At 62.3% G+C, this 56,768-nt stretch carries 52 protein-coding genes and 3 tRNA genes (1 of these 55 cut by a window edge); 25 read left to right on the plus strand and 30 right to left on the minus strand.

Translation table 11 applies throughout. The features are described from left to right. Nucleotides 1-125 precede the first annotated feature (125 nt). On the plus strand, nucleotides 126-302 hold the full coding sequence (locus HV822_RS05515; RefSeq protein WP_238872753.1) for a DUF3094 family protein: 177 nt from the start codon (nucleotides 126-128) through the stop codon (nucleotides 300-302). Between the two features lie 84 nt (nucleotides 303-386). Beyond that, a complete protein-coding gene (locus HV822_RS05520) occupies nucleotides 387-1,709 on the plus strand; it encodes an NAD(P)/FAD-dependent oxidoreductase (protein WP_238872754.1) in 1,323 nt (440 codons plus the stop codon). Nucleotides 1,710-2,217: 508 nt separating this feature from the next. Here the strand turns inward: HV822_RS05520 and HV822_RS05525 are convergent. From HV822_RS05525 to HV822_RS05550, 6 genes are all read right to left on the minus strand, one after another. Continuing rightward, nucleotides 2,218-2,293: transfer RNA gene (locus HV822_RS05525), tRNA-Lys, on the minus strand. Between the two features lie 14 nt (nucleotides 2,294-2,307). Next, a tRNA-Pro gene (locus HV822_RS05530) sits at nucleotides 2,308-2,384 on the minus strand. 13 nt (nucleotides 2,385-2,397) lie between these two features. Then, nucleotides 2,398-2,473, minus strand: a tRNA-Asn gene (locus tag HV822_RS05535). Nucleotides 2,474-2,661: 188 nt separating this feature from the next. Beyond that, complete coding sequence (locus tag HV822_RS05540; protein ID WP_238872755.1) at nucleotides 2,662-4,209, minus strand: phosphoenolpyruvate carboxykinase; 1,548 nt, start codon at nucleotides 4,207-4,209, stop codon at nucleotides 2,662-2,664. A 159-nt stretch (nucleotides 4,210-4,368) separates the two neighbouring features. Continuing rightward, a complete protein-coding gene (gene hslO / locus HV822_RS05545) occupies nucleotides 4,369-5,250 on the minus strand; it encodes an Hsp33 family molecular chaperone HslO (RefSeq protein WP_238872756.1) in 882 nt (293 codons plus the stop codon). Nucleotides 5,251-5,283: 33 nt separating this feature from the next. Beyond that, nucleotides 5,284-5,691: an RNA-binding S4 domain-containing protein gene (locus HV822_RS05550; RefSeq protein ID WP_238872757.1), complete on the minus strand. Its 408-nt coding sequence runs from the start codon at nucleotides 5,689-5,691 to the stop codon at nucleotides 5,284-5,286. A gap of 158 nt (nucleotides 5,692-5,849) precedes the next feature. On the opposite strand from HV822_RS05550, the gene rimB reads away from it, so the two are divergent. Then, nucleotides 5,850-6,311, plus strand: a complete 462-nt coding sequence (gene rimB, locus HV822_RS05555) for a retropepsin-like aspartic endopeptidase RimB (protein ID WP_238872758.1) — start codon at nucleotides 5,850-5,852, stop codon at nucleotides 6,309-6,311. Between the two features lie 45 nt (nucleotides 6,312-6,356). After that, nucleotides 6,357-7,262: a 30S ribosomal protein S6--L-glutamate ligase gene (gene rimK / locus HV822_RS05560; RefSeq protein WP_238872759.1), complete on the plus strand. Its 906-nt coding sequence runs from the start codon at nucleotides 6,357-6,359 to the stop codon at nucleotides 7,260-7,262. A gap of 202 nt (nucleotides 7,263-7,464) precedes the next feature. Here rimK and yrfG read toward each other — a convergent pair whose 3' ends face one another. Continuing rightward, nucleotides 7,465-8,139 carry a GMP/IMP nucleotidase gene (gene yrfG / locus HV822_RS05565; protein ID WP_238872760.1) on the minus strand — a complete coding sequence of 225 codons (675 nt, stop codon included), beginning with the start codon at nucleotides 8,137-8,139 and terminating at the stop codon, nucleotides 7,465-7,467. Between the two features lie 82 nt (nucleotides 8,140-8,221). Between yrfG and nudE the strand changes: the two genes are divergently transcribed. From nudE to HV822_RS05585, 4 genes are all read left to right on the plus strand, one after another. Continuing rightward, nucleotides 8,222-8,788 carry an ADP compounds hydrolase NudE gene (nudE, locus tag HV822_RS05570; RefSeq protein WP_238872761.1) on the plus strand — a complete coding sequence of 189 codons (567 nt, stop codon included), beginning with the start codon at nucleotides 8,222-8,224 and terminating at the stop codon, nucleotides 8,786-8,788. Nucleotides 8,789-8,801: 13 nt separating this feature from the next. Continuing rightward, entirely contained in the window at nucleotides 8,802-9,452 is a 651-nt protein-coding gene (gene msrA / locus HV822_RS05575) for a peptide-methionine (S)-S-oxide reductase MsrA (RefSeq protein WP_238873548.1), read from the plus strand. Between the two features lie 7 nt (nucleotides 9,453-9,459). Further along, a complete protein-coding gene (locus tag HV822_RS05580; protein ID WP_238872762.1) occupies nucleotides 9,460-10,203 on the plus strand; it encodes an AraC family transcriptional regulator in 744 nt (247 codons plus the stop codon). Between the two features lie 91 nt (nucleotides 10,204-10,294). Further along, on the plus strand, nucleotides 10,295-11,152 hold the full coding sequence (locus tag HV822_RS05585; RefSeq protein WP_396265145.1) for a DMT family transporter: 858 nt from the start codon (nucleotides 10,295-10,297) through the stop codon (nucleotides 11,150-11,152). On the opposite strand, the gene HV822_RS05590 is transcribed toward HV822_RS05585, so the two are convergent. Genes HV822_RS05590 through HV822_RS05605 form a run of 4 tightly spaced genes read right to left on the minus strand, consistent with a single transcriptional unit; the run spans nucleotide 11,153 to nucleotide 13,332 of the window. Further along, the gene (locus tag HV822_RS05590) at nucleotides 11,153-12,325 is read right to left on the minus strand and encodes an AI-2E family transporter (RefSeq protein WP_238872764.1); all 1,173 of its coding nucleotides are present in this window, start codon (nucleotides 12,323-12,325) and stop codon (nucleotides 11,153-11,155) included. Then, nucleotides 12,322-12,594: a hypothetical protein gene (locus tag HV822_RS05595; protein ID WP_238872765.1), complete on the minus strand. Its 273-nt coding sequence runs from the start codon at nucleotides 12,592-12,594 to the stop codon at nucleotides 12,322-12,324. Before HV822_RS05595 ends, HV822_RS05590 begins: the two co-directional genes overlap by 4 nt. Continuing rightward, nucleotides 12,563-13,033 carry a hypothetical protein gene (locus tag HV822_RS05600; protein WP_238872766.1) on the minus strand — a complete coding sequence of 157 codons (471 nt, stop codon included), beginning with the start codon at nucleotides 13,031-13,033 and terminating at the stop codon, nucleotides 12,563-12,565. The genes HV822_RS05595 and HV822_RS05600 overlap by 32 nt, the downstream gene beginning before the upstream one ends. Further along, complete coding sequence (locus HV822_RS05605; RefSeq protein ID WP_238872767.1) at nucleotides 13,030-13,332, minus strand: hypothetical protein; 303 nt, start codon at nucleotides 13,330-13,332, stop codon at nucleotides 13,030-13,032. The genes HV822_RS05600 and HV822_RS05605 overlap by 4 nt, the downstream gene beginning before the upstream one ends. A 251-nt stretch (nucleotides 13,333-13,583) precedes the next feature. Here HV822_RS05605 and HV822_RS05610 point away from each other — a divergent pair, with 251 nt between their 5' ends. Next, nucleotides 13,584-14,762, plus strand: a complete 1,179-nt coding sequence (locus tag HV822_RS05610; RefSeq protein ID WP_238872768.1) for a saccharopine dehydrogenase family protein — start codon at nucleotides 13,584-13,586, stop codon at nucleotides 14,760-14,762. Between the two features lie 69 nt (nucleotides 14,763-14,831). Here the strand turns inward: HV822_RS05610 and HV822_RS05615 are convergent, their stop codons facing one another. From HV822_RS05615 to HV822_RS05635, 5 genes are all read right to left on the minus strand, one after another. Further along, nucleotides 14,832-15,674 (minus strand): 23S rRNA (adenine(2030)-N(6))-methyltransferase RlmJ, encoded by an 843-nt coding sequence (locus HV822_RS05615; protein ID WP_238872769.1) that lies wholly within the window; start codon nucleotides 15,672-15,674, stop codon nucleotides 14,832-14,834. Nucleotides 15,675-15,735: 61 nt separating this feature from the next. Beyond that, entirely contained in the window at nucleotides 15,736-16,416 is a 681-nt protein-coding gene (locus tag HV822_RS05620; protein WP_238872770.1) for a Fe2+-dependent dioxygenase, read from the minus strand. Between the two features lie 171 nt (nucleotides 16,417-16,587). Next, nucleotides 16,588-18,882 (minus strand): catecholate siderophore receptor Fiu, encoded by a 2,295-nt coding sequence (locus HV822_RS05625; protein ID WP_238872771.1) that lies wholly within the window; start codon nucleotides 18,880-18,882, stop codon nucleotides 16,588-16,590. Nucleotides 18,883-19,116: 234 nt separating this feature from the next. Continuing rightward, nucleotides 19,117-20,916, minus strand: coding sequence for a GspE/PulE family protein (locus HV822_RS05630; RefSeq protein ID WP_238872772.1), 1,800 nt, complete (start codon nucleotides 20,914-20,916; stop codon nucleotides 19,117-19,119). Between the two features lie 37 nt (nucleotides 20,917-20,953). Further along, a complete protein-coding gene (locus tag HV822_RS05635) occupies nucleotides 20,954-22,357 on the minus strand; it encodes a CYTH domain-containing protein (RefSeq protein WP_238872773.1) in 1,404 nt (467 codons plus the stop codon). Between the two features lie 127 nt (nucleotides 22,358-22,484). On the opposite strand from HV822_RS05635, the gene HV822_RS05640 reads away from it, so the two are divergent. From HV822_RS05640 to HV822_RS05670, 7 genes are all read left to right on the plus strand, one after another. After that, on the plus strand, nucleotides 22,485-23,162 hold the full coding sequence (locus tag HV822_RS05640) for a TIGR00153 family protein (protein ID WP_238872774.1): 678 nt from the start codon (nucleotides 22,485-22,487) through the stop codon (nucleotides 23,160-23,162). An 87-nt stretch (nucleotides 23,163-23,249) separates the two neighbouring features. After that, on the plus strand, nucleotides 23,250-24,509 hold the full coding sequence (locus tag HV822_RS05645) for an inorganic phosphate transporter (protein WP_238872775.1): 1,260 nt from the start codon (nucleotides 23,250-23,252) through the stop codon (nucleotides 24,507-24,509). A gap of 84 nt (nucleotides 24,510-24,593) precedes the next feature. Beyond that, a complete protein-coding gene (gene argE / locus HV822_RS05650; RefSeq protein WP_238872776.1) occupies nucleotides 24,594-25,757 on the plus strand; it encodes an acetylornithine deacetylase in 1,164 nt (387 codons plus the stop codon). A 72-nt stretch (nucleotides 25,758-25,829) separates the two neighbouring features. After that, a complete protein-coding gene (gene argA, locus HV822_RS05655; RefSeq protein WP_238872777.1) occupies nucleotides 25,830-27,113 on the plus strand; it encodes an amino-acid N-acetyltransferase in 1,284 nt (427 codons plus the stop codon). Between the two features lie 162 nt (nucleotides 27,114-27,275). Further along, nucleotides 27,276-28,580: an OprD family porin gene (locus HV822_RS05660; protein WP_238872778.1), complete on the plus strand. Its 1,305-nt coding sequence runs from the start codon at nucleotides 27,276-27,278 to the stop codon at nucleotides 28,578-28,580. A gap of 317 nt (nucleotides 28,581-28,897) precedes the next feature. Beyond that, nucleotides 28,898-30,736, plus strand: a complete 1,839-nt coding sequence (ilvD, locus tag HV822_RS05665; protein WP_238872779.1) for a dihydroxy-acid dehydratase — start codon at nucleotides 28,898-28,900, stop codon at nucleotides 30,734-30,736. Between the two features lie 231 nt (nucleotides 30,737-30,967). Then, entirely contained in the window at nucleotides 30,968-32,629 is a 1,662-nt protein-coding gene (locus tag HV822_RS05670) for an EAL domain-containing protein (protein ID WP_238872780.1), read from the plus strand. A gap of 20 nt (nucleotides 32,630-32,649) precedes the next feature. On the opposite strand, the gene HV822_RS05675 is transcribed toward HV822_RS05670, so the two are convergent. The 4 genes from HV822_RS05675 to HV822_RS05690 are packed head-to-tail and all read right to left on the minus strand — an operon-like array spanning nucleotide 32,650 to nucleotide 35,533. Then, nucleotides 32,650-33,159, minus strand: coding sequence for a dihydrofolate reductase (locus HV822_RS05675; protein WP_238872781.1), 510 nt, complete (start codon nucleotides 33,157-33,159; stop codon nucleotides 32,650-32,652). Beyond that, entirely contained in the window at nucleotides 33,156-33,950 is a 795-nt protein-coding gene (locus HV822_RS05680) for a thymidylate synthase (protein ID WP_096003845.1), read from the minus strand. Before HV822_RS05680 ends, HV822_RS05675 begins: the two co-directional genes overlap by 4 nt. Next, nucleotides 33,947-34,741, minus strand: a complete 795-nt coding sequence (lgt, locus tag HV822_RS05685) for a prolipoprotein diacylglyceryl transferase (RefSeq protein ID WP_238872782.1) — start codon at nucleotides 34,739-34,741, stop codon at nucleotides 33,947-33,949. The genes HV822_RS05680 and lgt overlap by 4 nt, the downstream gene beginning before the upstream one ends. Before the next feature lie 9 nt (nucleotides 34,742-34,750). Then, nucleotides 34,751-35,533: a sulfite exporter TauE/SafE family protein gene (locus HV822_RS05690; RefSeq protein ID WP_238872783.1), complete on the minus strand. Its 783-nt coding sequence runs from the start codon at nucleotides 35,531-35,533 to the stop codon at nucleotides 34,751-34,753. Nucleotides 35,534-35,674: 141 nt separating this feature from the next. Here HV822_RS05690 and HV822_RS05695 point away from each other — a divergent pair, with 141 nt between their 5' ends. Next, entirely contained in the window at nucleotides 35,675-36,430 is a 756-nt protein-coding gene (locus tag HV822_RS05695) for an NRDE family protein (protein ID WP_238872784.1), read from the plus strand. 18 nt (nucleotides 36,431-36,448) lie between these two features. On the opposite strand, the gene ptsP is transcribed toward HV822_RS05695, so the two are convergent. Further along, the gene (gene ptsP / locus HV822_RS05700; protein ID WP_238872785.1) at nucleotides 36,449-38,716 is read right to left on the minus strand and encodes a phosphoenolpyruvate--protein phosphotransferase; all 2,268 of its coding nucleotides are present in this window, start codon (nucleotides 38,714-38,716) and stop codon (nucleotides 36,449-36,451) included. A gap of 2 nt (nucleotides 38,717-38,718) precedes the next feature. Beyond that, entirely contained in the window at nucleotides 38,719-39,207 is a 489-nt protein-coding gene (gene rppH / locus HV822_RS05705; RefSeq protein ID WP_238872786.1) for an RNA pyrophosphohydrolase, read from the minus strand. Nucleotides 39,208-39,351: 144 nt separating this feature from the next. On the opposite strand from rppH, the gene HV822_RS05710 reads away from it, so the two are divergent. Next, entirely contained in the window at nucleotides 39,352-40,005 is a 654-nt protein-coding gene (locus tag HV822_RS05710; RefSeq protein ID WP_238872787.1) for a histidinol-phosphatase, read from the plus strand. Between the two features lie 209 nt (nucleotides 40,006-40,214). Here HV822_RS05710 and HV822_RS05715 read toward each other — a convergent pair whose 3' ends face one another. Next, nucleotides 40,215-41,408, minus strand: coding sequence for a class I SAM-dependent rRNA methyltransferase (locus HV822_RS05715; protein ID WP_238872788.1), 1,194 nt, complete (start codon nucleotides 41,406-41,408; stop codon nucleotides 40,215-40,217). Nucleotides 41,409-41,581: 173 nt separating this feature from the next. Between HV822_RS05715 and HV822_RS05720 the strand changes: the two genes are divergently transcribed. Both HV822_RS05720 and HV822_RS05725 read left to right on the plus strand, forming a co-directional pair. Next, nucleotides 41,582-42,466, plus strand: coding sequence for an HDOD domain-containing protein (locus tag HV822_RS05720; RefSeq protein ID WP_238872789.1), 885 nt, complete (start codon nucleotides 41,582-41,584; stop codon nucleotides 42,464-42,466). A gap of 30 nt (nucleotides 42,467-42,496) precedes the next feature. Then, nucleotides 42,497-43,012: a glycine cleavage system protein R gene (locus HV822_RS05725; RefSeq protein WP_238872790.1), complete on the plus strand. Its 516-nt coding sequence runs from the start codon at nucleotides 42,497-42,499 to the stop codon at nucleotides 43,010-43,012. 14 nt (nucleotides 43,013-43,026) lie between these two features. Here the strand turns inward: HV822_RS05725 and trkA are convergent, their stop codons facing one another. The 5 genes from trkA to HV822_RS05750 all read right to left on the minus strand — a co-directional run bounded on the left by trkA (nucleotide 43,027) and on the right by HV822_RS05750 (nucleotide 48,789). Further along, entirely contained in the window at nucleotides 43,027-44,406 is a 1,380-nt protein-coding gene (trkA, locus tag HV822_RS05730) for a Trk system potassium transporter TrkA (protein ID WP_238872791.1), read from the minus strand. A gap of 27 nt (nucleotides 44,407-44,433) precedes the next feature. Further along, nucleotides 44,434-45,882 (minus strand): TrkH family potassium uptake protein, encoded by a 1,449-nt coding sequence (locus HV822_RS05735; RefSeq protein ID WP_238872792.1) that lies wholly within the window; start codon nucleotides 45,880-45,882, stop codon nucleotides 44,434-44,436. A gap of 322 nt (nucleotides 45,883-46,204) precedes the next feature. Continuing rightward, complete coding sequence (locus tag HV822_RS05740; protein WP_238873549.1) at nucleotides 46,205-47,227, minus strand: DUF2955 domain-containing protein; 1,023 nt, start codon at nucleotides 47,225-47,227, stop codon at nucleotides 46,205-46,207. 24 nt (nucleotides 47,228-47,251) lie between these two features. Beyond that, nucleotides 47,252-48,313 carry an HlyD family secretion protein gene (locus HV822_RS05745; RefSeq protein WP_238872793.1) on the minus strand — a complete coding sequence of 354 codons (1,062 nt, stop codon included), beginning with the start codon at nucleotides 48,311-48,313 and terminating at the stop codon, nucleotides 47,252-47,254. Continuing rightward, complete coding sequence (locus HV822_RS05750) at nucleotides 48,310-48,789, minus strand: MarR family winged helix-turn-helix transcriptional regulator (RefSeq protein ID WP_238872794.1); 480 nt, start codon at nucleotides 48,787-48,789, stop codon at nucleotides 48,310-48,312. Before HV822_RS05750 ends, HV822_RS05745 begins: the two co-directional genes overlap by 4 nt. A 169-nt stretch (nucleotides 48,790-48,958) precedes the next feature. Here HV822_RS05750 and HV822_RS05755 point away from each other — a divergent pair, with 169 nt between their 5' ends. Further along, on the plus strand, nucleotides 48,959-49,369 hold the full coding sequence (locus HV822_RS05755; RefSeq protein WP_238872795.1) for a PH domain-containing protein: 411 nt from the start codon (nucleotides 48,959-48,961) through the stop codon (nucleotides 49,367-49,369). Nucleotides 49,370-49,372: 3 nt separating this feature from the next. On the opposite strand, the gene mgtE is transcribed toward HV822_RS05755, so the two are convergent. Beyond that, nucleotides 49,373-50,995, minus strand: a complete 1,623-nt coding sequence (mgtE, locus tag HV822_RS05760) for a magnesium transporter (protein WP_238872796.1) — start codon at nucleotides 50,993-50,995, stop codon at nucleotides 49,373-49,375. 163 nt (nucleotides 50,996-51,158) lie between these two features. On the opposite strand from mgtE, the gene HV822_RS05765 reads away from it, so the two are divergent. The 4 genes from HV822_RS05765 to creC are packed head-to-tail and all read left to right on the plus strand — an operon-like array spanning nucleotide 51,159 to nucleotide 55,924. Then, nucleotides 51,159-53,141, plus strand: a complete 1,983-nt coding sequence (locus tag HV822_RS05765; protein ID WP_238872797.1) for a marine proteobacterial sortase target protein — start codon at nucleotides 51,159-51,161, stop codon at nucleotides 53,139-53,141. Continuing rightward, nucleotides 53,134-53,700, plus strand: a complete 567-nt coding sequence (locus HV822_RS05770; RefSeq protein ID WP_238872798.1) for a class GN sortase — start codon at nucleotides 53,134-53,136, stop codon at nucleotides 53,698-53,700. The genes HV822_RS05765 and HV822_RS05770 overlap by 8 nt, the downstream gene beginning before the upstream one ends. A 59-nt stretch (nucleotides 53,701-53,759) precedes the next feature. Then, nucleotides 53,760-54,464 carry a two-component system response regulator CreB gene (gene creB, locus HV822_RS05775; RefSeq protein ID WP_238872799.1) on the plus strand — a complete coding sequence of 235 codons (705 nt, stop codon included), beginning with the start codon at nucleotides 53,760-53,762 and terminating at the stop codon, nucleotides 54,462-54,464. Then, nucleotides 54,461-55,924, plus strand: coding sequence for a two-component system sensor histidine kinase CreC (gene creC / locus HV822_RS05780; protein ID WP_238872800.1), 1,464 nt, complete (start codon nucleotides 54,461-54,463; stop codon nucleotides 55,922-55,924). The genes creB and creC overlap by 4 nt, the downstream gene beginning before the upstream one ends. An 11-nt stretch (nucleotides 55,925-55,935) precedes the next feature. Here creC and gcvP read toward each other — a convergent pair whose 3' ends face one another. Then, nucleotides 55,936-56,768, minus strand: the 3' end of a protein-coding gene (gcvP, locus tag HV822_RS05785; RefSeq protein WP_238872801.1) for an aminomethyl-transferring glycine dehydrogenase. The gene runs 2,053 nt beyond the window's last position; 833 of the gene's 2,886 nt are visible here — the last part of the coding sequence; the start codon falls outside the window, past its right edge; it ends in the stop codon at nucleotides 55,936-55,938.

The following is a 56,768-nucleotide window of genomic DNA, read 5'->3' on the forward strand; positions in this document are numbered from 1 at the left end:
TGATAGCAGGCGTGACGGGTCAAAAGGAGTAATGCATTCGGGCCTGCGAGGGTCTAGAATGACCGCAAAGTCAGTCAAGCCTTGTTCGCAGCAACGTACTGCACCACCTACAAGAAGGCCGCCCCATGCCAAGTCGGCTGAACCCGGAAGATCAGAAGCGCGTGGACCAATACCTCGCCTCGCCAGTTCATCAGGTTGAACGCCGACCGTTTCGGGTCTGGATACTCGTTGCCATCGTGATCGCCTCGGTGGTTGGCTTGGGGTTGCTGTCGCGCCTGCTGGCCCAGCTCGTCGCCGTCTGAGCGACCATGCCCGCACCCGCCCAAGCGGCCAAACGCCGCACAGCACCGACTGACGCCCGTTTCCCTTATCCGTGAGAAACCAAGATGTCAGACTCAGCAACTCCCAGCGCTTCTCCGCGCATTGTCGTAGTCGGCGGTGGCGCCGGCGGCCTGGAATTGGCTACCCGCCTGGGCCGCAAGCTAGGCCGCAAGGGCAAGGCCAGAATCACCCTGGTCGACGCCAACATGACCCACATCTGGAAGCCCCTGCTGCATGAGGTCGCTGCCGGCTCGCTGAACTCCACCGAAGACGAGCTCAATTACGTGGCCCAAGGCAAGTGGAACCACTTCGCCTTTCAGCTGGGCGCCATGACGGGTCTGGACCGCGAACGCCGAACCATTCAGCTGGCCGCCATCGCGGACGAGAAAGGCGTAGAACTGATCGCCCCGCGCGAGCTGGACTACGACTATCTGGTCATCGCCGTCGGCAGCACCACCAATGACTTCAATACGCCCGGCGCTGCCGAGCACTGCCTGTTCCTCGATACCCGCGCCCAGGCCGAACGCTTTCACCGCCAGTTGCTGAACCAGTACATGAAAGCCCAGGTCAGCGAGCGTGACGCCACCCGCGAACCCATCAATGTGGCAATCATCGGCGCCGGCGCCACCGGCGTCGAACTGTCTGCCGAACTGCACCACGCAGCCCAGTTGCTGCGCGCCTACGGCTTCAACCGAATCAGCCCGGAAGACCTCAACATCAACATCATCGAAGCCAGCCCGCGCCTGCTGCCCGCCCTGCCGGAGCGGATTAGTGGACCGGTCACGGAAATCCTGCGCGACCTGGGTGTGCACCTGCACACCGGCTCGCCGGTCAAAGAGGTCAAGGCAGACCGACTGGTGCTGGGCAACGGCGAGGAAATTCCCGCCAGCCTCAAGGTCTGGGCGGCCGGCATTCGCGCACCGGCCTTCCTTGCCGGCCTCGGTATGCCGGTCAACCGTATCAACCAGCTGGAAGTCGACCGCACCCTCAAGGTAAAGGGCGAGCAGCACATTTACGCCTTCGGCGACTGCGCCGCCTGCCCTACCGACGAGCCCGGCAAGTTTGTACCGCCACGGGCGCAAGCAGCTCACCAGCAGGCCAGCCTGCTGGCGAAAAACCTGCGCAACCTGCTTGATGGCAAACCCGAGAAAGAATACAGCTACCGGGACTACGGCTCGCTGATCTCGCTATCGACCTTTAGCGCTGTGGGTAATCTGATGGGCAACTTGACCGGCAACGTGATGCTGGAAGGCCGCCTGGCACGCATGTTCTACGTATCGCTGTATCGCATGCATCAGATGGCCCTGTACGGCGTGCCACGCACGCTGATGCTGATGCTCAGCGACCAGTTCGGGCGAACCACTGAACCGCGCCTGAAGCTGCACTGAGCGCCTCTAACGCCACAGACAAACCCCGCCGCGTGCGGGGTTTTGTTTAGTCCTTCGTGGCACGTTGAGGTAACGCGATAAAGTTCTTTTCCCGGTTGGCCAATACTTCGGTGGCGCAGCGTGCACGCAGGGTTCGTCCCGTTTACGCGGGCGAGTAGCGCAGGGCTGGCGGGATAAAGAGTCGCAGCATGCTTGAGGGGCGCAGCCCCGAGTTCTGCGACTCCCCGTCAGCCCGAGCAACGCAGCGAAGCCGAAGGGCCGCGTAGTCGGGTGCCCGGGGGGATTGCTAAGGGGGGCTGGGCAAGCAGCCCCCCCCTTGGCTCGCCATGAAGGCGAAAGGCTGACTCAGCAACAGCACAATGCAGGAAATGGCCGCGTTCTGATCGTACCCACGGGCACAGCACATGCCATTCGCCCACGCCAACCACAAACGCAAAAAACCCGCTCAAGGCAGGACGGGTAAAGATATTCAGATAGAAAGGAGAGGCACTACAGGGAGGGGTTTGAGTGGTGGGTCGTGTAGGATTCGAACCTACGACCAATTGGTTAAAAGCCAACTGCTCTACCAACTGAGCTAACGACCCATGCTCAAAAAAACTGGTCGGGGTAGAGGGATTCGAACTCTCGACATCCTGCTCCCAAAGCAGGCGCGCTACCAGGCTGCGCTATACCCCGTACTATTCCAAGTTGGCTCCGCGACCAGGACTCGAACCTGGGACCCAATGATTAACAGTCATTTGCTCTACCAACTGAGCTATCGCGGACCGGCCTTGAAACACCTCAACAGCGGTAGTGGTTGGTACACATATCCCCTGCTGAGGCGCGCCATTTTACCGGCCAGCGCGGGAGTGTCAACCCTTTTTATCTCTTTTATTTCAATGTTCTATGCCCATCGCCCAGAAACACGAAACCCGCCGGAAGGCGGGTTTCGTCAGCGCACCAAGATGGCGGCTCAGGCCAGTTGCGGACCTGCTGCAACAATGGCGTCGGAAACCTCGAACTTCTTGAAGTTTTCGACGAACAGCTTGGCCAGTTCCTGCGCAGCCTGATCGTAGTCTGCGCCGTTGGCCCAGGTGTTACGCGGGTTCAGCAGCTTGGTTTCAACGCCCGGAACGGCCTTGGGCACATCCAGGTTGATACCCGGCAGATGCTCGGTCTCGGCACCGATCAGCGCGCCAGACTGGATCGCGGCGATGATCGCGCGGGTAGTCGGGATGCTGAAGCGGCTACCGGTGCCGTAGGAGCCACCGGTCCAGCCGGTGTTAACCAGGTAGACCTTGCTGCCGAAGGCGTTGATGCGCTTGATCAGCAGCTCGGCGTACTCGCCAGCCGGACGCGGGAAGAACGGCGCGCCGAAGCAGGTAGAGAAGGTGGACTTGATGCCGCCGCCAGACCCCATCTCGGTAGAGCCGACCAGTGCGGTGTAACCGGACAGGAAGTGATAAGCCGCCTGCTCGTTGTTGAGGATGGACACCGGCGGCAGAACACCAGTCAGGTCGCAGGTCAGGAAGATGATCGCGTTCGGCTCACCGGCCAGGTTAGCTTCAACGCGCTTCTCGACGTGCTCCAGCGGATAGGCTGCACGGGTGTTCTGGGTCAGGCTGACATCGGTGTAGTCGGCGTGACGGCTCTGCGGATCGATAACCACGTTCTCGACGATGGAGCCGAACTTGATGGCATTCCAGATAACCGGCTCGTTCTTCTGCGACAGGTCGATACACTTGGCGTAGCAGCCGCCCTCAATGTTGAACACGGAGCCTTCAGCCCAGCCGTGCTCGTCGTCGCCAATCAGGTTACGCGCTTCGTCGGCAGACAGGGTGGTCTTGCCGGTGCCGGACAGGCCGAAGAACAGCGTGGTGTCACCGTCATCGCCAACGTTGGCGGCGCAGTGCATCGGCAGTACGTCCTTGGCCGGCAGCAGGAAGTTCTGTACCGAGAACATGGCCTTCTTCATTTCACCGGCGTACTGCATGCCCGCCAGCAACACCTTGCGCTGGGCGAAGTTGATGATCACGCAGCCTTCACTGTTGGTGCCATCACGCTCCGGCTCGCACACGAAGTACGGCGCATTCATGATCTGCCAGGCATCTTTGGAGGACGGGTTGTACTGCTCGGGGTTGATGAACAGAGTGCGGCCGAACACGTTGTGCCAGGCGGTCTCGGTTTCCATCACCACCGGCAGGTAGTGCTGCGGGTCGGCACCAACGTGCACGTGGGAGACAAAGCTCTCCTTGCTGCCCAGGTAGTCAGCGACGCGGGCCCACAGACCATCGAACTTGTCAGCCGGGAAAGGACGGTTGACGGCACCCCAGGCGATAGCAGAGCTGGTGGAGGGCTCATCGACGATGAAGCGGTCCATCGGCGAGCGGCCAGTGCGTTCGCCAGTCTTCACTACCAGGGCGCCGGTGTCAGCCAGTTGGCCCTCGTTGCGCTGAATGGCCAGCTCGATCAGATGTGCGACGCTGAGGTCGGTGTACACGGTATTGGTAGCTTGCGTCATCAAACAGGGTCCTCTTCGACTTCGACCGAATAAGTGCTAAGACCGACCAAATCGGCCTAAGTCTGTGGGGTTCAGATAAATTTCATCCATGGGATACAGCGCTGGCACAGCGCGCAGGCGCGCCATTATGCCAAAAAAAAGACAAAGGCGCAGCCTGCCTCAATGCAGGCTGCGGGCGTGCTCGGCTGCGGCTTCGAACAAGGCCAGCACCGCAGCTTGGTCGTAACGATACCGGCTGTTGCAAAACTGGCAATCAACGGTGATCTCGCCGCCCTGCTCCCGCAGCAGTTCCAGTACATCGTCGCGTCCAAGGCTGACCAGCGCATTACCCGAACGCTCGGCCGAGCAGCTGCACTCAAACCGCGCCGGACGTGCGTCGAACAGTCGCACGTCTTCCTCGTGGTAGAGCCGATGCAGCAGGGTCTGGTTGTCCAGGCTGATCAGCTCTTCGGCGGTCAGGGTATCGGCGAGGATGTTCAGGCGCTGCCAGGTTTCATCGCGCTCCTGGGCGTCGGGCTGGCGATCGGCGGGTAGTGCCTGCAGCAGAAAACCGCGGGCGCTGCGGCCATCGGCCAGCAAGCGGAAGCGGGTGGGCAACTGTTCGGAGTTGGCAAAATAGCTGTCCAGTGCTGTGGCGAGCGAACCACCCTCCAGCGACACAATGCCCTGGTAGCGCTGCCCCTTGACCGGGTCAATGGTGATGGCCAGCACGCCGTCGGGCATCAGCTCATCCAGGGTCTCGCCCTGCAGGTCATCGGCGTAGCGGGCGATGCCGCGCACGGCCTGATCGCTGGAGCACTCGACCATCAGGGTGGACAGCGGGCCGCTGGAACGCGCCTGCAGGATCAGCAAGCCATCGTACTTGATGGTGGTCGACAGCAGCACAGCAGCGGCCAGCATCTCGCCCAGCAGCGCCTGCACCGGCTGCGGATAGGCATGCTTGGCCAGAATCTCGCGATAGCTACTGTCGAGCGAGGCCAGCTCACCGCGCACATCGGCGTTGTCGAAGATAAAGCGCTGGGTAGTGTCCTGAGCAGCCATGATGCACCTTCAAAAAGCCGCGATTATACCCAATCAGTCCGCTGACGGTGTATTACGCTCATCGCGAAAGCGAAAGATCTGACGACGTTGCTTCTTGCTGGGCCGGCCGTCACTGATCTGCCCGCCGGCGCCCAGGGCCTTGCGCTGGGCTGCTGCGCTTTCGCGGGCGGCAATACTCTCCTCGCTCTCGCGGTACAGCAACTGTGCCTCGGGCGCGCCACGACGCTGATCAGATAACTGCAATACTTCGACGCTACGCTGATCAACGCTTTGGCGAATCTGCAGCTGATCGCCAACACGGATTTCCTTACTGGCCTTGCAGCGCTCGCCGCCACAGTGCACCTTGCCCCCTTCGATGGCACTTTTGGCCAGAGAGCGGGTCTTGAAAAAACGGGCGGCCCAGAGCCACTTGTCCAGGCGCAACTTGCCAACATCGGGCATAGGGTCTGTACTCCATTCCAATAGCGCGGCGCCCCGGCATGACAGCACATCTGGCCGTAACTGGCGCAACCTTCAGCGGCACACTATAACAGGCTTGTCGAATGCCGAGACTTGCCGCATGATGCGCGCCCAACGGCCTCTGGCCTGGAGAATCGAGCGTGAAAACCTTTGATCATCTGAGCGTGATCGGCCTGCGCGAATGGGTCGCGCTACCCGGCCTTGGCATCAGCCAGATGATTGCCAAGATAGACAGCGGCGCCAAGACATCGGCCCTGCACGCCAGCAATATTTGCACCTTTGAACGCGACGGACAGGACTGGGTGCGCTTTGACGCCCACGTTGGCAGCCGCAGCAAGCAGACAACCCGCACCTGCGAAGCACAACTGATCGACCTCAAGCGCATCAAAAGCTCCAACGGCCAATTGCAGGAGCGCCTTGTTATCCGCACACCGCTGGTGCTCGGTGACCGCAGCTGGCTGGTCGACTTCACCCTGACCTGCCGCAAAGCGATGCGCTACCGCATGCTGCTGGGCTGCACCGCCATGCAGGACGCCCAACTGGTCATCAATCCGGGCCTGCGTTTCGTTCAGGACAAACCCCAGACCGATAGCCTCGGCTGACCTATCACCCCTCACACCGCCCATAGCTGCGCCAAGGGAAGTACCATGAAACTTGCGATTCTATCGCGCAACGCCAAGCTGTATTCCACCCGCCGCCTGATCGAGGCGGCGACCGAGCGCGGCCATGAAGTGCGGGTGATAGACACCCTGCGTGCCTATATGAACATCGCCAGCCACAAGCCCTCTATCCACTACAAGGGCGAGGAGCTGGAGGGTTTTGATGCGGTGATCCCGCGCATCGGCGCCTCCATTACCTTCTACGGTACGGCGGTGCTGCGTCAGTTCGAGATGATGGGCGTATTCCCGTTGAACGAATCGGTGGCCATCAGCCGCTCACGCGACAAACTGCGCTCGCTGCAGCTGCTGGCTCGCAAGGGCGTGGGCCTGCCGGTCACCGGTTTTGCCCACTCACCCGATGACATTCCCGACCTGATCAGCATGGTCGGCGGCGCACCGCTGGTGATCAAACTGCTCGAAGGCACCCAGGGCATCGGCGTGGTGCTATGCGAGACCGAGAAGGCCGCCGAGTCGGTGCTGGAAGCCTTTATGGGGCTGAAGGCCAACATCATGGTGCAGGAGTACATCCGCGAGGCCGGTGGCGCCGACATCCGCTGTCTGGTGGTAGGCGACAAGGTGATTGCCGCCATGAAGCGCCAGGCCAAGGCTGGTGAGTTTCGTTCCAACCTGCACCGCGGCGGCAGCGCCAGCCTGATCAAGATCACCCCTGAGGAGCGCATGACCGCCGTACGCGCCGCCAAGGTTATGGGCCTGAGTGTTGCCGGCGTCGACATCCTGCGCTCCAACCACGGCCCAGTGGTGATGGAGGTCAATTCATCCCCCGGCCTCGAAGGCATCGAAGCCACCACCGGCAAGGATGTCGCCGGCCTGATTATCGACTATATCGAGAAGACCGCACGGCCCAATCAGACGCGAACGAGGGGGAAGGGTTAGCAGCCGCAGGCTGCGGCCGGCTGGGGGCTGGAAGCTGGAAGCTGGAAGCTGGAGGCCAAGAGTTTGCGTGGGTGGCTGAGCCATGAGAAGTGCTCTCGCCAGGTATTGATCACCGAACGTAGGGACGCGACATGTCGCGTCCGTTGCAGGAAAGCAGAACCGGGCACAGCAGCTGCAAGAGCACCCAAACGACTTCTAGCCTTCAGCCTTCGGCCAGAGCTTGCGCTGCCAGCGCAAGCTCTGCGTAGTCCTCCACCGCCTCAAACTCCTCCGTATCACGGCGTGCGCCGCGGCTGTCGGGTTCGCGCACGGCGAGCAGATGGGCGATACCGTAGTCACGGGCTGAGCGCAGCACGCTCAGGCTGTCGTCGATAAACAGCGTACGCTCCGGATCAAAGGGCAGGTCCGCCTGCAGGGCATGCCAGAACGCCTGGGTCTCCTTCGGGTAGCCGTAATCATGTGAGCTGATCAGGCGCTGAATCCAGGTGCGTAGCTCCACCCTCTCCAGCTTGAGTGACAACGAGTCGCGGTGGGCGTTGGTAATCAGCACCACTTCACGCCCGGTCTGCTGTAGCGTTTGCAGAAAGAGATCGGCGTCCGGCCGCAGACTGATCAGGTGGGCAATCTCGCGCTTGAGCTCAACAATCGGCAAGCCCAGCTCACGGGTCCAGTAATCCAGGCAATACCACTCCAGCTGCCCCTGAATGGCCTGCATCATCGGGTACAGCTCGGCCTTGGCCCAATCGACCGACTGGCCGTGATGGCGCGCGTAGCAGGCGGGCATGTGCTCGAGCCAGAAGTGGTTGTCAAAGTGCAGATCCAGCAGGGTGCCGTCCATATCCAGCAGGACGGTATCGATCATGTTCCAGTTCAGCATTGCGGCTCGGACTTGGGCTTGGGAATGTGCTTTGGGTGCGGCTATGATACCCAAGCACCCGGCCTATCACCACGGAGTCTCCATGCCGCAAAAGCCGCAAACGCTGGAAGCCAAAATCGTTGCCAAGAGCCGCCTGTTCACTGTCGAGCAGGTGCAGCTGCGCTTCAGCAATGGTGTTGAACGCACCTACGAACGCCTGGTCAACAAGGGACAGGGCTACGGCGCCGTGATGGTGGTAGCACTGCGGGATGCGCGCACCGCCCTGCTGATCGAGGAATATTGCGGCGGTACCGACGACTATCAGCTGTCGCTGCCCAAGGGGCTGGTTGAGCCCGGCGAAGATGTGCTCGATGCGGCAAACCGTGAGCTGATGGAAGAAGCCGGCTTTGGCGCGCAACAGCTGGAGCTTCTGACCCACCTGTCGCTGTCACCCGGTTACATGAGCCAGAAGATCGCCGTGGTACTGGCGCGCGACCTGTATGAAAAGCGACTGCCGGGTGATGAGCCCGAACCCATCCGCGTCGATCAGGTCGACCTGTATCAGCTCAGCGAGCTGACCGCCCGCGCCAACTTCACCGAGGGCCGGGCGCTGGCAGCACTCTATCTGGTACGCGACCTGCTGGAACAACGCGGCGAGCTGCAACGCTGAGCCACAGGAGGTTCTGATGTTTTTCCAACGTATCCCCGAACACAAGCTGCGTTTGCCCACGGCGGAAGAAGCCCTGCCCGGCCGCGACACGCCGCTTGCCACCAGCCAAACCCACCACAGCGTACTGAACACGCCGCTGCACGGCCCCTTTCCCGAAGGCATGCAGCAGGTCATCTTTGGCATGGGCTGTTTCTGGGGCGCCGAGCGGCGCTTATGGCAGGTGCCCGGCGTCTACACCACCGCCGTCGGCTATTGCGCCGGCACAACCCCCAACCCGACCTACGAGGAAGTGTGCACCGGCATGACCGGCCACAACGAGGTGGTGCTGGTAGTGTTCGACCCGCAGGAAGTTGCCCTGCAGCAGTTGCTCAAGGTGTTCTGGGAGTCCCACGACCCGACTCAGGGCATGCGCCAGGGCAACGACCAAGGCACCCAGTACCGTTCCGGCATTTATGTCAGCGACCTGTCGCAGCGCGCCTTTGCCGAAGCCAGCCGTGCCAACTTTGCCAACGCCCTGGAACAGGCGGGCAAGGGCGACATTACCACCGAAATCCTGCCGGCTCCGACCTTCTACTACGCCGAGGACTACCACCAGCAATACCTGGCCAAAAACCCCAATGGCTACTGCGGACTGGGCGGCACCGGCGTGTGCCTGCCAGGCTGAGACCGACATGCCAGCAACCAAGCTCGACATCCATCACTACGCCAACGCCAGCGACGCGCACAGCCATGATCAGCAAGCGCAACTGGTGTTTGGCCTGAACGGCAGCCTGGAGCTGGAATTCGGAAAAGGTGGCGGCAGAGTACAACACGGCAACGTAGCGATCATCGCGCCGGGCGAGCGCCACGCCTTCTTCAGCCCCGACCAGGGCAACTGCCTGGTGCTGGATATCGACAGTAATTTGACCTTGAGCGGCCTGACGCAGGAGCGTAGCCGACAACAGGCTCTGCTTGAGCAGACCCAGCTGCTCCCACTCAGCGACGAACAAAGCGGGCTGGTTAGCAGCCTGGCACCTCTCATCGTAGCGCAACCCCATCTGGCGGACGCCAGCGCCGCGCTGCTGATTGGCGCGCTACTGGGCGAACCACCAGCCCCGGCACGTCTGCCGCTGGCTCGACTGAACCAGTACATAGACGGGCATCTGGCCCATCCGCTGGGTGTCGCCGACCTGGCTACCGTCAGCGGGCTGTCCGCCTCGCGCCTGAACCACTGGTGCCTGCGTGAGTTGGGCTGCACACCGCTTGAGTACGTGCGTCGGCGTCGTCTGCAGCGAGCGCGCCAGCTGGTTCTGCATACCGATCGAGCCCTGACCGAGATTGCCGCCGAATGCGGCTACAGCAGCCAAAGCGCCTTCACCCAGGCCTTTCGTCGGTATTGGCAGGCTACGCCCAGCCAACTGCGCCAGCAGCAATAGCGCGACAACATCCAGCACGCAGGCAACAGCAGCCGCACGAAGGCAGCGCTAACATGGCGCCTCACCCTGTTGCGAGGCCGCCATGACCGACCTGACCCACAACCGCGCTCTAGCCTTTATGCACGTTGCCGCCCTGCTGTTCGGCCTGACGGGCATCTTCGGCAAGCTGGCCAGTACATCACCCGACGCCATTGTCCTGGGGCGGGCTGTTTTCGCGGTGGCGGCGCTGGTGCTTTTCGCGCTCTGGGCACGCAACCCGCTGGCAGCCGGATTGACCGGCAAGCGCCTGGGCAGCCTGATACTGTGCGGAGTGTTTCTGGCGATTCACTGGCTAACCTTTTTCCACGCCATCAAACTGTCCGGTGTCGGCATCGCCACCCTTGGCTTTGCCAGCTTCCCGGCCTTTGTGGTGGTGCTGGAAGCGGTGTTCTGGCGTGAAAAGCCGAGCGCCTCGGATCTGCTGAAAGTCGCCCTGGTGTGCGGCGGTCTGCTGCTGATTCCGGCGCAATTCGATTTGGCGGCCAGCAACACCAGTGGCCTGCTGTGGGCAATCCTCTCAGGCTTCTGCTTCGCCGCTGTCTCGGTTGGCAATCGCCTGACCAGCGGCCACCTGCACCCGGTGCAGATTGCCTGCTGGCAAAACCTGGTGGTGCTGGCGTGCATGCTGCCCTTTGGCATGGCGCCCATGCTGCACATGCCCGCACTGGACTGGCTGTGGATCGGCCTGCTGGGCGTGCTGTGTACCGGCCTGGCACACGTGCTCTTTGTTTCCAGCCTGCGCGTGTTGAAAGCCCGGGTGGCATCGCTGTTCTTCGCACTGGAGCCGGTGTACGGCATTCTTATCGCCTGGTGGCTGTTTGCCGAACAACCAACGCTGCGCATGTTGCTGGGCGGCGCGCTGATCATCAGCGCAGTGCTGATGGTACGGCGGGCTCCCAAGCCCGTCTGATCAGATCGGGCTTTCGATCAGCTTGACCCAGTGCGGCAACACCCCCAGCCGCGCGGCAGCCAGCTTGAGGCAAACCAGCAGCGGCACGGCGATCAACACGCCAACCACGCCCCACATCCAACCCCAGAGAATCAACCAGAGCATCAATATCAGTGGGTGCAAACGCATGTTGTGGCCTAGCACCGTTGGCGTGACAAACTGCGCTTCGACCAGATTGATACCGAAGTACACCAGCGTCGGCAGCAACGCCGCCAGCACGGGGCCGTATTGCACAACCCCGGCCAGGCACAGCACTGCCATACCGATGACGGGCCCGACGTAGGGGGCAAAGTTGAGCAGGCCCACCATCACGCCCCACAGCAACGCGTCCTCTACCCCCATCAGGTAGAGCACCAGGCCTGTGATCGCGCCCAGCAGCGTATTGATGACGCTGACGGTCAATATGTAGCGAGACAGCTCATACTGGACTTGCTCCAACAGATCGGTAGCCGCCTGCTTGTCACGAATTTGCGGAAACACGCGAATAAAGGTGCCGTACAGGGTCGGCCCGAAGATCAGCATAAACAGCACCAGCACCAAGAAAGTGAAGAACTGCGCCAACACCGCCGGCGTGGCCCCCAGCACCTTCACCAACAGCTCTACACCGCCCTGCATCACCCGGTCTGATACTGCACTGTCCTTGCTCGAGACCGGCGCCGGGCTGGGGGCAGGTTCCGGTTCATCATCACGAAACCAACCAAACAGGCGCATACCCTCCTCGCGTTTGACCTGCGGTTGCACCACGGGTGTCTCGTTGGGCGATAACTTACGACTGAACTCGTCGAGCTCTTCGGTCAACTGCGCAGACAATTCGGGAATGCGCTTGACCCATTTTTCAGCCGGCTCCGCCAGCTGCATGCCCAGCAACGTGAAGGGCACACCAACCGCTGCCAATAGCAGCAGAGCCGACAGGGTACGTGGAATATGAAAGCGCTTCAGCAGCCCGACCAGAGGGCTCAACAGCAACGCAAACAGGGCCGCCACAATCACCGGCAGCAACAGGGTTTTAGCCAGATACAAGGTGTACAGGCAGGCCAGCGCCAGCAGCCAGTAAAGCGCCATCTGCACCGGTGGTGTCTTCTGCCTGGGCCCAGTAATTTCCTCGATTTCGTTGGGCTGCTCGGCCAGGCTCACAGCGCAACCCCCAGGTTACGCAACAGCGGCAACAGGCTCTGGGCCACTGGCAGCAAGCGCAAACCCGTCAACCCCATGCTCCAGCCGCGCTCGACCCCCAAACGCTGCGTCGCCGCGCCGGCCAAAGTACCGCCGCCGACCAGTAGCGCAGGGTGAACCTGACGGAGCTGATGACGCACCAGCGCACCACTGAGTTCGACAATATCCAGGCGTACCGCCAACTGGCGATCCAGCTGCTCAATCTCCGCTATCAGTTGCTGCCTTTTCATCACCTGCTCCCTGCAAAAGTCGCTTCAGGTGGGCGCGGGTGCGCCGGAACCCCTGAGACCGCTGATAAATCCCAATCTGCCGCACCAGCCCCGCTATGCAAACCAACTGCAACGCCAGCATCGCCGCCAGGGCCAGGCCAACAGACCCGGCTGCGTACCACACCGCCCAGCCAACCAGGGCGCTGAGCATCAACCAGGCAAACAGCAATAGCGGCACCAGCAATACGCCAAGCAGCAATACGCGTTTGGCATCGCCCAACGTCAGCTGCCACTCCAAACGAAAAAGCCGCGCCAACTCGCCGCTGGCCGACGCAATCTGTCCGAGCCAGGCTGCAGTTTGCTCCACCAGGGCGTCATTGGCAGTACCCTGCTCCGCCTGCTCTGCACCGGAGGCGGCTTCTTGCGCCGCCTCCGGCTGATCGGCCGGTGAACCGGTCATTTGCGCGAGAGCAACTGGGACAGCACAAAGCCGGCAGCAAAGGCCAGGCTGACGGTTGCCAGCGGTTTCTCGCGAATGTAGGTGTTGGCCTGCGCGCCCAGCTCTTCAGCCTTCTCCCGACCTTTGAGCAGGTGCTCCAGGGCGTCGTGGCGCACTTCTAACCCTGCCGCCTGCGCCGCCGACGCAAAATGATCACGTGCCTCCAGTAATTTCTCATAGGCCTCGCCCACCGCTGCCTTGCTGGCGGCCAGCTCACTTTGCTTGCTCTGCGAGGTCTGGGGTGTTTTTTCTGCTGCCATGTCGATCTCCTTGCATTCGTCATTTTTTGGCCAGGTGCCAATCATATAAGCACTATAGGCGCCGCCCTGCGGCCCGTCATGGCTGCGGATTATTGCCCGCCATTCGCCCCAGGGAAACCCCGACCGCGATAGCGGTGATACTCCGCCAACTGTGCCAGACTAGCCTGCATGTCAGCACCCGCATTGGCTGGGACTGACCCACACAATACAAAGTTCAGATACCCGTACCCCGACACCCGGAGGACACCTGCATGAGCAGCAAGCCCGAATTCGACATCATCGTCTATGGCGCCACCGGCTATACCGGACGCCTGGTCGCCGAATACCTGAGCCAGCAATACGCCGAAGACAGCAAGCTGCGCTGGGCCATGGCCGGCCGCAGCCAGAGCAAGCTGGAAGCCGTTCGCGACGAGATTGGCGCACCTGCCAGCACGCCGCTGGTGGTCGCCGACACGGGTGATACCGATAGCCTGCGCGCCATGGCCGAGCGCACCCGCGTGGTGCTGACTACCGTTGGCCCCTACCAGCTCTACGGCTCCGACCTGGTGCGCATCTGTGCCGAGACCGGCACCGACTATGTCGACCTGTGCGGCGAGCCAGCCTGGATGCGCCAGATGATTGATGCCCACGGCGAAACCGCCAAGCAAAGCGGCGCGCGCATCGTCTTTTCCTGCGGCTTTGACTCCATCCCCTTCGATCTGGGGGTGTACTTCCTGCAGCAAGCCGCCAAGGAGAAGTTTGGCGCAGCGCTGCCGCGCGTCAAGGGCCGTGTACGCAAGATGAAAGGCACCTTCTCCGGCGGCACCGCTGCCAGCCTGAAGGCCACACTGGCGGCCGCCAAGGCCAACCCGGAAATCTACCAGCTGCTGGGCAACCCCTTTGCACTGACACCCGGTTTTACCGGCCCGGCCCAACCGCCGGCGGCCAAGCCGGAGTTTGACGAATCGCTGGGCAGTTGGGCCGCCCCCTTCGTCATGGCCGCCATCAACACCCGTAACGTGCATCGCTCCAACGCCCTGCTGGGCCACGACTATGGCAACGATTTTGTCTACGACGAGATGATTCTGACGGGCCCTGGTGAGCAAGGCGAAGCCATCGCCAAAGCAGTGACCGGCGACAAGTCACTGGCCGGCGACGACGCGCCCAAGCCGGGTGAAGGCCCGACCAAGGAAGAACGTGAAACTGGCTTCTATGACGTACTGTTTATTGGTGAGGGCGCCGACGGCAAGACGCTGATGGCGAGCGTGGCGGGCAAACGCGATCCGGGTTACGGCTCGACCTCGCGCATGATTGCCGAAAGCGCCGTTTGCCTGGTGCGTGATGCCACCGACACCCAGGGCGGCATCTGGACTACCGCACCGGCGATGGGCGACAAGCTGATCAAGCGCCTGCAGGAGCACGCCGGGCTGACCTTCAAGCTGGAGGGTTGATCGCGCGGTAATCTTGGCGGGCACGGCACGCCGCGCCCCACGCCAAATCGGCCCCGGCGCGCCCTGACCTCAGGGCGCGCCGGCGAGCCAGTCCATTCGCCAGCTTCCGCCACCGGCCTGCGCCAGCTCCTGGCTCAGCCACGGCAAGACCTGCTCCAGCTCCTCCCAGATCGGCCACGGCGGATTAATCAGCATCATGCCCGAACCGTTCAGCCCCAACTGGTTGTCGACCGGACGGACATTTAGCTCGACCCGCAGCGCCTTGGGCGCGCCACTGTCAGCGATGCCCTGATAGAAATCCTTGAGCAGCCGCTGATCCTTGATCGGATACCAGATCGCAATCACCGTCTGACGCATGCGCGTAATCGCCTGCTGCACCGCGGCTACGCAGCGTTGCAGGTCATCGGTTTTTTCAAAGGGGGGATCGAGCAGCCAGAGAGCGCGCTTTTCGACTACTGGCAAAAACGCCTTGGGCAGCTCATAGCCATCGCGCTGATGCACCGCAATGTCGGGTTGCGGCGCAAAATACTGTCGCAGGGTATCGGCGTCTTCGGGGTGCAGTTCGCTGAGAATCATGCGGTCCTGCTCGCGCAGCAGTTCGGCCATAAGCTGCGGTGAACCCGGATACCAGCGCAGCTGGCCGTCCGGGTTGTGTCGCGCCACCGCATCCCGATAGTCAGTCAGCCACAACGGCAAGTCATCACGCGCCCAGAGTCGGCCAATGCCCTCAACGTACTCACCGGTTTTGCCGGCGGCTTCTCCCAGCAGGTCGTAAAAGGCAGTGCCGGCGTGGCTGTCCAGACAGCACAGCGGCGTGTCCTTGCGCTGCATCAGCACTAACAGCTGACGCAGCAAAGCGTGCTTGAAGACATCGGCGTGGTTGCCGGCGTGGTAACTGTGGCGGTAATTCATGGACAGCTCTGCTGATTGGCTCGAGGTAAGCCAGGCATTCTAACAGCAGCGAGCAAACGCCTTACACCTCAGCCCACTGCCGCAGCAGGTTATGGTAGTGACCGGTCAGGGTCAGCACTTCCGGACAATCGCCCAGCTTGCCGCGCAACTGCTGGATGGTCGTGTCCAGGTCATACAGCTGGGAGCGCTGGGCATCGGAGCGCACCATACTCTGGCTCCAAAATACGCTGCACACGCGCTCGCCGCGGGTGACCGGCGTCACCTGGTGCAAACTGCTGGAGGGATACAGGATCAGGTCGCCGGCCGGCAGCTTGACCTCGTGACACCCGTACGTGTCCTGCACCTCCAGCTCGCCACCGTCGTACTCCTCCGGTTCAGAGAGAAACAAGGTGGAAGACACATCGGTACGCAGACTCAATTGATTGAACGGCAACTGACGCACCGCGCCATCAACATGAAAGCCGTAGTGCTCGCCACCGCTGTAGATGCTGAACAAAGGTGGCACCGACCGCAGCGGCAGCGCCGCAGCCATGAAAAGGGGCGTGGCGTAAAGTCGCTTGAGGATGAGTTCGCCCAGCTCGCGGGCAACGGGGGAATCGACCGGCAACTGGCGATTGCGCTTGACCACCGCCCCCTGCTGCCCGACCGTCGCGCGGCCATCCACCCAGTCGGCGGCGGCCAGGCGCTTACGCACCTCTGCCACCTCGGCCTTGCTTAGCACCTCGGGAATATGCACCAACATAACTCGCTCACCTGCTGTTGGCTCGGGCTGACGCTCACGCTGTCAGGCAGCGCCGCTCGGGTTCAGCCTGAGCAAGGACTGGAAGCAGCAACACCCGCAGAGTGCGGGTGTCACCGGTAAAACTCAACTGCAACACATGCAGCTGCACGCCGGCCGAGGCCGGCGCCCTGCTCAGAAGCTCATGTCAGCGCTCAGCAGATAGGTGCGCGCAGCACCCGGGGTGTAGCGATAGCCACTCTTGTTGATGGCCGCAACGTATTCCTCGTCGGCCAGGTTATAGGCGTTGAGGCGCAGCGACAGGTTGTCCGACACTGGGTAGGACACAACCGCGTCAAACACCGTGTAGGAATCGGTGTGATCGGGCGTACCCACCGCGCCGTCGCGGCCGCGGGTCAGGCCGGCGGTATAGCGCGCACCGCCACCCACAGTCAGGCCAGACGGAAAGCGGTAGGTGGTCCAGCTGGTGAAGGCATTGTCCGGCGTGTAGGTCAGGTCGCTGGAGCCGTTGGCGGTGATTGCATTGCCTTCGGTCACTTCGGTATCCAGGTAGGTGTAACCGGCAGAGACCGACCAGTTGGGCGTAATGCTGCCAATCATCGACAACTCAACGCCCTGCACGCGCTTCTCGCCATCCTGCGTCGGGTTACCCAGGTCATCTCGGCTCACTTCGTTGAGGACGTCGGTACGGAACACCGCCGCGTTCAGGGTCAGGGCATCCGGCACCGCGTCCCACTTCACGCCAACCTCATAGGTGCGCGCTTCTTGCGGGTCCATGCTCGGGTTATTGGCGCTGGTGGCGGAGTCACTGAGCTGGAAGTTGAGACCGCCCGGCGGCTGCTGGGACAGCGCGTAGTTGATATACAGACTGGTCTGCGGCACCGGCTTGTACACCGCGCCCAACTTCCAGTTGATCAGGGTATCGCTGTCATCGGTGTCGATGGTGTTGACGATGCTGCCGGTCGGCAGCGCGCCACAGGGCACGGCGCGACGCCCGGTGCCGCCACAAATGGCGTCATTGCTGTACTCGGTGGTATAGCGATCAGCCCGCAGGCCGCCGGACACCAGGAACTGCTCACCGAACTTCAGGGTATCGAACACATACAGCGAATAGGTATCGGTCGAGCCTTCACTGTTGGCGCCATTGCGCCCGTAGGTCAGATCCCCGGTGTCGTTCCAGTTCGGGTTGAACAGATTGGCATCCGGACGACTGCCGGAGGAGCTGACGCCGTATTTGGTCTGCTCTTCACGGGTCAACTCGACGCCAGTCAGCAGATTGTGCTCGATGCTGCCAGTGTGAAAGTCGACCCGCAAATTCAGCTGATCAGTGAAGATGGTGTTCTCGATGTCCTTGAAAGTCGGCAGGCTACGCGCCAGCACGTAACTCGACAGATCGTTGGCATCGGTATAGGTGATATTGGTGCCGGTGCTCATAAAGGCGGTCAGCAGGTAGTCTTGCTTGGTCTCGCCCCAGCGCAGCACGTTGGTCAGCTTCACCCGGTCGGAAAAGTCATGCTCCAGACGGAAGGTGGCCATCTTGGCCGTGACATCGTCGTGGTCCTGCTTGGTGCCGTAGAAGTTTTCGCTGTCGACCGGGTTGTCCACCAGGTTTTCCAACCCCGGCTGCGGGCTCCAGTGGTCAATGCCAACCGTTGGCACATAACCGTCCGGAATGTTGTCCTGCTTGACGTACAGCAGGTTGAGGTAGGCCCGCGTAGCGGTATCCAGCCCAAACCCGAAGGAAGCCGCGATGCCGTTGCGGCTGTTGTTGACGTGATCACGGCCGGCAACATCGCTGTCCTGCCACAGCAGGTTGAGGCGCACTGCACTGCCGGGCAGCGTATCCAGGGTCTGGTTCAAGTCGGCTGTGACGCGCTTCTGGCCGTCGGTGCCCATGGTAGCGCTGGCCAGGTTGGAGTCACGCAGATTGGCTTGTTTGGTGCTCAGGTTGATTGAGCCAGACGGCGAACTGCGGCCGCTATCGGTGCCGGCCGGGCCTTTCTCCACCTCAACCTGCTCGATATTGAACAGATCGCGCGAGATGGAGCCGATGTCACGCACACCATCCACAAAGATGCTGCCGGAGGTATCAAACCCTCGCATGTAAATAGAGTCGCCGGTGGTGGTGTTGCCGTTTTCACCCGCATAGAAAGTACCCACGCCCGCGCTGTTGCGCAGCGCCTCGGTCAGGGTAGTGGCGCCCTGCTCGGTAAACACCTGGTTGGTGATGACCTGGATGGTCTGCGGCGTATCCAGCAGCGGCTGGGTAAATTTGGGGGAGCTGACAGACTCCGCCCGGTAGGAGGACGCTTCGCCCTCGATTTGAATGGCATCGAGCTCCACAACCTCGGAAGCTTGCTGCGCGACGGCAGAACCGGACAACAACAGCAGCGAAGAGACCGCGGTGGCGACCGGTTGCTGCAGACGATGCTTTCTTGCGCGAATGAACGGCGACTTAGATTTGTGCATTGCTTAGCTACCCTTTCCTCTAGCAGATTCAGGGGTCAGCACGCCCCTGATTTATAATCAGCTGCGGATAATAATGAGATGGTTTCTCATCTTCAAGGGTATTGTGAGCAAATGTTTCACCGATTTGCGGCACCGGTCACGCACAACCGTCGCGCTCGACAAGCCGAAAAAAGGGGTGATGAAGGCGCCTCGCCACCCCACATACTCCCATGCGCGGCGGCGAGCGCGGCCCGGTCAGGCCTGCTGACTCTGCGGCGTCACCCGCAGCACTTCTTCGATGGTTGTCAGCCCGGCGCCCACTTTCTGCGCGCCGGACAAACGCAGGCTGTGCATGCCTTCCTTGTAAGCCTGACGGCGCAGCTGGCCCAGGTCGGTGTCACCGTGAATCAGACCTTTGATGCCATCGCTCAGCGGCATCAGCTCGTACACCCCGGCGCGGCCACGGTAGCCGGTTTCCCGACACTCCAGGCAACCGGCAGCGTGCCGTGACTGGGTCGGCAGCGGCGCATTCCAGGGTTTGGTCAGCGCTGCCCAGGCCTCCTCATCGACCGGCGCCGGTGCACGGCAGTGCGGGCAAAGGGTACGCACCAGGCGTTGGGCCATGACACCGAGCACCGTCGCCTTGATCAGGTAAGGGGCCACACCCAGCTCGATCAGACGACTGATGGCGCTGGGCGCGTCATTGGTGTGCAGGGTGGAGAGCACCAGGTGGCCGGTCAGCGCGGCCTGAATCGCCATCTCGGCGGTTTCCAGGTCACGGATCTCGCCCACCATGATGATGTCCGGGTCTTGCCGCATCAGCGCGCGCACGCCGCTGGCAAAGCTCAGTTCAATATTGTGCTGCACCTGCATCTGGTTGAAGCTGTCCTCGACCATCTCGATCGGGTCTTCGATGGTGCAGACATTCACCTCGGGCGTGGCCAGCTGCTTAAGCGTGGTGTAGAGCGTGGTGGTTTTGCCGGAGCCGGTTGGCCCGGTCACCAGCACGATGCCGTTGGGCTGACTGACCATCTGCTGCCAGCGGCGCTGATCTTCGGCAGAGAAACCCAGCTGATCGAAGGTGCGCAGCAGCACGTCGGGGTCGAAGATCCGCATCACCATCTTCTCGCCAAAGGCCGTGGGCAGCGTCGACAGACGCAATTCCACTTCGTTGCCCTTGGGCGTGCGGGTTTTGATGCGGCCGTCCTGCGGCTTGCGCTTTTCAGCCACGTTCATGCGACCCAGGCTTTTCAGCCGGCTAACCACCGCCACGGTGACCTGCAGCGGGAACTGGTAAACGGTGTGCAACACACCATCAATGCGCAGCCGCACGCTGCCGCTCTCGCGGCGCGGCTCGATATGAATATCACTGGCGCGTTGCTCAAAGGCGTATTGAAACAACCAGTCGACGATATTGACCACGTGGGCGTCGTTGGCATCCGGCTCCAGGCTCATGCTGCCCAGATTCAGCAACTGCTCGAAGTTGCCAACACCACTGTTCCTCTGGTCGATTGCATTGGCGCCGGTGACCGAGCGGGCCAGGCGGTAGAACTCCACCGAATAGCGCTGCAGGTCTTCCGGGTTGGCGATCACCCGGCGGATATCGCGCTTGAGCACATGCTGCAGGTCCGCCTCCCAACCCTGTACAAAGGGCTGGGCACTGGCGATGGTGACCTCGCGATCAGTCACCTCCACCGCCAGAATGCGGTGGCGTTGGGCAAAGGCGAAGGACATCAGTGGCGTGACCGCCGAGACATTGATCTTTAGCGGATCAATGCGGAAAAACGGCTGCCCACTCTCGCGGGCCAGCCAGCGGCTAAGGGTGTCCAGATCAAGCTTTTTGCCAGGTCGCGCCACATCTTCAACGTCCTGCGCGGCGATAAACTGCAGCGGATGCAGCTTAGCGGTGTCGCCCACGGCGGCCCGGCGCAAGCTGACCAGATGATCGGCGCTGTCTTGAGTCATGCGTTGCTGGGTCACCAGCATCTGCAGAAAGTCACCCAGTTCCAGCGGTCTGTCACTGCCAGGAATTGCCAGGTCGGCCAGTGTTTTCATGTGTCTCTCCCTTTACTCAGATCGCACTCGGCACCACTCAGCCGTTGAGTTCCCGCCAGCCGTTGAGTCTGCGCACCCGCACACCCTGCTTGCGCAACGCATCAAGCAACAGCTCTCGCTGCTCTTCAGCCACCTGCGGGTACTGCTCCAGCAGCGCCTGCAGCTTGTTCAACTCGCCAAACAGGCGATCAGGCTCGGGTACCTGCAAAAAGGCCCGAAAATGCCCCAGCAGCAGTTGCAGGCGCCCCAGGCGCGGCAACTGATCCAGCCATTCGCTGACCAGGTGCGCCGCATCGTTGTTGTGTGGCACCCTCAGCTCCTGAATTTCCTTGCCGCAGGCGGCCAGTAGCCAGCGCTCCAGCGGCAGGGCGGCAATCTTGCCGCCGCGCGGCGGACGGTTCTGCGTCCAGCGCTGCTCCAGCAACCACTGCGCCAGCTCAACAAAGAGCGTACCCCAGGCCGTATCCTCCAGCCGGGCATCAAACACCGCTTCGGCCTCACGGCGAGCGGCTTCGCCGTCGGCGTCGTCCGCCCAACCAGCCAACACCAACGGCTGAAACGCCGCCAGCAGCGCATCCAGCGGCGCAACAAAAGGGCTCGCCGCCGAGCGCGGCAGGGCCAGGTCAAACACGCCGAAACAGGCGCGCAACTGGGCCAGCGCAGCGGTCAGCTCACGAAACAGCTTCCACTGGCGGGTATGCCGGTACTGCTCGGCCAGACGCTGCACGCGCCCCAGCAGTTGACCGACCAGCTCGCCGATCACCTCATCGACCGGTGTGTCGGCCTGCCAGCGAGCCTGCTCCAGCCGCAGACTGAAACTGCCAGCATCAAACAGGCGGTAACCACGCTCGGCCTTGGAGATGTCACAGGGCATCAACGGCAAGTCGCGAGTCAGCTCCAGCGCCAGCTCCAGCAATGCCACCGCCGGCCCCTGGCGAATCTCCAGCTCCAGCTCGCTGATCGGCTCCGCCGCGCTGTCCGTGCGAACCTCACCGCTATCAAGCGCCGCTTCCACTTCGACCAGTTCGCCTTCACGCTCCCAGCGCAACAGCGCGCGGGTGCGCTCAAAGTCAGTGGTAAACAGCGGTTGCAGCTGCTGCTTGTCCAGCTCGGCCAGACTGGCCGGCCAGCAGCTGTCGTCCAGCAGCGACGGGTCCAGCTGGTCGCTCTTGAGGTACCAGTCCCACTCGTTGCGCTCGGACAACCCGGCCACGCTCTGGCCACGGCTTTTCAGCGTCTGAATGAAAGTGTCGCCGTCACGACGCAGGCGCAACGCTACCCGCGCGGCGCTCAGGTCACGCGCGGCGGTGTCGAAATACTGGTTAAACAGGGTGCTACGTTGCCACTCTCCCTGCCGGCGGGCATTCAGCAGCGGGTGCTGTTGCAGGGCGGCGAGCTTCTCGGCGCTGGCGCGCAACTTGATTTCGGTTTCCTTGACCATGTGCGATTCTCTAACGGCACGGTGGCAGTCAACGCCAGCGCGCAAAAATGTTCATTTCTTTTCAATCTGATGACGGCTGCAAACTCAGCACCTATACTTTGCGACCTCAATTCCAGCGGGAGGCGTCATGCCCAACAATCCGTTCCTCACCCTGTTCGGTCGTTCACCGATTGGCCCCATGCAGCAACATATCGCCAAGGCCCACGAGTGTGCGGCGCAGCTGCTGCCCTTTATTGAAGCACTGCAGGCCGAGGACTGGGCCGAAGCAGCGCGCTTGCAGCAGCACATCGCCCAGCTTGAACGCGATGCTGACAAGCTCAAGAAGGACGTGCGCGTGCACCTGCCCAAGAGCCTGTTTCTACCAGTGCCGCGCTCGGACCTGCTGGAGCTGCTCAGTGTACAGGACAAAGTGGCCAACCGCGCCAAGGATATCGCGGGCCTGATGCTGGGCCGCCGCATGGTCATTCCGGCGCCGCTGTTCCCCGCATTCAGAGCCTTTGTCTCACGCTCGATCGACGCCGCAGCCCAGGCGTTGACTGCCATGAACGAGCTGGACGAGCTGCTGGAAACCGGCTTTGCCGGTCGTGAAGTTACCCTGGTCGAGCGCCTGATCGAGGAGCTCGACCGCATTGAACACGATACCGACAACATGCAGATCAGCCTGCGCCAGGAGCTGTATCAACTGGAGAAAGGCCTGCCAGCGGTAGACGTCATGTTCATGTACCAGATCATCGAATGGATTGGCGACGTTGCCGACCGCGCCCAGCGCGTGGGTAACCGCCTGGAACTACTGATGGCCCGCTAGGAAAGCGACCGACTGGCCACCAGCAAGCCCGCCGACGCTTGATTTCAGGTGTCGGCAGCCCATGCACCCGTTTAGAGAATGTGACATATGACCCTGATTGCGGAATACGGCACCATACTGCTGATTCTTGCCTGCCTGTTCGGTTTTTTCATGGCTTGGGGCGTCGGCGCAAATGACGTCGCCAACGCCATGGGCACCTCGGTAGGCTCCCGCGCACTGACCATCAAGCAGGCGATCATCGTCGCCATGGTGTTCGAGTTTCTCGGCGCCTACCTTGCTGGCGGCTCGGTCACCCAGACCATCCGCAGCGGTATTGTCGACGCCGAAGCCATCAGCCCGGATCAGATGGTATTCGGCATGATGGCCGCGCTCCTGGCGGCCGGCACCTGGCTGCTGGTGGCCTCCATCAAGGGCTGGCCGGTGTCTACCACGCACTCGATCATTGGCGCCGTTATTGGCTTCGGCGCGGTTGGCGTGTCGATGGATGCGGTGCACTGGGACGGCGTCATTCCGATCGCCGCCAGCTGGGTGATTTCACCGCTGCTCTCCGGCATCGTCGCCTTCATGATCTTTATCAGCGTGCACAAGCTGATCCTTGATACCGACGATCCCTTCGCCAACGCCAAGCGTTACGTACCCTTCTACATGTTCCTGGTCGGGTTTGTCGTCACCATCCTGACGCTGACTAAGGGCCTCAAGCACATCGGTCTGGAACTCACCGGCCTGGAAAGCCTGGGCCTGGCCCTGCTCGCCGGGGTCGCTGTCTCCTCTCTGGGCGTGGGTCTGCTGAGCCGCATCAAGGCTGACCCCGAGGCTGACCGCACCTTCCACTTCGCCAGCGTAGAAAAGGTGTTTGCGGTACTGATGATCTTCACCGCCTGCGCCATGGCCTTCGCCCACGGCTCCAACGATGTAGCCAACGCGGTCGGGCCGCTGGCGGCAATTGTCGGCGTACTGCAAAGCGGTGGTGATATCGCCGCCAAGTCAGTCGTGCCGGGCTGGGTGCTGCTGCTGGGGGCGGTCGGTATCGTGGTTGGTCTGGCCACCTACGGTTACCGGGTTATCGCCACCATCGGCAAGCACATCACCGAGCTGACCCCGAGCCGCGGCTTTGCCGCCGAGCTGGCAACCGCCACCACCGTCGTCGGTGCCTCCAGCATCGGCCTGCCCATCTCCACCACCCACACCCTGGTGGGCGCCGTGCTAGGCGTGGGCCTGGCCCGCGGTATCGGTGCGCTGAACCTGCGCGTGGTGGGCACCATCTTTACCTCTTGGGTGGTCACCCTGCCGGCTGGCGCCTTCCTGGCCATCATTTACTTCTTTATCCTCACCAGCATTTTCGGCTGACGTCATCGCGCCCGGCGCGTAAGCTCAGAGGACATCAATCGATTGCCCGCCTGCTGGCGGGCAATCCCGGTCCACGGAGTTGTCATGGCCCTGCCACCGCTCAAGGCGCAATTCGACGCGCTGCTCAAACTGCCTTCCATCAGCTGTACCCAACCGGCGCTGGACCAGTCCAATCTGGCGGTCGTGGAGCAGCTCGCGAGCTGGTTTGAGACACTGGGATTCAGTTGCCGCATTCAGCCGATTCCCGGCCAGCCCGGCAAGGCCAATCTGATTGCCGCGCTGGGTAGCGGGCCCGGCGGCCTGGTACTGGCCGGCCACACCGATACCGTGCCCTGTAACCCGGAGCGCTGGCAGAGCGACCCGTTCGCCCTGACCGAGAAAAACAACCGCTGGTACGGTCTGGGCAGCTGCGACATGAAAGGCTTCTTCCCGCTGATCATCGAGGCGGTCAAGGCCTATGCCGATCAGCCGTTCAAACAACCGCTGATCATCCTCGCAACCGCCGACGAAGAATGCTCCATGAGCGGTGCCCGTGCGCTGGTCGAGGCGGACCTGCTGGGCGCGCGCCACGCGGTCATCGGCGAACCGACCGGCATGCGGCCGATCCGCCTGCACAAGGGCATTTTGATGGAGCGCATCGATATCCTCGGGCAGGCCGGCCACTCCTCCGATCCGAGCCTGGGCCACAGCGCCATGGAGGCCATGCACGCGGTGATCGGCAACCTGTTGCAGCTGCGCGGCGACTGGCAGAAACGCTGGAACAATCCGCTGTTCGGCGTGCCCACGCCAACGCTGAACCTGGGCTGTATCCACGGCGGCGACAACCCCAACCGCATTTGCGCCAAATGCGCCTTGGAGTTTGATATCCGCCCACTGCCCGGCATGGACAGCGATGACCTGCGCGCGGCCATTCGTGAGCGCCTGGTGCCGATTGCTGCCGAGCATCAGGTGCAAATCGACTATCAACCGCTCTTCCCGGGTGTGCCGGCCTTTGAAACAGCGGACAACGCACCTATCGTGCAGGCCTGTGAAACCCTGACCGGCTACCGAGCCGAGGCCGTCGCCTTTGCCACCGAAGGCCCATACCTGAATCAGCTCGGCGCGCAGACCCTGATTCTTGGCCCTGGCGACATCGCCCAGGCGCATCAGCCGGACGAGTTTCTCGCCATGGACCGCCTGCAGCCTACGATAGACGTGCTGCAAGGGCTGATCCGCCGATTCTGCCTGCAACATAGCAGCACTGATTGATTCCACCACACGGCGGCTTGCCGCCGGCGCCGCAAACACCGTTAAATAGCTCTTTTGCCTGGAACACCGCGCATGCTCGACTACGTCAACTGGTTCCGCCACTCCACGCCCTACATCAACCAGCATCGTGACTGCACTTTCGTGCTGATGCTGCCGGGCGAAGCCATGGTGCATGCCAACTTCAACAACATCATCCACGACATCATGCTGCTCAGCAGCCTGGGCGTGCGCTTGGTGCTGGTGCACGGTTCGCGCCCACAGATTGAAGACCGACTGGCCGCGCGCGGCGTGCAGTCGCGCTATCACAACGATCTGCGCGTGACCGACCTGGATACGCTCGGCTGCGTGATCGACGCTGTCGGCAGTCTGCGCATCGCCATTGAGGCCCAGCTGTGCACCCAGCAATCGGGTAGCCGGCTGCGCGTGGTTGGCGGCAACCTGGTCACCGCCAAACCGATTGGCGTGGTTGATGGTGTGGACTTTCACCACACCGGCGAGGTGCGGCGCATCGACCGCAAGGCGATCACACGTCACCTGGACGAGCAAGACATTGTGCTGCTGTCCAGTGTCGGCTACTCCCCCACTGGCGAGGTGTTCAATCTGGCCTGTGAAGACGTTGCCACCAGCGTGGCCGTTGCCCTGAGTGCCGACAAGCTGGTCCTGTTTGGCGAAGATGCCGGCATTCGCAACGAGCAAGGTGAGCTGCTGCGCGAACTCAAACCCACTCGCGCCGCACCGCTGTTGCAGCAACTGGGCAACAGTCTGCCGGGCAACCTGCTGCAGGCCGCCTGCAAGGCCAGCAACGCGGGCGTGCGGCGCAGCCACATTGTCAGCTTTGCCGAGGACGGCGCCCTGCTGACCGAGCTGTTCACCCGCGACGGCGGCGGTACTCTGGTCAGCCAGGAAGCCTTTGAACAGGTGCGCGGCGCCACCATTGATGACGTCAGCGGCCTGCTCGAATTACTGCGCCCGCTGGAAGAAGCCGGCATTCTAGTGCGCCGCTCGCGGGAGGTACTGGAGACCGAGATCAGTCAGTTCACCCTGATCGAGCGCGACGGTCGCATCATCGGCTGCGCCGCGCTCTACCCGCTCGAAGGCTCCAGCGCCGCCGAGCTGGCCTGTGTCGCCATCGACCCGACCTACCGCCAGGGCGGACGCGGCGACCAACTGCTGCAGCACATAGAAAGCCAGGCGCGCAGCCTGAAGATCGACACTCTGTTTGTGCTCACCACCCGCACCGCGCACTGGTTCCGCGAACGGGGCTTTGTGCCCAGCAGCGTCGAGCGCCTGCCGGCCAAGCGCGCCGAACTGTATAACTTCCAGCGCAACTCCAAGGTGTTCGAAAAAAGCCTGTAAGCGCCCCCGCAAGAAGGAATAAATAAATAACCTTTTATTCCTTCTTGAAGCCAAACATTTCATTTATGTTACAAGCCGACATCCCCCGGGTGGCTTGACCCATTGCGCCAGCCCCAGGCGGCGATGCTGTCATGCCTGTCGTCTTGTTTACGGAGCCTCCCCATGCGTTACACCCCTCTTGCCGGCGCTGTTGCTGTCGCCCTGCTCGGCCTGTCCCAAACTACTCAGGCCAGCGGTTTCGTAGCTGACAGTAAAGCAACCCTGGATACCCGCAACTTCTATATCAACCAGGACAACCGCAGTGGCAACGCTGCACCGTCCTACGGCGAGGAATGGGGCCAGGGCTTCGTCCTCAACTTCCAGTCTGGCTACACCGACGGCCCCATCGGCTTTGGTCTGGATGCGCTGGCCCAGTTGGGTATTCGCCTGGACTCGGGCGGACGCACCACCAAGGCCGACCGCAGCCGCAACCCCGGCATCGTCTTCCCGCTGGACAGCGACGGCAGCGCCGTCAACGAGTTCAGCCGCATCGACTTTGCCGCCAAAGCACGCGTTTCCGAAACCGAGCTGCGCTACGGCGTACTGCAACCCAAACTGCCGGTGCTGACCTACAACGACGGTCGCCTGCTGCCACAAACCTTCCGCGGCGCGCAGGTCAGCTCCAGCGACATCGACGACCTCAAGCTGACCCTCGGTGAAATTCGCGAGGCCAGCGGCCGCATCTCCAGCAACTACGACGACCTGCGCATTGCCGGCGGCACCGCGCGCGTTGACCGCTTCCGCTACGCCGGTGGCGACTATGCCCTGACCGAGAACCTGACCACCTCTTACTACTTTGCCGAGCTGAAGGACTACTACCGCCAGCACTACCTGGGCGCAGTACACAATCTGGCCCTGGGCGGCGGCGCGCTGACCACCGACCTGCGCTACTTCGACAGCAACGCCCACGGCGCCAACGATGATCAGCGAGCCGGGTATGGCGCCAGCGGCTTCAACAACAACGGTGAGGTCGACAACCGCGCCGCCAGCGCCCTGTTCACCTTCAGCCAAAGCGGCCACAGCCTTGGCCTGGGTTATCAGCACCTCAGCGGCAAGAGCAACTTCCCGTTCATCAACAACGGTGACGGTGCTACCGCGTACCTGATCACCGACTCGCAGATCGGCAAGTTCCAGCGTGCCGGTGAGCGTACCTGGCTGGCCCGTTACGGCTACGATTTTGCCGCAGCCGGCCTACCGGGCCTGAAGGCGACCGCCAGCTACCTGCGCGGCACCGACGTGGACAGCGCCGTCGCCGGCGCCGACAGCGAGTGGGAGCGCGACCTGCGCGTGGACTACAAGGTGCAAAGCGGCTACCTGAAGGATCTGGGCATCTCCCTGCGTCACGCCAGCCTGCGCAGCGAGGTTGCCGGCCAGCGCGATATCGACGAAGTACGCGCCATCCTCAGTTACAGCTTCGCACTGCGCTAAGGCGCCAGCCAGGCCGGCCACCCCCTCTTCAGCAGGTGGGGCAGATTTCCTCAGCGTGCGGACGCGGCTTGACCGTCAACCCGCAGGCTGAGGGTATTCTGAGCGCTCATGGTAGACACTCCGGGACTCCATTCGAGGACACAGCCGTGTCCGACGGAGTGATACTAGGCCAGGCCAAATATAACCAAAAATACTATTTTTTGATTTTTTGTATTCCATAAACACCTATACAGCCTACCCAGGCGCCGCCGCCTACTGCATGGCTTGCAGTGAATTGGTATGCTTGCCTGTCTGCACTACACAATGAGAAGTCCGTCATGCCTGATTACCGCTCGAAAACCTCCACCTTCGGCCGCAACATGGCCGGCGCACGCGCCCTGTGGCGCGCCACCGGCATGAAGGACGAAGACTTCAAGAAGCCGATCATCGCCATCGCCAACTCCTTCACCCAGTTCGTGCCCGGCCACGTACACCTGAAGGATCTGGGTCAGCTGGTCGCACGGGAAATCGAAAAGGCCGGCGGTGTCGCCAAGGAATTCAACACCATCGCGGTCGACGACGGCATCGCCATGGGCCACGACGGCATGCTGTACTCGCTGCCCAGCCGCGAAATCATCGCCGACTCGGTCGAGTACATGGTCAACGCCCACTGCGCTGACGCCATTGTCTGCATCTCCAACTGCGACAAGATCACCCCCGGCATGCTGATGGCAGCCCTGCGCCTGAACATCCCGGTGGTCTTCGTTTCCGGCGGCCCGATGGAAGCCGGCAAGACCAAGCTGGCCAACCACGGCCTGGACCTGGTTGATGCCATGGTGGTTGCCGCTGACGACAGTTGCTCAGACGAGAAAGTAGAAGAATACGAACGCAGCGCCTGCCCCACCTGCGGCAGCTGCTCCGGCATGTTCACCGCCAACTCGATGAACTGCCTGACCGAAGCCCTCGGCCTGTCGCTGCCCGGCAACGGCTCGACCCTGGCCACCCACAGCGACCGGGAACAGCTCTTCCTGCGCGCCGGCCGCACCGTTGTCGAGCTGTGCAAGCGCTACTACGCCGAAGGCGACGACAGCGTGCTGCCGCGCAACATCGCCAACTTCAAGGCGTTTGAAAATGCCATGACGCTGGATATCGCCATGGGTGGCTCCACCAACACCATCCTGCACCTGCTGGCCGCCGCCCAGGAAGCCGAGGTCGACTTTGACCTGCGCGACATCGACCGACTGTCGCGCAAGGTGCCGCAGCTGTGCAAGGTTGCGCCGAACATCCAGAAGTACCACATGGAAGACGTGCACCGTGCCGGCGGCATTTTCAGCATCCTCGGCTCGCTGGCGCGTGGCGGTCTGCTGCATACCGACGTCAGCACCGTCCACAGTCGCAGCATGGCCGATGCCATCGCCCAGTGGGACATCACCCAGACCAGCGACGAAGCCGTCCATACCTTCTTCCGCGCAGGTCCGGCCGGCATCCCGACCCAGACCGCATTCAGCCAGAGCACCCGTTGGGACACCCTGGATGACGACCGCGCCGAAGGCTGTATCCGCAGCGTCGAGCACGCCTACTCGAAGGAAGGCGGTCTGGCGGTACTGTACGGCAACATTGCGCTGGACGGCTGCGTGGTGAAAACCGCCGGTGTCGACGAGTCCATCCATGTGTTCGAGGGCAACGCCAAGATCTTCGAAAGCCAGGACACCGCCGTCAAAGGCATCCTTAACGATGAGGTCAAGGCTGGCGACATCGTGATCATCCGCTATGAAGGCCCGAAAGGCGGTCCGGGCATGCAGGAAATGCTCTACCCCACCAGCTACCTGAAATCCAAGGGCCTGGGCAAGGAGTGCGCCCTGCTGACCGACGGCCGCTTCTCCGGCGGCACCTCAGGCCTGTCCATCGGCCACGCCTCGCCGGAAGCGGCCGCAGGCGGCGCCATCGGTCTGGTGCAGGACGGTGACAAGGTGCTGATCGACATCCCCAACCGCAGCATCAACCTGCTGGTCTCTGACGAGGAGCTGGCTGCCCGCCGCGCGGCACAAGACGCCAAGGGCTGGAAGCCGGCCCTGTCGCGCCCGCGCAAGGTCAGCACCGCACTCAAGGCCTACGCCCTGCTGGCCACCAGCGCCGACAAAGGCGGCGTACGTGACAAGGCGATGCTCGACGGATAAGTTCTGCCGCGCAGGGGCGCCCGCCCCTGCGCCAACTTTCCGGCATACACCCACGCCCCGCACAATTCAAGCCATTACCTTGACACTAAAGGCAAATCGCCATACCGCTGGTCGGAGATTTGTGCCTTTGAACCATCCATAGAGGTGCCGCAAAAGCGTGACGGCGTTAACATACAGCCGTCAACAATTTGTGCATGGACGGCAATAAGCTCCAACAACTGAGCACGCTTCATGGATCCCGCACGCACGATACTGCTGGTTGAAAGCAATCCCGCCAAGCGCGAGCAACTGCTCGGGCTTTGTCGCGACTCTTCGCCACACGCTCAGGTGGAAATTTGCACCAGCCCGCGTGAGGCAGTCTCACGCCTGGGCCGACAGCCCTACAGCGCCTGCCTGCTGCCCAACGATCTCAACCTGCTCAATGAAGCCAAACGCGCAGCAGAGAACACCCTGTTTCTGCTGATCAGTGATGACGCCAACGCCGAACGCGACAGTGGCGCCATCGCCGAAGGCGCCGACGACGTGTTGCCGCGCGACAGCCTCAGCAGCGACGCGCTGCAGCGTGCCCTGATCAACGCCGAACGGCGCCGCAGCAGCGGGCGCAAGCTCATGGAGATGGCCCGCCAGGACCCGCTGACCGGACTTGGCAACCGCGCCTTGCTTGAAGCCGAGCTGGATCGCATGATCCTGCGCGGCCAGCGCAGCCCGACCGGCTTTGCGCTGCTGTATATCGATCTGGACTATTTCAAGCAGATCAACGACAGCTTTGGTCATGGCCTGGGCGATCTCCTACTGGCGGTGATTGCCAACCGGCTGCGCCGCACCATGCGCCAGGATGACCTGATTGCACGGATCGGCGGCGACGAGTTTGTCGCCCTGCTCAACGACCTGCACGACCCCAACGACGCCGCCCTGATTGCCAGTAAGATCATTCACGCTCTGAGCGAGCCGGTCACGCTCAGCGGCCACCACCTGCTGGTTTCGGCCAGCGTGGGTATTGCCACCTACCCCAGCCACGGCGCCACCGCCGCCGAGTTGCTGCAGCATGCCGATCAGGCGCTGTACCGCGCCAAGGCCAACGGCCGCAACGGCTACGCGTTCTTCAACCCGCAAAAAGACGCCGCCACCCGGCACAATCTGGATATTGAGCAGGGCCTGCGCCACGGCCTGCTGGAAGGCCAGTTCCGCCTGCACTATCAACCGATTGTCGACACCCGCAACGGCGACACCGTGTCCTGGGAAGCCTTGCTGCGCTGGCAGCACCCGCAGCTCGGCCTGCTGACGCCCGACGCTTTTCTCAAGCTGGCCGAGCACAGCGGCCTGATCCTGCCGATGGGCCATTGGGTGATCGGGCAGGCGCTGGAGGCCGTCAGGCAATGGCTGGACGTCGGCATCCAGTGCCGGCTATCGATCAACCTCAGCGACCGCGAACTCAAGCAGCCACGCTTTGCCGAGCAACTAAAGCAACTGCTTGAGCGCAGCCGGGTACCACCGCAGATGATCCAGCTGGAACTGCGCGAAGACACCCTGCTCAAGCACGCCCACCAGGCTAGCAAGCTGTGTCAGGCACTGCGCGCCCTGGGCGTGGAAATCTGGCTGGATCACTTTGGCTCGGAATATGGCGCACTCGGTTACCTGAGCCGGCTACCGATCACCGGCGTGAAGCTCGACAGCCGCGAGCTGGTCGGCAGCAAGGGAGAGGAACACGGTGCCTACCTGCAGAGCCTGATCACACTGTCGCGCCAAATGAACAAACAGGTAGCGGCCAACTACATCGAAGATGGGCGCGTTGCCGAGCAGCTGTCACGCTGGGGCGGCACCTTGCTGCAGGGTTACTGGATTGGACATCCGCGTCCGTTCGAAGAGCTGATCAAGCAGAACGCCCTGCACTGACACCCTGTGTGGCGACGCGGTCAGCGCCGCTCGAGCACCTGATAGACATGCGCTGGATAGCCGTCTCCGGCTGCCACCGCACGCTCGCTGACCACGACCCAGGCTTGCTCGTCAAAGGTCGGAAACCAGGCATCGCCCTCAGGCTCTGATTCAATGCGGGTCAGATAGATACGCTCAGCCTGCGCCAGGGTCTGGCGATAGAGATTGTCGCCACCAATCACCATCACCTCATCGACCCCATCGGCCTGCGCCTGCTGGCGGGCAGCGTCCAGCGCGGCGTCGATCGACGCAAACACCTGCGCACCCTCAAGTCTCAGATCCGGCTGACGCGAGACCACAATATTGGTACGTCCGGGCAAGGGCCGCCCCAGCGAGTCAAAGGTCTTGCGCCCCATGACAATCGGTTTGCCCAGCGTGGTCGCCTTGAAATAACGCAGGTCCTCCGGCAGGTGCCAGGGCATGGCGTTGTCACGCCCGATCACCCGATTGCGCGCCATGGCGGCGATCAGCGCCAGCTTGATCTCGCTCATACCGCCACCGGCGCCTTGATGTGCGGATGGGCTTGATAGCCCTGCAGTTCAAAGTCTTCAAAGCGGAAGGCAAAGAGATCGCGCACCTCGGGATTGAGCTGCATGGTCGGCAGCGGCAGCGGCTCGCGCGTCAGCTGCAGATCGGTCTGCTCGATGTGGTTGGCGTACAGGTGGCAATCACCGCCGGTCCAGATAAACTCGCCCGGTTGCAGGTCGCAGACCTGCGCCACCATCAACGTCAGCAGCGCGTAGCTGGCGATATTGAAGGGCACACCGAGGAAGATGTCTGCCGAGCGCTGATACAGCTGGCAGCTTAGCTTGCCGTCGGCCACATAGAACTGGAACAGCGCATGACAGGGCGGCAGCGCCATCTGGTCGACCAGCGCCGGGTTCCAGGCCGAGACAATCAGACGGCGCGAATCCGGGTTGCTTTTGATCATGGCGATCAGCTTGCTGATCTGGTCGATAGACTCGCCATTGGGCGCCGGCCAGCTGCGCCACTGGTAGCCGTACACCGGCCCAAGGTCACCGTTCTCGTCGGCCCACTCATCCCAGATGGAAACGCCGTTTTCCTTCAGATAACGAATGTTCGTATCACCCTGCAAGAACCACAGCAGCTCATGGATGATTGACTTGAGATGGCACTTTTTGGTGGTCACCAGCGGGAAGCCTTCGGCCAAGTCAAACCGCATCTGGTGGCCGAACACACTGTAGGTGCCGGTGCCGGTGCGATCGCTCTTGAAGGTGCCGTTCTCGCGCACGTGGCGCATCAGGTCGAGGTATTGTTTCATGCGGTGCGCCCCTCACGCCGGTAGGCCAGCCCCATCAGCAGGGCGCCAAATACAATCATGGGAATACAGAGTAGCTGACCCATGGTCAGCCAATCGAAGGCCAGATAGCCAAGCTGCTCATCCGGCACGCGGACAAACTCCACGGCAAAGCGGAAACAGCCGTAGCAGATGGCAAACAGGCCGCTGACGGCCATGGTCGGCCGTGGCTTGCGCGAATAGAACCAGAGGATGGTGAACAGCGCCACCCCTTCCAGAGCAAACTGATACAGCTGCGAGGGGTGGCGTGCCAACTGCGCAGGGTCGGTCGGGAACACCATGGCCCAGGGCAGATCGGTCGCCTTGCCCCACAGCTCGGCATTGATAAAGTTGCCGATGCGCCCCGCGCCCAGACCAATCGGCACCAGCGGCGCAACAAAGTCGACCAGCTCAAAGAAGCGCTTGTTATGCCTGCGCGAAAACCACAGCAGCGCCAGCAGCACGCCCAGCAGCCCGCCATGGAAAGACATGCCGCCCTTCCAGATCTCGAGAATCAGCAACGGGTTGTCGATATAGGCGCCCAGGTCGTAGAACAGCACATAGCCCAACCGTCCGCCGGCAATTACCCCCAGCGCCACCCAGAACACCAGATCAGACAGGGTTTCCTTGCTCCAGGTCGGATCAAAGTCGGCCAGTCGGCGCTTGGCCAGCCACCAGGCGCCACCAATGCCGATCAGGTACATCAGGCCGTACCAGTGGATCTTCAGCGGGCCGATGGCCAGCGCAACCGGATCAATCTGCGGGTAGGTCAGCATGCTCTATTCCTAGACGAGAAAATTGATTCCAACACATAGCAGCAGCAACGCGAACAGCCGCTTTAGCAAATCCTGCGACAGCCGGTGTGCCAGCCGCGCACCAAAACCGGCGAACAGCATGCTGGTGGCGGCGATGCCAATCAGCGCCGGCAGATACACATAGCCCAGACTCCATGACGGCAGTGCGGTTTCATGCCAGCCGGTAACAATAAATGACAGCGCGCCAGCCACCGCAATCGGCAGACCGCAGGCCGACGAGGTGGCAACCGCCTGTTGCATGGGAACACTGCGCCAGACCAGAAAGGGTACGGTCAGGGAGCCACCACCAATGCCGAAGATGGCAGAGGCCCAGCCAATTCCAGCGCCCGCCAGGCCGAGCGTCGGTTTGCCCGGCTCCTCCAGGCTCGCTTTTGGCTGCAATTTAAAGCCCATCTGAATAGCGACACAGATGGCGAATACGCCAATGATCTTCTGCAGCAACGGACCGCTGATTTGCGCGGCTGTCAGTGCGCCCAGCACCGTGCCCAGCACAATGCCAACGGTCAGCCAGACAAACAGGTGCCAACGTACGGCACCTTTCTTGTGGTGAGCTCGGATCGCGTTGATGGAGGTAAATACGATGGTCGCCAGCGAGGTGCCGACGGCCATGTGCGTCAGCACCTCGGGATTCATACCCTGCAGCGAGAAGCTGTAGACCAGCACCGGCACGATAATCATGCCGCCGCCCACGCCGAACAGCCCCGCCAGCGTGCCGGCAAAACCGCCCAGCACCAGATAGATCAGAAACTCCACAACACCCCCAGGCTGCCCGCCGGACCTGACGCGCAAAGCGCCTAGTCTACTGAAATCACCCCGTCAGCGCACCGCCATCGTGCACTACCGCCGCCACAGCAGGTAGACTCCGGATATAACAACGAAGGAGCCTTGAGCCGCATGTGTTTGATTGCCTTTGCCTGGCAGATGTCCAAGCACCACCGTCTGACCCTGATCGGTAACCGTGACGAGTTCCACCGCCGCCCTACCCGCCCGCTGGATTGGTGGGATGACCAAGAACAACCCCAACTGCTGGCCGGTCGCGATCTGGAAGCCGGCGGCACCTGGTTAGGCGCTAGGCGCGACGGCCGCTTTGCCGCGGTCACCAATATCCGCACCCCGGGCGCAGCCAAGGCGCCCCGCTCGCGTGGCCAGTTGCCCTTGGATTTCTTGCAGGGCAGTCAAACGCCCGCCGCTTTTATGCAGCACCTGGCCGAGCAACGACACGAGTACACCGGCTTCAACCTGATCGTCGGCGACGCCAGCGAGCTGTGGTTTCTCAACAGCGAACACGGTCAGCCCAAAGCACTGGAGCCCGGCGTCTACGGCCTGTCGAACGCCGATCTGGATAGCCCCTGGCCGAAAACCCGCACCCTGCGCGAGGCCCTTGCGGCGGCGCCGGATGCCGACAGCGAGCAGTTGCTGTCGCTGCTGGCCGATAGCCGCAGCTACGCGGATGATCAGTTGCCCGCCACCGGCATCAGTCTCGAGTGGGAACGGATGCTGGCTCCTGCCTTTATCACCGGCAACCGAGAGTACGGCACTCGCGCCAGCAGCCTGCTGCGCATCGGCCAGGACGGCAGCATCAGCATGATTGAAAAGCGCTTTGCCCCCTTCGGCCAGCCCGAAGGAGAACGCCTCTGCGAGTGGGCGTGAAGGGCTCGGCCAGTCGTGCTAACGCGGCTGGCTGAGTACCTTGCCCAGCCCCATACGGCGCAGGGCAAGGTGCAGGGTGCTGAGCACCAAATGCGGGTTATCCAGCTCGATCACCTCATCGAGCAGCGCCTTGGCATCGGTCAGCTTGATCTGGCGCAGCAGCCACTTGACCTTGGGCAGGTTGGTGGCATTCATCGACAGCGCGTCGCAGCCCATCGCCATCAGCAGTACGGCGGCGGCCGGGTCACCGGCCATTTCGCCGCACACGCTCATCGGCTTGCCAGCCTCGCGGCAAGCCGTTGACACCTTGATCAGGGCTTGCAGCACCGCCGGGTGCAGCGAGTGATACAGGTCCGCCACCCGCGGGTTATTGCGATCGACGGCAAGCAGATACTGGGTCAGGTCGTTGGTGCCAATCGACAGAAAATCCACCATCTGGATCAGCTCGCGAGCCTGGTACACCGCCGCCGGCACTTCGATCATGACGCCAACCGGCGGCATGGGCACATCCACCCCTTCATCCAGCACTTCGCTGTAGGCACGATGAATCAGGTGCAGCGCCTCTTCCACCTCGAACAGGCTGCTGACCATAGGCAACATGATGCGCAGGTTATTCAGCCCCTGGCTGGCCTTGAGCATGGCCCGCGTCTGCACCAGAAAGATTTCCGGATGATCCAGCGTCACGCGAATGCCGCGCCAGCCGAGGAACGGGTTTTCTTCGTCGATGGGGAAATAGGTCAGCGCCTTATCACCGCCGATATCCAGCGAGCGCATGGTGACCGGCAGCGGATGGAAGGCTTCGAGCTGCTCGCGGTAGGTCGCCTGCTGCTCCTTCTCGCTCGGGAAGCGATCCTGAATCATGAAGGGTACTTCGGTTCGGTACAGCCCAACACCCTCGGCACCACGGTCAAGCGAGCGCGCCACGTCGGCCTGCAGACCGGTGTTGACCATCAACGGCATGCGGTGGCCATCCAGGGTGACACAGGGCACATCGCGCAGCTTCTCCAGCCCCTGCACCAGCTCGCGCTCTTCGCGCACCAGCTCAAGGTAATGGCGCCGCAGTTCCGGTGACGGGTTGGAATAACCCTCTCCCCGGTTACCGTCGACAATCAGCTCCATGCCATCGAGCCGGGTGTAGGGCAGGTCTAACGCACCCATCACCGTCGGAATGCCCATGGCGCGCGCCAGAATCGCCACGTGCGAACTGCCGGAGCCGAGCACCGACACCAGGCCGACCAGCTTTTCCTTGGGCACTTGGCCAAGCATCACCGGCGACAGCTCTTCACTCACCAAAATGGTGTGCTCCGGGAACACCAGTTCCTGACGGCCAACCTCCTGCAGGTAGGCCAGGATACGACGCCCCAGGTCCTTAACGTCAGCTGCTCGCTCACGCAGATAAGGGTCATCCATCAGCTCAAAGCGGGCGACATGCGCCAACACCACCTCACGCAGCGCGCCCTGGGCCCACTGGCCGCCGCGAATCACCTTGATAACCTCGTTACCCAGGGCCGCGTCATCCAGCATCATCAGGTAGACGTCAAACAGCGCCAGCTCTTCCGGCCTGAGCTGCGAAGACAGCTTGCTCGACAGCTGCTGCATATCTGCCCGCACGGCGTCCAGCGCCCGGCGGAACAGCGCGACCTCCGCGTCGATATCCTGTATCGGCTTGTCAGGCACGGACTTCAGATCCGCCGGCGGCAGAATCACCACCGCATGCCCGATCGCCACGCCGGGCGCGCCAGCCACGCCATCAAAGCGGGTATCCTGCACCACCTCACCGCCCCAACCCAGGCCACCAATGGCACCGGTCGCCTCGGCATGGGCAATCACCCCGGCCAGCTGAGCGCTCATGGTCACCAGAAAGGCTTCTTCACCTTCGTCAAACTGGCGGCGCTCTTTCTGCTGCACCACCAGCACACCCATTACCCGGCGGTGGTGGATGATGGGGACGCCCAGAAAGGACGCAAAGCGCTCTTCGCCGGTCTCGGCAAAATAACGGAAACGGGGGTGGGAGGCGGCGTCTTCAAGGTTGACCGGCTCCTCGCGGGTGCCGACATAGCCAATCAAGCCTTCGCTGGTGCCCAGGGTCACGGCACGTACCGCGTCCTTGTTCAGACCTTCAGTGGCCATCAGCACATAGCGGCTGATCTCCGGATTGAACAGGTAGACCGAGCACACCTCGGTGCCCATGGCCTCGCGCACACGCTGCACGATAATGTCCAGAGCCGCTGCCAGATCTCTGGCAGAATTGACCTCCTGAACAATACGGCGCAGCGTGTTGAGCATCATCAACTACCCGGTAGACTGGAAAGCAGGCGCGGCGCCAGTTCTTTCATGGCGCGGCGATAGACATCACGTTTGAAAGGGACAACCTGCCCCAGAGGATACCAGTAGCTGACCCAACGCCAACCGTCGAATTCGGGTTTTGCGCTACGCGTCATACACACGCGCTCATCCTCGCTTTTCAGCCGCAACAGAAACCACTTCTGTTTCTGCCCGACGCAGACCGGCTGCGAGTGGCTGCGAATCAGCCGCTGCGGCAAACGGTAGCGTAGCCAGCCACGGGTGCAGGCCAAAATTTCGACATCTTCGGGAAACAAGCCGACTTCTTCGTGCAACTCGCGGTACAGCGCCTGCTCGGGGCTTTCATTACGCTGAATACCACCCTGCGGGAACTGCCAGGAGTCCTGACCGATGCGTCTGGCCCAGAGCACCTGCCCCAACTCATTGGTCAGGATGATGCCTACATTGGGTCTGAAACCATCGGGGTCAATCACAGCTACTATCCTTCTACAGTATGCTCCGCATTGTTCCACAAAGGACGCCGGGGCGGCAATTCCGTCAGCGCCGCAGGTGAGCGGGCAAATGCACGCAGACTGCTTTATCCTATGCAGCCTGTTACACAGCCCGGGAGAGCTGCCTTGCCACTTGCCATCTTTGACCTCGACAACACCCTGCTTGGCGGGGATAGCGACCACGCCTGGGGCGAATTTATCGTTGCCCACCGGATTGTCGACCCCGAGCAATATCAGGCACGCAATGACCAGTTTTTCAATGACTACCTGGCCGGCAAGCTGGATATTCAGGTCTACCTGAACTTCTGTCTGGCATTGCTGGGCGAGCACCCGCAAAGCCAGCTGGACACCTGGCATGAGCAATTCATGCAGGAGAAAATCCTGCCGATTGTGCTGCCCAAGGCCCAGGCGCTGATCGAGCGCCACCGCCAAGCCGGTGACACCCTGATGATCATCACCGCCACCAACCGCTTTATCACCGGCCCGATTGCCCGCCACCTGGGCATCGACCTGCTGCTGGCCACCGAATGCGAGCGCACCAACGGTCAGTACACCGGTCGCACCACCGACATCCCCTGCTTCCGCGACGGCAAGGTCACCCGGCTGGAGCGCTGGCTACTGGAAAACAACCGCACGCTGGAAGGCAGTTATTTCTACAGCGACTCGCACAACGACCTGCCACTACTGAGCATGGTCGACCACCCGGTCGCCGTCGACCCCGACGACACCCTCCGCGCCCACGCACAGGCGCAGGGGTGGCAGATCCTCAGCTTGCGCTGATGTGCAGCCGCCGCAAGCAGCTTGCTCAGCTGAAGGCTGAAGGCTGAAGGCTGAAGGCTGAAGGCTGAAGGCTGAAGGCCAGAGTTTAGCGTGAGGCGGCTGCCCGTCTTTGCGAATACACTCGCGAATTAGCCAGTCACCGCGATAAAACAACCTACCCCGAGTTAAGGCTTCCAGCCTTCAGCCTCAAGCTTCCAGCCGCCGGCGCCTTACGCCGGCGTAACCCTACAAAACAGCGCCTTGATATACCCGGTTTCCGGAATCGCCGGGTGCAGCGGGTGGTCGGCGCCCTGGAAGCCGCGTTCGGTGATGATCAGGTTGCGATCCAGGTGGCGGCTGGCGCCGAGCAGGGCGTCGCGCAGGCGATCTTCCTCCAGGTGCATCGAGCAGGAAGCCGAGACCAGAATGCCGTCCTTGTTGAGCAGGCGCATGGCCTGCTCATTGAGTCGGCGGTAGGCGGCCTCGCCGTTGCGGATGTCCTTGCGCTTTTTGATGAACGCCGGCGGGTCGGCAATCACCACATCAAAGCGCTCGTTGGCGCCCTTGAGTTCGCGCAGGGCTGCCATCACATCCCCCTCGACCACGGCCATTTTCTCGGCCACACCGTTGAGCGCGGCATTGGCCTCCACGCAATCCAGCGCCGGTGCCGAGCTGTCGACACACATCACCTCGCTGGCACCAAACACCGCCGCCTGCACGCCCCAGCCACCGATGTAGCTATAGAGGTCGAGCACCCGCTTGCCGGCAACATAGGGCGCCAGACGGGCGCGGTTAGCGCGGTGATCGTAGAACCAGCCGGTCTTCTGCCCGTCGCGCACCGGCGCCTCAAAACGCACGCCGTTTTCCTCCAGCGCCACCCGCTCTGGCATCACGCCGTAGGCATCTTCGACGTAGGACTCCAGCCCTTCGAGCTTGCGCGCGCCGCTGTCGTTCTTGAACAGCACCGCTTGCGGCTTGAACACCTGCACCAGCGCCTCGACGATAGCGTCACGTACCCGCTCCATACCGGGATTGGCAATCTGCACCACGAAGTAGTCACCAAAACGGTCCACCACCAGCCCCGGCAACAGGTCGGATTCACCGTACACCAGACGATAGAAGGGCTTGTCGAACAGCCGCTCGCGCAGGCTCAGCGCCACCTTGAAGCGGTGCACCAGCAAAGACTTGTCGAGCAGGTGGCCAGTATCGCGACCAAACAGGCGCGCACAGATCAGGTTGTTGGGGCTGATGCACACCAGCCCGAGGGGCTTGCCGCTGCTGGTTTCGAGCTGCGCCTGTTGGCCGGCCTCAAAGGCGGTCAGCGGCGTCTGCGCGGTATCCACTTCATTACTGAAGACCCACAGGTGCCCCGCGCGGATGCGCCGTTCGGCATTGGCTTTGAGACGCAGACTGGGCAGTGACATGAGAAACTCCTGGGGAACAAGCGGGAAGTAGAAACACAGGGGCCGATTATACAGACTGCCGGCCCTTCGCGCCGCGCCCGCGCCAGACCTTTGCGCCAGAGCCTCGCCGGGGTTTCCCAAGCGCCCCCCAGTGGCGCTAAACTCAGTGGTTCAGCCACCAGCGGACCGTCTCCATGAATGCCGAGCTTACCGACCAGCAGATCAGCAGCGCACTGCAGGGCATCAGCGTGCCACCGCAGCCGCAGATCATGGTCGACCTGCAGATGGAGCAACTGATGCCGGACCCGGACCTGAAGGTCATCGCCCGGCTGATCAGCCAGGACCCAGGCCTCTCCGGCAGCCTGCTCAAGGTAGTCAACTCCGCGTTCTTCGGGCTGACCAACCGCATCAGTTCGATTCAGCAGGCAGTGAACCTGCTGGGCGTCTCGCGGGTGGTCAATATCGTCAACGCCCAGTCCATTCGCGGCGAGCTGACCGACGAGAATATCGTCAACCTCAACCGCTTCTGGGACAGCGCCCAGGACGTTGCCATGACCTGCATGACGCTGGCCAAGCGCATCGGCTGCGTAGAACCTGATGAGGCCTATGCCCTTGGGCTGTTCCACAACTGTGGCATTCCGCTGATGCTCAGCCGTTTCCCCTACTACATTGAGGTGATGGAAGAGTCCTACGCACAGAACACGGTTCGTATCGTCGATGTCGAGAATCAGCGCATGAACACCAACCACGCAGTGATCGGCTACTACACCGCCAAATCCTGGCGCCTGCCAGCACACCTGTGCGAGGCCATTGCCAGTCACCACAATGCCGCGCAGACCTTTCTCTCGCCACTGGGTACCGATGCGGAACAAAAGAACCTGCTGGCGATTCTGAAGATGGCAGAACACATCTGTCAGGCCTACCGGGTGCTCGGCAACCACAGTGTCGACCATGAGTGGAACGCCGTGGGTGCGGCGATTCTGGAGTACGTTGGCCTGTCCGAATACGACTTTGAAAACCTGGAAGCCACTTGCCAGGAAATGACCGCGACCGGCGAAGGCCGCTACTATCAGAACTGATTTGCGCGCCCCGCCCAAAGGAGACAGAGCATGACCACCCCGCTCGTGATTACCGTTATTTCTGCCGACAAACCCGGCCTGGTCGAGAGCCTGGCCCAGACCATCAACCGCCACGGCGGCAACTGGCTGGAGAGCCGCATGGCACGCATGGCGGGCCAGTTTGCCGGCATTCTGCGGGTTGACGTAGGCAACGAACAGCTGGACGCACTGCGTGTTGATCTGGAAGAGCTGACCCACCTGGGCATCAACGTTCAGGTGGCCATCAGTGGTCAGGCCGATGAGCCTGTGCAGAGCACACTGATCCTCAACCTCGTCGGCAACGATCGGGCTGGCATCGTGCACGAGGTCTCGCGCGTCCTGGCCAGCCACGGCGTCAACGTCGAATCGCTGGAAACCGAGTGCGTGCCCGCGCCCATGAGTGCCGACATGCTGTTCAAGGCCGAGGCCCGCCTGGGCGTCTACCCGCAGACCGACCTGGACGCCCTGCGCGATGCCCTCGAGAATCTGACTGACGACCTGATGGTCGAGCTTCGCGACGCGGACTAGGGACAGCGGCTGACTTACAACAAAAAAGTCAGCCCCACCTGGAACAGGCGTTCCACCGCCTGCATGTCCCGCTTGTCGGGCACTAGCACAATAACGTGATCACCCTCTTCAATCTGTGTGCTGTCGTGGGCAATGATCACGTCTTCACCCCGTACCACCGCGCCCACCATGGCGCCCGGCGGTAACGGCAGCTCGTCGATACGCTTGCCAACCACCTGCGAGCTTTGCGGATCGCCGTGCGCCACCGCCTCCATGGCCTCGGCCGTGCCGCGTCGCAGCGAATGCACCGCCACCACATCACCGCGCCGCACATGCGTCAGCAGCGCGCCAATGGTCGCCTGCTGCGGCGAAATAGCAATATCGATACTGCCACCCTGCACCAGCTCGGCATACGACGGGTTGCTGATCAGGGTAATCACGGTACGTGCGCCCATGCGCTTGGCCAGCATGGAGGACATGATGTTGGCTTCGTCGTCGTTGGTCAGGGCCAGAAAGACGTCCGCCGACTCAATGCTCTCCTCCAGCAGCAGCTCACGATCCGAGGCACTGCCGTACAACACCGTGGTCTTGCGTAAGCGCTCGGACAGCAGCTGACAGCGCGCCATATCCTGCTCGATCACCTTGACCCGGTAATCCTCTTCCAGCACACGGGCCAGGCGCGCGCCAATATTGCCGCCGCCGGCAATCACAATACGCTTGTAGGGCTTTTCCCGGCGCCGCAACTCGTTCAACACCAGGCGAATGTCGGGGCGGGCTGCGACAAAGAACACCTCATCGCCGTCCTGAATCACGGTGTCGCCGTCCGGCACCACCGAGTGATTCTGCCGAAAGATGGCTGCCACGCGAATTTCCACCGCCGGCAAGCGCTCGCGCAGGGCCGAGATGCGTTGACCGACCAGCGCGCCGCCAGTAGTGGCGCGCACCGCCACCAGCTGCGCGAGGCCATCGGCAAAGTTAATCACCTGCAGCGCGCCGGGATAGCGGATCAGTTTTTTCAGGTGCTGAGTCACCAGCGCCTCAGGGTTGATCAGCACATCCACCGGCACCGCCGCCTTGGCAAACAGCGCCTGGTTTTGCTCCATGTAGCCCGGCTCACGCACCCGCGCGACCTTGTTGGGCACGTGGAACAGCGACTGGGCCACCTGGCAGGCGATCATGTTGACTTCGTCGCTGTTGGTCACCGCCACCAGCATGTCAGCATCATCGGCGCCAGCCTTGGACAAGGTGACCGGATGGGCGCCGTGGGCACACAGAATATTGACGTCGTGCAGCTCGTGCACCATCTGCAGCCGCGCCGGATTGGTATCCACCACGGTGATGTGGTTCTTCTCGCTGACCAGATTCTCAACCAGACTGCGGCCTACCTGGCCTGCGCCAAGAATGATGATGCGCATCAGACTGTCTCTCCCGATCCCATATAGTCACCCACGCCAGAACATGGGGGTAAAGAGTACCATCAGCGTCAGTAACTCCAAGCGCCCCATCAGCATGGCAAAGGACAACAGCCACTTGGCCGCCACCGGCATGCTGGCAAAATTACCCGCCGGGCCAATGATGTCACCCAACCCAGGCCCCACGTTGGTCAGCGCGGTGGCCGCTGCCGTCAGACTGGTCATCAGGTCCAGCCCCATCAGCGCCAGCAGCAGCGTTGTCACCGCCAGGGTGACAAAAAACAGAAAGGAAAAGGCAACGGCCGAGAGGATGATATCGTCCTGCACCGGCCGGCCGTTGTACTGGGTGACAAACACCCCGCTGGGGTGAATCAGCTTGCGAATCTGGCTACGCAGAAACAGATAACTCAGCTGAAAGCGAAACACCTTCATGCCGCCGCTGGTAGAGCCCGAGCAGCCGCCGATAAACATCACCACAAAGAACAGCGCGATACTGAAGGTACCCCACTGGGTGTAGTCGGCCGAGGCAAACCCGGTAGTGGTGATCACCGACACCAGATTAAAGGTCGCCAGGGTGAAGGCTTCGAAGGGCGCAAACAATTGCAGCTCGACCAAATCAGCGGTCAACAGCAGCGACACCGCCGCAATGATGGCGAAAAACCCCAGCACCTGCTGATTTTTAAACAGCTCCAGCGAGCGCCGCTGAAAAAAACCGATCAACAGGGTAAAGGGTAACGCGCTGAGCACCATAAACAGGATGGAGACCCACAGCACGCCAAGCGAGAAGCGCCCCATGGAGCGATCATCCGTCGCAAAGCCACCGGTCGACACCGTCGCCATAGCGTGGTTGACCGCATCGAACAGACTCATACCGGCCAGCCAGTAACAGAGCGTGCAACAGACCGACAGCGTCAGGTAGGTCAGCACCAGCAGGCGCGCCAGCGATTGCACACGCGGAATCGACTTGTCCGACCAGTCCGAGGATTCGGTATGGAACAGGCGCATGCCGCCCACCCGCAAAAACGGCAGGATAGACACCGCCATTCCAATCACCCCAAGCCCGCCCAGCCACTGCAGCAGCGAGCGCCACAGCAACAGGCTGGGTGCCAGATGCTCGATGCCGCTGAGAACGGTTGAGCCTGTGGTGGTAATACCTGACACCGCTTCGAACACCGCGTCCTCAGCACTCAACTGAAAGTGGCTGAAGAACAGCGGCAAGGCCCCGAACAGCGACATCAGCACCCAACTGAGACTGGTCAGCAGGTACAGCTGACGCGCCACCAGATGAAACCTCCGGTCGCGACACCCCACTACCAGCAGCAGGCCGCAGCCCAAGGTAATGCCAAAGGAGGTCAGGAAGACCTCCATCTCCGGGTCCTGCCGCCACCAGGCAAAAGCCGCCACCGCCAGCATCAGGCCAGCCATGATCAGCGTCAGGATGCCGCAGACAAAAAGAACCGGTCGCAGAAAGCGCACCATGCAAAGAGCCCCCCGAGGGCGCAAGAATGCCGCACATGATAGCCAAAGTGAGCTGAGCGTGCGCGGCATCCTCAAGCAAAGGCGTATTACCGAAGTACTGATATTCCACACGACCACTGCGCGTGCTCAAACGTGCAGGATGTAGAGGCTACCCTCCATCGACAGCACGCACCGCGCCCTGTGCAGCCAGCCTTTTCAGCTCTTGCACGGTCATTTATCCACTCCCGCCTGTCAGGGGGCGAAGAACTCACCGCTATTGACCGCCGTCACGTTAACCACCGGCAGCAACGAGGGGAACGGCAAAGCCACGCTCCTGTGCGACTCAAGCCTGCAGCCGAGTAGCGACGAAGCGGTTCAATAGCAGATGCATGAGGTACACCGCCGTCAACGAGAGCAATACCGCCACAGACAGCGACCAGAATCGGTACAGGTCACTATAGAACAGGTCTTGCCTGGGAGAGAGGTACTGGCCAAACAGGATCGACATGGTAGTCAACGCGGCAAAGCCCGCGCCTGTGCCCCCTTCCAGCAGGTGGATACGGGCGAACAACATCAGACTGACCCAGAGTCCGGCAGCCACAAAGGGCAGTACGTCAAAGTGGTTCATCAGCACAAACTGCACCAGCAAGCCGACGTTGCAGCCAACCAGTGTACCCAAGGCGCGATTCCAGCCTGCCGGCCCGGCGCCTTTCCAGTTCAGCGGGAACAACACCAGAATACTCGCCACCTGCGCCGACAACCCGCTCTGCAGGTTGAACACCTGAAAGACGATATAGGACAGGGTCGCTACCGTAGTGGCCAGTATCACTTCATGGCGCTGATTGGTCAGCGGCTTGCTCGGCATCTGCCGTGGCTGGCGCGGCGCCACATCGGCAAACACCACGTGCATCAGCATTGCGATACCCAGCGTGGTAAACACCGAGACAATATTGGAGGCCACGATGTCGCCAATGTCCGCGGTCGGGTAGCTGGCAAAATGCAGCTGCATCGACATGTTGACGATCGACATGGCGCCGAAAAGGAAATGGGCACCACGGCTCATCTGCCGAAACAACAAGGCGAACATGCCCGCCACCAGCAGCGTCATGGGCACCGGCTTGTCGCCGAACAAGCCCTGCACCACCAGCACCGACAGGGTTACCACCAGCATGTTGGCGACAAACTGGCGCATGACATGACCGTTGAGCGTCGGCACCATGCCCAGCAATAGAATCGGCTGCACCACAAAAAAGGCGCCGTAGTTCCAGCCCATCAGCTTGCACAGCACAAAGCCGAGGGTGCCGCCAAAGGCGATGCGCAGACACTGACGCACATCGTTGGCGTCAAGCTGCCGCTTGCTCATCAACAAAATGGGTTTCACGGCCGGGCCTCAGTAGATGTAATGCATGAGGCTGACCAGACGAATCTGCACACTACCCAGCAGCTCTGCCAGGCCACCAACCGGGTAAAGCTGCACGGTCGCGCGCGCACCTGAGGGCAGCTCGCTGAGCAACGCCGGTTCTTCCAGCTGCAGGTGAATGCGTTGGCGCTGGGCATCGCGCACCCAACGATCAGAGGTTTCCGGTGCTGCCAGCGTCCCGTCGGGCAACAGCTGCCCCTGCTGGGTGCCAGCGTCGACCGCGGTAACCCGGGCATCGAACACCTTACCCGGCAGGGCATCAAACACCACCGCTGCGGCCTCGCCACGCTGCATGTGCACCAGCGACTTCTCGCGAAAATCAGCAATCACATCAGCATCATCGCTGACCAGCGCGGCCAGCGAGCCGCCAACACTGGCAAAGGTGCCGGGCTTGACCTGCAGGTTGGAAACAATGCCGGTTTGCTGCGCACGCACCTCGGTATACCCCAGATTGAGCTCGGCACGCTCCAGATCGTTACGCGCCTGGCGCAGGCGCAGGTTGTCCTCATCGGTCAAACCGCGCTGCACCCGCAACTGCTCGGCGCGCGCCTTGGCGCTGGACAGAGCCGACTGCGACGACTGATAGCGTGACTGGGTCTGGTCATACAGCTGCTGGGACACATTGCCGCCGGCCAACAGGGTGGATAAGCGAGCGTGCTCGCGCGCCAGCTCGTTCACCTGCACCTGCGCGGCGCGCACCTCGGCCTCGGCCGCCGCCAGCGACGCGTCATAACCGGCGTTGTCGCGTTCTGCCGCTTCCAGCGCCAGCTGCGCCTGCTGCACCGCCAGTCCGTATGGCCGTGGATCAAGCCTGAACAGCACGTCGCCGCCCTGGACATGCTGGTTGTCAGTCACCGGCACCGTCACTACTTGCCCGCTGACTTGCGGGGCTACCCGCACCACCGGATGCATCACGCGGGCCTGCGGCGTCAACGGCATCCACAGGTCAGCGGCCAAAAAGTACACAAACACCACGGCGAACAGCAACAGGGCAGCCCGCACCCAGCGCGCAAATATCTGGTCTGGGGTCACGCTGACGCCTCCCCGGGGGTCAATATCCCGCGTACATTAACTTCCATCTGCAACAGCACCTCGGCAAAAGCATCGAGTTGCTCGGTGCTCAGGCCCTGATAGATCTGCTCACGTACTCGCGCCACATGCACCGCCAAATCAGCCACCCGCTGACGCCCCGCCGGGGTAAACCAGAGGGTGTGCACGCGACCATCGGCCGGATCCCGGCGGCGCTCGATCAATTCCTGCTGTTGCAGCTGATTCAGTGTGCGCGTCAGCGAGGGCATCTCGATCGCCAGCTCATCGGCCAGCACCTGCTGGGTGCAGCCCTCCCCGACCTTGACCAGATGCAGCAGGACCGCCCAGCGCGCCTCGGTCATCCCCAGCTCACCGACCGCCTGATTGATCGCGCTGCGCCACAGACGATGTATCCGCCCCATGGCTGCGCCCATCGAAGGGCGCAGGGTTTCGTGCAGCGCAGGCGTCTTGTCGCTCATGTTCCACCCCAAAATTAATTAGCTTGCTAAGCATTAGTCTACGCCCTTGCAGTTATTTAGCAAGCTAACCATTGATGCATTCTTGCAACAAGCCGTCGCGCACGCTGTCCCAAGACCCGTGTATTCGCTACAGTTCAGCCTTTGAATTACTGCTACAAGGAAGCCCCCCATGTCCTACATCGAAGACTCGCTCTCCAGCGGCGAAGTCATCCACAAGGTATTTCAGCTGCACTGGTTTGCCCGCGTCCCCATGTACTGCTGGCTGGTACTGGGGCTGGTGACCTTCGGGCTGACCTGGCTGATTGCGTTGTACGAGTACTTCCGTCTGCGCTCGATCGAGCAGGGCGTGACCAACAAGCGGGTGATCCTCAAGAACGGCATCATCAGCCGGCACACCGAGGAAATGAAGCTCAGCTCCATCGAAACCGTGGAAATAGAACAGGGTATCTGGGGGCGCATGTTCGGCTACGGCACGATCAAATTGACCGGCCGTGGCATCAGTGACGTGAAATTCCGCAATATCGACGACCCCATGCAGGTCAAGCGCGATATCGAAAGCGTCAGCAACCCAATCGAGTAAGCGCTACAGCAGAAACAGCGTCGCCAGGCCAAGGAAGGCCAGAAAGCCAACCACGTCGGTGACTGTGGTCAGAATCACACTGCCAGCCAGCGCCGGGTCAACGCCAAAGCGGCGCAGCAGCAGCGGGATCGCCAAACCGGATACCGCGGCGCACATCAGGTTGAGCAAAATGGCTGCCGCAATCACCCCGCCGAGCGCCCAACTGCCAAACCAGAGCACCGCCAGCGCCGCCACCACCAGGGCCCAGAGCACGCCATTCAAACAGGCGATGCCAATCTCCTTGCTGAGCAGCAACCGCGCGTTACCGCCCTCTACCTGCCCCAGCGCCATGCCGCGCACCACCAGCGTTAGCGTCTGACTGCCGGCAATGCCACCCATGCTGGCCACAATCGGCATCAGTACCGCCAACGCGACCAGTTGCTCCAGCGTGCCCTGGAACAGGCCAATCACCCAGGCGGCCAGAAAGGCGGTCACCAGGTTGATCCCCAGCCAGACCGCGCGGCGCCGGCTGCTGGTCAATACCGGCGCGAACATGTCCGCCTCATCATCCAGACCCGCCATGCTCATCATCGCGCGCTCGGAATCCTCACGGATGATGTCCATCACGTCATCCACGGTGATACGCCCGATCAGCAGTTGGTTCTCATCCACCACCGCGGCCGACAGAATGTCCAGATCCTCGAAGCGGCGCGCCACATCCTGGCTCGGCAACATGACATCAAAGGGCTGAAAATCGGCATCCATCACCTCGCTGACCGCGGCCTCCGGCGCACTGGTCACCAGACGACTGAGGCGCAGCACGCCCTGATAGCGATTCTTGCGATCCACCACCATCACTTTGTCGGTGTGGTCCGGCAGGTCCTCCAGTAGGCGCAGGTAACGCAGCACCGAGCCGACCCGCACGTCAGCGCGTACGGAGATATGGTCGGTATTCATCAGACCGCCCGCCGAATCCTCGGGGTAGGACAGCATCGACAGCAACTGCTGCCGCTTGCGCACGTCCATGGCCTGCAACAGTTGCCGGCCGCTGCCGCTGGGCAGCGCCTGGATCAGGTCGACCAGATCGTCGAGATCAAGCTTGCGGGCGGCGGCAACCAGCTCGTCTTCCTCCATCTCCAGCGCCAGACGGGCGCGCACTTCATCGTGCAGATGGACCAGAATCTTGCCGGCACGCTCGGCGTCGAGCATCTCCCAGACGCTGCTGCGCTCAGCCGGCGGCAGCGCCTCCAGCAGGCCAGCCGCCTTGGCCGGGTGCATTTGCCGGAAGGCCTTGCCCACCCGCTTGAACTTGCCTGCTTCCAGGGCATCACGCACCCGCGCGATCTGGGTGGCCGCGCCGTCCCCCTCCTCACTTTCTTCGGCCAGGTCGGACTCTTCCGGCTCGCGGCGCAGTTGGGCGCCCAACAGCGGACTCAAATGTTTGAGCACCTGCTCTTCGCGATCGTCATCAATCTGCTGCCAGAGCGCCGCGCGCAACTCGCCATCCAACGTCTCCAGCAAACTGGCGACCTTGCCCGGATGCATACCGCGCAGCAACTTGCGCACCCGCTTACGCTTGTCGCGCTGCAACGCCTCGATGATCGGATCGAGTTCGGTGCGGGTGTCTTGGCTGTCGGTATCGGTCATAGGCAAGCAGCTTCCGGCAGGATAACGGGCAAACATCACGGCAAAACAACAATGTACCGCCGAGAGACGATATTCACCAGAACAGGGTCACCACACACAAACCACATACACAGCACAAATGCGATCGACACACTGCCAGTCACTGTCCACAGGGAGACTCGACATGAAGACCGCATTTCTCTGGCTGGTGCTACTTGGCACCTTCGCCTCACTCACCGCCCAAGCGGGCACCAGCAGCAACCCCCCAGGCACCGGCAGCTTCCTGCTGCGCGCAGACGACGGCAGCTGGCAACCCGCGCTGCTGCTCAATACCGACATGCAAGTGCAGGTCAGCGGCCCAGTCGCTGAGGTGCAGATTCGCCAGTCCTTCAGCAACCCGGGCGGCGCCTTTGCCGAGGGCCGTTATGTGTTGCCGACCAGCGAAGGCGCTGCCGTGCATGCCATGACCCTGGAAATCGGTGAACGCCGCATCAACGGCGTGATTCAGGAGCGCGAGCAGGCACGCAAGACCTACGAGCAAGCCCGAGACAATGGCCAGCAGACCGGCCTGGTCGAGCAGGAACGCCCCAACCTGTTCACCACCTCGGTCGCCAATATCGGCGCCGGCCAAACCATCAGCGTGATCATCCGTTATACCGAAGTACTGCAGCCAGACGCTGGCCGCTACAGCCTGCGCCTGCCGCTGACCATGACCCCGCGTTACAACGCTCGTCCGCAGCCGGTCGATGGTCAGCAGCATCCGCAACGGGGCAGCTCTGCCAGCCCGGAAGGGCCGATTGTCGGCAGCCTGTGGCGGGATGGCCCATCCCACCAAGCCGACATCCAGGTCACGCTGGACAGCGGTTTTGCTCTGCATGAGGTAAGCAGCCCAAGTCATGCGATCAGCAGCCACTTCAACGGCCGCCAGTACCGCATTCAGCTGCAGGACAACCCGGTGGTGATGGACCGCGACTTTGTGCTCAACTGGCAACTGCCGAGCGAAGCCGGCAACCAGATCGCTGTATTCACCGAACAGGTAAGCGACGAGCACTACGCACTGATGATGCTGTCACCTGCCGCCGAACCGGTTAGTCGTGAGCGCCAGCCTCGCGAGGTGTTTCTGATTCTCGACACCTCCGGCTCGATGCAGGGCGAGCGCATTCGTCAGGCCCGCGACAGCCTGATTCACGCACTTGGCCGCCTGCAGCCCGAAGACCGCTTCAACGTGCTCGAATTCAACAGCGAGTACAGCATGCTCTATCGCGAGCCGGTCAACGCGACCGAAGACAACCTGAGCGAGGCCCGCAGCTGGGTCGCGGGCCTGCCCGCCGGCGGCGGTACCGAAATGCTGCCGGTGCTGCGCGCAGCGCTGACCCAACCGAACGAGCCCGGCTATCTGCGCCAGCTGATCTTTATCACCGACGGCTCGGTCAGCAACGAGCGCGAAGTGCTGAAAATGATTGAGCAGCGCCTGCGTCAGGCCCGCGTCTTCACCGTGGGCATTGGCGCTTCCCCGAACAGCTTCCTGCTGCGTAAGGCCGCCGACGTTGGTCGCGGGCAGTTCACCGCTATCGACGACCGGGCGGGGATCGGCGCTGCCATGGAGCGCCTGTTCGAAAAACTGGAATCACCAGTGCTGACCCACCTGCAGCTGGAGTTGCCAGAGGGTATCGAGGCGGAAATCTGGCCGCAAAAGCTGCCCGACCTGTACAGCGACCAGCCGCTGCTGATTGCCATGAAACTCAACCAGCTGCCCGAGCAGATCGCCCTGCATGGTCAACAGCCCGAGCCGTGGGAGCAGCACCTGCAGATCCCCGAGCCACAACAGGGCAACGGCATTGCCAGGCTGTGGGCACGCCGCAAGATCGAAGCCGCGATGGACCGCCTGAACGAAGGTGCCACCGAAGAAGAGGTTCGCAATCAGGTGTTGCCGGTAGCGTTGGAGCATCAATTGATGAGCCGCTTTACCAGCTTTGTCGCGGTAGAGGAGCAACCGGTGCGCGCCGCCGACGAGCCACTGGACAGCCAGCTGGTCCCCAACCTGAATCCGGTCGATCACCGTCTGTATCCGCAAACCTCGCTCGGCCTCACCGGTCTCTGGGCGCTGGCGCTGGCGCTGCTGCTCGCCGCCTGCGTCGTCCTCAACTGGAAGCCGCGCCATGCGTAAGCTGGTTGCCGCCGCTCTGCTGCTGGGGGCCATCGCCGTCGCCGCGCAGGGTGGCTGGTTGCAGGCCAAGGCATGGCTGGCCCAATGGTTGATCGCCGATGCCTGGACCGAGCAGCTGCAGGCGGGCACACCGAGCAAACCCTGGCCCTGGGCCGACACCTGGCCGGTTGCCAAGCTGACCACACCCGACGGCGAGGCCCGCTACGTACTCGACAGCGTCAGCGGTCAGGCGCTGGCCTTCGGGCCGGGCCAGCTGGACAACGGCGTTGCGCCCGGGCAAACCGGCACCCTGCTGCTGGCCGGTCATCAGGACAGCCACTTTGCCTTTGTCGAGCAGCTGAAAACAGGGCAGGTGTTGACCCTGCAGGACGCCACCGGACGCGAGTACCGCTACCGCGTGGCGAGCCAACGCATCGTCGACAGCCGCAAGGAGCCGATGCTGCTGCAATACGATCGCGCTGAGCTGCGACTGGTCACCTGCTACCCGTTCCGCGCCCTGACCAGCGGCGGCCCCCTGCGCTATGTGGTCACCGCCTGGCTGGAGACACCCGCCTCGTGATTGCGCAGCCCCTAGATAAACCGCCACAATCGGAGGGTGATTCACGGACAGGGCAGACCATGCCGGACAGGATTCTGATTATCGAGGACGAGCCCGCCATCGCCGATGCGCTGGTGTACGCGCTCGGCACCGAAGGCTTCGAGGTGCACTGGTGCGGCCTGGCTGGCGACGGCATGCAGTGGCTGCGCGACAACCCGGTCGACCTGCTGGTACTCGACGTTGGCCTGCCCGACGAAAGCGGCTTTGAAGTCTGCCGCCGCATCCGCCAGTTCTCAGCGCTGCCGATCATGTTCCTGACCGCGCGCAAGGAAGAAGTCGACCGCATCGTCGGGCTGGAAATCGGCGCCGACGACTATGTGGTCAAACCCTTCAGCCCGCGGGAAATCTCCGCCCGAGCGCGCGCCATCCTGCGCCGCACCCGGGCCGAACCGCTGTCCGCTGACCAGCCGGCACCTGCCGAGCTGTTTCTGCACGACGCCGAGCGCAAACGCATTCGCTACCACCAGCAGTGGCTGGATCTCACGCGCTACGAGTACCTGATTCTCAGCACCCTGCTGCTCCGCCCCGAGCACGTGCTCAGCCGAGATCAGTTGATGGAGGCTGTCTGGGCCGACCCCGGTGCCAGTCTCGACCGGGTAATCGACACCCATATCAAGGGCATCCGCACCAAACTCAAGCGTATCCTGCCCAGCCACGACCCCATCATCACCCATCGCGGCCTGGGCTACAGCATCAACCCGCAGCCGCCGGGCACCGACGCATGAGCCTGAGCACCCGCCTGCTGCTTGGCTGGTTTGTCATTGCCGGCCTTGCCACGGTGCTGTTTCTCAACAGTATTCTCAATCAGGTGCCCTCGTCCGTGCGCCAGGCCAGCGAAGAGGTGATGGTCGACAGCGCCAACCTGCTGGCCGAAATCGCCGAGCAGCACTGGCAGCAAGGCTTTGCCGCAGACAGCCCGTTTGCTACCGCCATCAACCGCTATCTGGCCCGCGAGCTGGACGCACAAATCTGGTCACGCCACAAAACCCGCAGCGAGCTGGTGATCTATCTGACCGACATCAACGGCAGCGTGCTGTATCACACCGACCCACAGCAGATCGGCGAGGACTACTCGCAATGGCGCGACGTGTCGCTCACGCTGCGCGGCGAATACGGTGCGCGCACCACGCGCATCGACCCCGAGGACGACACCAGCAGCCTGATGTACATCGCCGCGCCGGTGTACCAGGGCAATCAGCTGGCCGGCGTGCTGACGCTCGCCAAACCCAACGCCAGCTTGCACCCGTTTATCACCCTGGCGCATGGTTACTTCTGGCAGCGCGGCGGGGTGATCCTGTTCGGCGCGCTGCTGCTCGGTGCCGGCATGGCCTTCTGGCTGACCCGCTCGGTCAGGCGACTGGTGGATTACGTCGAGCGGGTGCGCCACGGTGAGCGGGTCAGCCCGCCGCAACTGGCTGACAAGGAGCTGGCCCGCCTGGCCGCTGCCACCGAGGCGATGCGCCGCGAGATCGACGGCAAGGCCTATGTCGAGCAGTACGTGCACACCCTGACCCATGAAATGAAGTCACCGCTGTCGGCCATCCGCGGCGCGGCCGAGCTGCTGCAGGAAGGCGACGTGCCCGCCCCCATGCGCGAGCGTTTTCTGGCCAATATCGACAGCGAGTCCAGCCGCCTGCAGCGGCTGGTTGATCGCCTGCTGTCACTGGCCGGCGTGGAGAAGCGCCAGACGCTTGAGCAGACCGAGCTGGTTGAGCTGGCCGAGATCGCGGCGCTTGAACTGGAAGCCAAACGCCCGCTGGCCGAGCGCAAAAACCTGACGCTGCAACTGGACAGTTGCGCCGACAGCAGCCTGGCCGGAGATCGTTTTCTGCTCGAACAGGCGATCAGCAACCTGCTCGACAACGCCATCGAGTTCAGCCTGCCCGACGGCACCATCACCCTGCAGATCAGCTCCAGCGCCCCGGCGCTGAGCCTGCGCGTGCGCAACGACGGGCCGGCCGTGCCGGACTACGCCCTGGACCGGGTATTTGAGCGCTTTTATTCCCTGCCGCGGCCGGACGGCCAGCGCAAGAGCACCGGGCTGGGGCTGAGTTTTGTCAGGGAGATCGCCAGACTGCACCACGGCCGGGTGAGTCTGCGTAACCGCGCGGAAGGCGGCGTGGAAGTAGAGATGCAGCTGGATAGAGAAGCACAAACGGGAGAAGGTCACCCCTCTCCCGTTTGATACTGGCGACCTCAGTCCTCGTAAGACTCGATCGGCGGGCAGGCGCAGAACAGGTTGCGGTCCCCAAAGACGTTGTCGATACGGTTCACGCTCGGCCAGAACTTGTTGGCCGCGACCCAGGGCTGCGGGAACACCGCCTCTTCACGGCTGTAGGCACGCTGCCAGTCGCCGGTGATGTCAGCCAGGGTGTGCGGTGCGTTGTGCAGCGGGTTGTCCTCTGCCGTCCACTCACCCAGCTCAACCTTGTGGATCTCGGCGCGGATGGTCAGCATCGCGTCAATAAAGCGATCCAGCTCGGCCTTGGACTCGCTCTCGGTCGGCTCGATCATCAAGGTGCCGGCCACCGGGAACGACATGGTCGGCGCGTGGAAGCCGAAGTCCATCAGGCGCTTGGCGACATCTTCCTCGCTGACACCCGAGGCCGCCTTGAGCGGGCGGATGTCGATGATGCACTCGTGCGCCACCCGGCCGTTACGGCCGCTGTACAGCACCGGATAGGCATCGCCCAGACGCTTGGCCAGATAGTTGGCGTTGAGGATGGCGACCGAGGTGGCCTGACGCAGACCGATCGCACCCATCAGGGCGATGTAGGTCCAGCTGATTGGCAGAATGCTCGCGCTGCCCCAGGGCGCCGCGCTGACCGCGCCGTTTTCCGGGTTCGGGCCATCCAGCGGCACCACCGGGTGGTTGGCAACGAAGGGCGCCAGGTGCGCCTTGACGCCAATCGGGCCCATGCCCGGGCCGCCGCCGCCGTGCGGAATACAGAAGGTCTTGTGCAGGTTCATGTGCGACACGTCGGCACCGATGTCGGCCGGACGGGTCAGACCCACCTGCGCGTTCAGGT

This window comes from Halopseudomonas maritima (assembly GCF_021545785.1).
Taxonomy (GTDB): domain Bacteria; phylum Pseudomonadota; class Gammaproteobacteria; order Pseudomonadales; family Pseudomonadaceae; genus Halopseudomonas; species Halopseudomonas maritima.

What these genes read in the sequence shown, in the direction of transcription:
- HV822_RS05515 (WP_238872753.1), top strand. Translation starts at nt 126, where the DNA reads ATGCCAAGTCGGCTGAACCCGGAAGATCAGAAGCGCGTGGACCAATAC.
- HV822_RS05520 (WP_238872754.1), top strand. Translation starts at nt 387, where the DNA reads ATGTCAGACTCAGCAACTCCCAGCGCTTCTCCGCGCATTGTCGTAGTC.
- HV822_RS05540 (WP_238872755.1), bottom strand. Translation starts at nt 4,209, where the DNA reads ATGACGCAAGCTACCAATACCGTGTACACCGACCTCAGCGTCGCACAT.
- hslO (WP_238872756.1), bottom strand. Translation starts at nt 5,250, where the DNA reads ATGGCTGCTCAGGACACTACCCAGCGCTTTATCTTCGACAACGCCGAT.
- HV822_RS05550 (WP_238872757.1), bottom strand. Translation starts at nt 5,691, where the DNA reads ATGCCCGATGTTGGCAAGTTGCGCCTGGACAAGTGGCTCTGGGCCGCC.
- rimK (WP_238872759.1), top strand. Translation starts at nt 6,357, where the DNA reads ATGAAACTTGCGATTCTATCGCGCAACGCCAAGCTGTATTCCACCCGC.
- yrfG (WP_238872760.1), bottom strand. Translation starts at nt 8,139, where the DNA reads ATGCTGAACTGGAACATGATCGATACCGTCCTGCTGGATATGGACGGC.
- nudE (WP_238872761.1), top strand. Translation starts at nt 8,222, where the DNA reads ATGCCGCAAAAGCCGCAAACGCTGGAAGCCAAAATCGTTGCCAAGAGC.
- HV822_RS05580 (WP_238872762.1), top strand. Translation starts at nt 9,460, where the DNA reads ATGCCAGCAACCAAGCTCGACATCCATCACTACGCCAACGCCAGCGAC.
- HV822_RS05595 (WP_238872765.1), bottom strand. Translation starts at nt 12,594, where the DNA reads ATGAAAAGGCAGCAACTGATAGCGGAGATTGAGCAGCTGGATCGCCAG.
- HV822_RS05600 (WP_238872766.1), bottom strand. Translation starts at nt 13,033, where the DNA reads ATGACCGGTTCACCGGCCGATCAGCCGGAGGCGGCGCAAGAAGCCGCC.
- HV822_RS05605 (WP_238872767.1), bottom strand. Translation starts at nt 13,332, where the DNA reads ATGGCAGCAGAAAAAACACCCCAGACCTCGCAGAGCAAGCAAAGTGAG.
- HV822_RS05610 (WP_238872768.1), top strand. Translation starts at nt 13,584, where the DNA reads ATGAGCAGCAAGCCCGAATTCGACATCATCGTCTATGGCGCCACCGGC.
- HV822_RS05615 (WP_238872769.1), bottom strand. Translation starts at nt 15,674, where the DNA reads ATGAATTACCGCCACAGTTACCACGCCGGCAACCACGCCGATGTCTTC.
- HV822_RS05620 (WP_238872770.1), bottom strand. Translation starts at nt 16,416, where the DNA reads ATGTTGGTGCATATTCCCGAGGTGCTAAGCAAGGCCGAGGTGGCAGAG.
- HV822_RS05625 (WP_238872771.1), bottom strand. Translation starts at nt 18,882, where the DNA reads ATGCACAAATCTAAGTCGCCGTTCATTCGCGCAAGAAAGCATCGTCTG.
- HV822_RS05630 (WP_238872772.1), bottom strand. Translation starts at nt 20,916, where the DNA reads ATGAAAACACTGGCCGACCTGGCAATTCCTGGCAGTGACAGACCGCTG.
- HV822_RS05635 (WP_238872773.1), bottom strand. Translation starts at nt 22,357, where the DNA reads ATGGTCAAGGAAACCGAAATCAAGTTGCGCGCCAGCGCCGAGAAGCTC.
- HV822_RS05640 (WP_238872774.1), top strand. Translation starts at nt 22,485, where the DNA reads ATGCCCAACAATCCGTTCCTCACCCTGTTCGGTCGTTCACCGATTGGC.
- HV822_RS05645 (WP_238872775.1), top strand. Translation starts at nt 23,250, where the DNA reads ATGACCCTGATTGCGGAATACGGCACCATACTGCTGATTCTTGCCTGC.
- argE (WP_238872776.1), top strand. Translation starts at nt 24,594, where the DNA reads ATGGCCCTGCCACCGCTCAAGGCGCAATTCGACGCGCTGCTCAAACTG.
- argA (WP_238872777.1), top strand. Translation starts at nt 25,830, where the DNA reads ATGCTCGACTACGTCAACTGGTTCCGCCACTCCACGCCCTACATCAAC.
- HV822_RS05660 (WP_238872778.1), top strand. Translation starts at nt 27,276, where the DNA reads ATGCGTTACACCCCTCTTGCCGGCGCTGTTGCTGTCGCCCTGCTCGGC.
- ilvD (WP_238872779.1), top strand. Translation starts at nt 28,898, where the DNA reads ATGCCTGATTACCGCTCGAAAACCTCCACCTTCGGCCGCAACATGGCC.
- HV822_RS05670 (WP_238872780.1), top strand. Translation starts at nt 30,968, where the DNA reads ATGGATCCCGCACGCACGATACTGCTGGTTGAAAGCAATCCCGCCAAG.
- HV822_RS05675 (WP_238872781.1), bottom strand. Translation starts at nt 33,159, where the DNA reads ATGAGCGAGATCAAGCTGGCGCTGATCGCCGCCATGGCGCGCAATCGG.
- HV822_RS05680 (WP_096003845.1), bottom strand. Translation starts at nt 33,950, where the DNA reads ATGAAACAATACCTCGACCTGATGCGCCACGTGCGCGAGAACGGCACC.
- lgt (WP_238872782.1), bottom strand. Translation starts at nt 34,741, where the DNA reads ATGCTGACCTACCCGCAGATTGATCCGGTTGCGCTGGCCATCGGCCCG.
- HV822_RS05695 (WP_238872784.1), top strand. Translation starts at nt 35,675, where the DNA reads ATGTGTTTGATTGCCTTTGCCTGGCAGATGTCCAAGCACCACCGTCTG.
- ptsP (WP_238872785.1), bottom strand. Translation starts at nt 38,716, where the DNA reads ATGCTCAACACGCTGCGCCGTATTGTTCAGGAGGTCAATTCTGCCAGA.
- HV822_RS05715 (WP_238872788.1), bottom strand. Translation starts at nt 41,408, where the DNA reads ATGTCACTGCCCAGTCTGCGTCTCAAAGCCAATGCCGAACGGCGCATC.
- HV822_RS05720 (WP_238872789.1), top strand. Translation starts at nt 41,582, where the DNA reads ATGAATGCCGAGCTTACCGACCAGCAGATCAGCAGCGCACTGCAGGGC.
- HV822_RS05725 (WP_238872790.1), top strand. Translation starts at nt 42,497, where the DNA reads ATGACCACCCCGCTCGTGATTACCGTTATTTCTGCCGACAAACCCGGC.
- trkA (WP_238872791.1), bottom strand. Translation starts at nt 44,406, where the DNA reads ATGCGCATCATCATTCTTGGCGCAGGCCAGGTAGGCCGCAGTCTGGTT.
- HV822_RS05735 (WP_238872792.1), bottom strand. Translation starts at nt 45,882, where the DNA reads ATGGTGCGCTTTCTGCGACCGGTTCTTTTTGTCTGCGGCATCCTGACG.
- HV822_RS05750 (WP_238872794.1), bottom strand. Translation starts at nt 48,789, where the DNA reads ATGAGCGACAAGACGCCTGCGCTGCACGAAACCCTGCGCCCTTCGATG.
- HV822_RS05755 (WP_238872795.1), top strand. Translation starts at nt 48,959, where the DNA reads ATGTCCTACATCGAAGACTCGCTCTCCAGCGGCGAAGTCATCCACAAG.
- mgtE (WP_238872796.1), bottom strand. Translation starts at nt 50,995, where the DNA reads ATGACCGATACCGACAGCCAAGACACCCGCACCGAACTCGATCCGATC.
- HV822_RS05765 (WP_238872797.1), top strand. Translation starts at nt 51,159, where the DNA reads ATGAAGACCGCATTTCTCTGGCTGGTGCTACTTGGCACCTTCGCCTCA.
- HV822_RS05770 (WP_238872798.1), top strand. Translation starts at nt 53,134, where the DNA reads ATGCGTAAGCTGGTTGCCGCCGCTCTGCTGCTGGGGGCCATCGCCGTC.
- creB (WP_238872799.1), top strand. Translation starts at nt 53,760, where the DNA reads ATGCCGGACAGGATTCTGATTATCGAGGACGAGCCCGCCATCGCCGAT.
- creC (WP_238872800.1), top strand. Translation starts at nt 54,461, where the DNA reads ATGAGCCTGAGCACCCGCCTGCTGCTTGGCTGGTTTGTCATTGCCGGC.